The organism is Angustibacter sp. Root456, from assembly GCF_001426435.1.
In the GTDB taxonomy this organism is placed as follows: domain Bacteria; phylum Actinomycetota; class Actinomycetes; order Actinomycetales; family Angustibacteraceae; genus Angustibacter.
The window spans coordinates 617,841-674,058 of record NZ_LMER01000001.1 but is presented as its reverse complement, the minus strand read 5'-3'; the positions used below and the strand labels follow the sequence as shown (position 1 = coordinate 674,058).

Sequence of the window (56,218 nt, the reverse complement as noted above, 5' to 3'; positions counted from 1 at the left end):
TGCTGCTGCAGAAGCAGTTCGTGTCCGGTCTCACGTTGGGCGCCAACAAGGGATGAGCCTCGTCCACCTGCGCGCGGCCGGCACGTCGCTGCTGCTCGACGCGGGCGGTCCCGGGCTGCCGCGAGTGCTGCACTGGGGCGCCGACCTCGGCGAACTCCCACTCGACGACGACCAGGCGACCGCGGTGCGGGCTGCGGTGGTTCCCGCCACCCCGCGCAGCGCCCTCGACCAGCCCATGGCGCTCAGCGTGCTGCCGACGGAGGCCGACGGGTGGTCGGGCGCGCCGGGCGTGGCCGGTCACCGGGACGGGGCGGGGGCGCATCCGGTGCTGCGTCTGCGCGACGCCGAGTCGACGTCCGGGCCGGACGGCGGCGGCCGCGTCGTCGCTCGAGCCGGTGACGACGCCGCCGGGCTGGACGTCGAGGTGACCTTGACGCTCGACGTGCACGGTGTGCTCAGCGTGTCGGCCGCAGTCACCAACACCGGTGCCGGCGTCTACGACCTCGCGGCGCTGCGCCCGCTCCTGCCGTTGCCGCACGTGGCCACCGAGGTGCTCGACACCACCGGCAGGTGGTGCCGCGAAGGGTCACCGCAACACCATTCGGTGCAGCACGGCACCTGGTGGCGCCCGAGTCGCCGCGGCCGCACAGGACACGACGGTCCACTCTTCGTCGCGGTCGGCACCGCCGGCTTCGGCTTCGGGCACGGTGAGGTGTGGGCGGCTCACCTCGCGTGGAGCGGTGACAGCGAGTACCTCGTCGAGCGACTGCCCGAGGGGGCCGGACCCCACGCGTCCGTCGTCGCCGCAGCCGAGCTGCTGCGCCCGGGGGAGCTGCGGCTCGCGCCGGGTGAGTCCTACCGGACGCCGGACGCGCTGTTCTCCTACTCCCGCAACGGTCTGGACGGCGTGGCGCAGCGCTGGCACCGCTGGCAGCGTGCTCGCTCGTCCCACCCGCGCAGTCCCCGACCGGTGGTGCTCAACACCTGGGAGGCCGTCTACTTCGACCACGATCTGCAGCGGCTGCGCCGGCTCGCCGACGTCGCCGCGAGCATCGGCGTCGAGCGCTTCGTGCTGGACGACGGCTGGTTCCGTGGCCGCCGCGACGACACCGCGGGGCTCGGTGACTGGTACGTCGACCCCGACGTCTGGCCCGAGGGCCTGCACCCGCTCGTCGACCACGTGCGCGCCCTGGGCCTGCAGGTGGGGCTGTGGGTCGAGCCCGAGATGGTCAACCTCGACTCCGACGTCGCGCGCGAGCACCCGGAGTGGGTGCTGCGGCCGCACGAGGGTGCCGTGCCGCCGCCCTGGCGCAACCAGCAGGTGATCGACCTCACCAACCCCGACGCGTGGGCCTACCTGCTCGAGCGGCTCGACGCGCTGGTGAGCGAGTACGCCCTCGACTACCTCAAGTGGGACCACAACCGCGACCTGCACGCCGCCGGCTCGACGCCCTCGTACGGGCCGGTGGTGCACCAGCAGACCCAGCGGCTCTACGCGCTCCTGGACGAGCTCCGGCGCCGGCACCCCAGCCTGGAGATCGAGTCGTGCGCCAGCGGCGGTGCGCGGGTCGACCTCGGCATCCTCGCGCACACCGACCGCGTGTGGGCGTCGGACTGCAACGACGCCGTCGAGCGCCAGCACATCCAGCGGTGGACGACGCAGGTGCTGGCGCCCGAGCTCGTGGGAGCGCACGCCGGGCCGCCGGTCGCGCACACGACCCACCGGGCGGTCGACCTGCCGATGCGGCTCGCCACCGCGTTGTTCGGCCACGCGGGCCTGGAGTGGGACCTCACCTCGCTCGACGCGGACGAGCTGCAGCAGGTGACCGACTGGATCGCGTTCTACCGGCGGCTGCGTGGGCTGCTGCACAGCGGTGACGTCGTGCGGGGCGACCTGCCCGACGACGGCGCGCTGTTGCACGGCGTGGTGGCGCGAGACCGCAGCGAGGCGGTACTGGCCTACGTGCGGCTCACGACCGCACCGGGCGCCCACCCAGGCTTGGTGCGGCTGCCCGGGCTGGATCCGTTGCGCCAGTATGACGTCAGCGTCGTGCGCGAGCTCGGTGAGCCCGCCACCGTGGAGGCGGCCGGTCCAGGGTGGTGGGACGGCACGGGCGGGTCGAACGGAACGGTGTCGCTACCGGGCTCGGTGCTCGGCGCGGTAGGGCTCACGATGCCGGTGCTGGCCCCGGCGTCGGCGCTGGTCCTGCACCTGCGGGCGCGCTGAGGAGCTCGAGCAGCACCGGCCACGCGGCGGCGCCCAGGCGGTGGTCGGCGTCCTGGCTGCCGCCGCGGGCCATGCGCTGGCCGGCCGTGACCACCGGCTCCCCGGGCAGCACGGCCCGGTGGCCGGCGTCCGGATCCACCACGACGGTCGTGGGGCGGCCGGAGGCAGCGCGGCGATCCCGGATCGCCTCGGCGTGGGCGACGCTCGGCCACACCTGGTCGTCACCTCCGGCGACGCACAGCACGTGGGGGATGCGCTCGACCGCGATCGTGGCCCGCGCCACGGCATCTGGCTGGGCCGCACGCGAGGCCTCGTAGACCGGCCGGAAGCTCGGCGGATCGCCCTGCGGCTCGGCCGACTCGACGAAGGGCACGAAGGGCAACGGCTCGCCGCCGAGGGTCCAGTGCGAGGTCTGGCGGCCTTCGGGCGTCACGCCCGCCCACACGACGTCGCTGGGCGCGAACGCCGCCACCGCGCAGACGGCCGGGGTCACGGCTGCCGTCACGAGCGCAGCCTCCGCGCCGAACGACGTGCCGACGAGCACGATGCGGTCGCAGTCCCGCGCCAGCAGCTCGACGCGCTGCTGGAAGGTCTCGAGCGGCACCTCGAAGGGCGCCGGCTGCTGACCCGCGCCGCCGAACCAGCGGATCGACTCGGCGAGCGCGCCCTGCGCGGCGAGCAGCTGGGCTCGCGCGTCGTCGATGCGCCCGCTCGAGCCACCGAGCACCAGAACGCCTGTGCCGCAATGGTTTGTCGGCCGGTAGCGCACGGCCTCCGGCGGGATCAGACCGACCACACCGTGCCGTCAGCGGTGTCGCGCACCTCGACGCCGGCTTCCACGAGACGGTCGCGCACCAGGTCGCTGGTGGCGTAGTCCGACCGCTCGCGCGCGGCGGTGCGCAGGTCGAGCAGCGTCTCGACGTACGGGCCGACGACCTCACGAGGATCGCGCGCGCCGTCCGTGGCGAGCTCCCCCAGCCGCACCACGAGCGAGCGGAGCACCCGCCGCGCGACGTCGCGGTCGTCGCTCTGCAGCATGTCGGTCGACCAGTCCTGGATCGCCTGCTCGAGCTCGAGCACCGCCTGCACGCAGCCGTCGACGTCGCGCGCAGCCAGCGCGGTGTCGAAGGCGTCCCGGGCCTGGTCCGCGGCCGCGCGCAACGACGCCTCCTCGGTCGGTGACGGCGCGGTCTGCGCGGCGTCCACCTCGGGCCCGGTCGTGGGCGCCGGCGCGGCCGCGGCGGCCACCTGCGTGCCGCGCAGCAGCGCGTCGAGCTCGTCGAAGGTCACCGTCGTGCCGGCCTCGAACCGCTGCGAGCGTCCGCGGCGGCGGGCCGTGACCCCGCCGCGCCCCAGCACCCGCGCCGACCGCGTCTCGGGGTCGAGCCACAGCGCCGTGTGCTCGTCGACGCCCAGCACGCCCACGTCGTCCGGCAGCTCCTGCTCGAGCGCGGCGAGGCGCTGCTCGCCGAGGTAGCAGAAGCGGGTGTCGTGGGTGCCGCCCTCGGCGTTGTCGTAGTGCGGCACCACCGCGGCCTGCAGCCCCGTGAGCCGGCGCAGCAGGTCGAGGCCCGGCAGCCAGCGCGGGGGCTCACCGGCCTTGTAGATCTCGTACACGGGGATCGCGTGGCTGCCCGTGGTGACGGCGGCCGCGCTGCCGAGCACCAGGGTGCCGCCGCGCTCGACGACCTCCGCGAGCGTGTCGGGCAGGGCCGTGTCATGCCACTGGCGCAGCGCGTACGACGGGCTGCCGGGCCCGCTGAACGCCCACGTGGCGCGGCTCAGCAGCGCCAGCGCCTGCTCGCGCTCGACGAGCGGCGCCTCGCGGCTGCGCCAGGTCGCCACCTCGACCTCGCGGCCCACGCTCTGGGCGAAGTACGCGAGGGTGCGCGACACGAGCTCGTCGGCGTTCATCTGGAAGCCGAACGGCGTGTCGACGAGCGCTGCCCGCACGCTGCCCACGGCGCGCTCGGTGGCCTCGAAGATCTCGCGGTGCACCGGCACCAGCGTGGGTGCGGTCTCGCCCGAACCCATGATCACCAGCGCGCTCACGCAGTGGCCTCCCTCGTCGTGGTCTCGAGTCGCAGCAGGTCGGCCGTGACGCGCTGCGGGTGCTGGGCGTGCAGGTCGTGGTCGGCCCCCGCGTACCAGCTCACGGTGGAGTGCGGCACCGCGCGCTGGAACGTCTGCAGCGCAATGGGTCCGGGCGGTCCGCTGGCCGGCATCAGCAGCGTCGGCACGCGCACCAGGGGATACAGCTCACGTGGGTCGTCGGCCCACAACGAGTGGACGATCGAGCGGTGGTGGTCGCGGTCGAGGCGAGCGCGCACCCCGCCGTCGGGCAGCTCCACGAGGTTCTCCAGCGTGCCGTCGACGCCCTCGCCCGGCCAGTCAGCGTGCGCCGTCCGGAGGCGCTGGGCGAGGTCGGCGAAGCGCATGCCGTCGAAGCGCGGCGGCGCCAGCACGCTCCAGCACTCCTCGAAGGTCTCGAAGCGCGACCCCAGGTGCAGCCACCCGCCGTCGACGAGGGCGATGCCCCGCGCGCTGCCGTGCCGCGCGGCGAGGGTGAGGACGACGTTGCCACCCCAGGACTGCCCGGCGACCACCGGCGAGCGCTCAGCGACCCACCCGAGCGCCTCGCACAGCGCCGCGACGTCGGCCGCGGCCGTCGCGGTGTCGTAGCCGTCGTCGGGCACGGCGGAGCGGCCGTGGCCGCGCAGGTCGACGGCTGCTACCTCGCGACCGGCCTCGGCCAGCCGACGGGTGACGCCGTCCCAGACCCGCGCGTTGCTCGCCAGGCCGTGCACGAGCAGGTAGGGAGCGTGGGCCGACGCGCGGTCCCCGGCCGCCCGTCGCAGCGCCAGCTCGACCCCTGAGGGCAGGCGGACGCGGTCGTCCGTGATCGTCACGATCTCGACCCTAGTCCGAGCAGGAGGGGGTGGTGATCCGGCGGCGCGCTTCCTGAGAGGATGTGCGGCATGTCCGATCCGCGTCGTCCCCGCGTGCTGTCCGGAATGCAGCCCACCAGCGACTCGCTGCACCTCGGTAACTACCTCGGCGCGCTGGTGCAGTGGGTGGCCCTGCAGGAGACGCACGACGCCTTCTACTGCGTCGTCGACCTGCACGCCATCACCGTCGAGGTCGACCCGGCGACCCTGCGCGAGCGCACCCGTCGCACCGCGGCCCAGTACCTCGCCGGGGGTGTCGACCCCGAGCGCTCGACGCTGTTCGTGCAGAGCCACGTGCCGCAGCACGCCGAGCTGGCCTGGGTGCTGGGCTGCATCACCGGCTTCGGTGAGGCCAGCCGCATGACGCAGTTCAAGGACAAGGCGGGCCGCGCGGGTGCCGAGCGCACGACCGTCGGGTTGTTCACCTATCCCGTGCTCATGGCGGCCGACATCCTGCTCTACGCCGCGGACGCCGTCCCCGTGGGCGAGGACCAGCGCCAGCACCTCGAGCTCACGCGTGACCTGGCGATGCGGTTCAACTCTCGCTTCGGCGACACCTTCACCGTGCCCGAGCCGCACATCGTGAAGGAGACGGCGAAGATCTACGACCTGCAGGAGCCGACGTCGAAGATGAGCAAGTCCTCGGCGACGCTGGCGGGCGTGATCGACCTGCTCGACGAGCCCAAGGTCACGGCCAAGAAGATCCGCTCGGCGGTCACCGACGCCGAGCGGGAGGTGCGCTACGACGTCGAGAACAAGCCGGGGGTGTCGAACCTGCTGTCGATCCACTCGGCGCTGTCGGGACGCGGCGTCGAGGAGCTCGAGAAGGACTACGTGGGCAAGGGCTACGGCGACCTCAAAGGTGATCTCGCGGACGTCGTCACCGAGGCCCTCACGCCGTTTCGTGAGCGCACGCTGGCCTACCTCGACGACCCCCGGGTGCTCGACGACGTCCTGGCCGCCGGTGCCGAGAAGGCGCGTGCGGTGGCGCGGGAGACGCTCGCGGCCGTCTACGAGCGCGTGGGCTTCCTGCCCCCGCGGTCCTGAATACCCCATCGTCTCCTCGGATAGGGCAGGATCGGACGGGTGAGCAGCCAGACGGACCGCACGATCGGGGTCGCCATCTCGATCCCGGCTCCGTACGGCGAGCAGCTGCGCGCGGCGCGGGCGTCCTTCGGTGACCCGCTGGCCACGTCGGTGCCGACGCACGTGACGCTGCTGCCCCCCACGGTGTTGTCGCGCGAGCAGGACGACGAGGTCGACGACCACCTGCGCAAGGTGGCGGAGGCGGCGTCGGCGTTCGAGATCCACCTGCGTGGCACGGCGACCTTCCGGCCGGTGTCGCCGGTGGTGTTCGTGCCCCTGGTGCAGGGGATCGGGGAGTGCGAGGCCCTGGAGCAGTCGGTGCGCAGCGGCCCGCTGGCGCGCGACCTGCAGTTCTACTACCACCCGCACGTGACCGTGGCCCACCATCTGTCGGACGCCGCCCTCGACCGCGCGTCCGCCGAGCTCGCCGACTTCGAGTGCCGCTTCACGGTGGGGGGTTTCCACCTCTACGAGCACGGTGCCGACGAGGTCTGGCGCACGCAGGGCTGGTACGCGTTCGGCGACGGGCCGCTCGCGTGAAGGCACTCCTCGCCCGGCTCAAGGCGACTCACGCCTACCGGTCGTGGCAGCGCTACAACGACTCGCGCGGCAATCTGCTCGCCGGCGGTGTGGCCTACCTCGGCTTCTTCTCGATCATCCCGGCGCTCGTGCTCGGGTTCACGGTGTTCGGCTTCGTCCTGCGCGGCCAGCCCGATCTGTTCGACCGCGTGGTCTCCTACGTGTCGCGCACGCTGCCCGGCATCCTGAAGGACAGCGCGCACCCGGACGGCATCCTCGACGCCTCTGCGCCCCCGACGCCGAACGCGTTGTCGCTCGCCGGCGCGATCAGCCTGGTCACGCTGCTGGTGTCAGGCCTCGGCTGGGTCGACGCGCTGCGCCAGGCCGTGCGCGCGATGTTCGACGAGCCCAAGCTGAAGGCCAACCCGGTGGTGGTCAAGGTCAGGGACGTCGGCGTGCTGGCCACGCTGGGCGTGGCGGTGCTGCTGTCGGCCGTGCTGTCGTTCGTGGTCAGCGCAGCGACCACCTGGGCGCTGGGCCTGGTGAACGCCGAAGACTCGACGGTGGGCCACGTGCTGCTGCGCGTGCTCGGCACCCTGGCCGTCCTCGCGGCCGACTTCGCGCTCATGGTGATCGTCCTGCGCCTGATGAGTGGCGTCGACCTGCCTCGGGCCGACCTCGCGCAGGGGGCGCTCGTGGGTGCCGTGGGGCTCGGGGTCCTGAAGCTGGCGAGCGGGCTGCTGCTGGCCAGTGCGGGCCGCAAGCCGCTGCTGACCGGCTTCGCGGTCGTGATCGGGCTACTCGTGCTGATGAACCTCATCAGCCGGATCATGCTGCTCTCGGCCGCGTGGGCCGCTACGACGGCCACCGAACGTGGCCACCTGCCGAGCCAGGCGCCGGCGGCGCTGCCGCGGGCGGCGGGTCCGCGCGACGACGTGCTGCCGTCGTTCGGCCCGCGGGCAGCCGACCGCACCGCGGTCGCGGCCGGTGCGGTGCTGGGGCTCACGGCCGGCGTCGTCGGCCACACCCTGCGCCGCGGGCTGCGGGCGCTCGTGGCNCGCTGAGCGCGAGCAGCGTCAGCGGCGGGAGGCGGCCCGCGCGCCGCGCCGAGCCCGGGCGAGCGCGACCTGGCGACGCTTGGCCCGCGCGCTGAGCGCGAGCAGCACCACGGCGAGCAGCGCGGCAGCCACCCCGCCGGCGCCGACCACCTTCAGCGTGCCGTCCGTCGGGCCGGCCGCCTGCAGCGCGGCGGACGCGGGTCGGCCGGCCGCGGCGACCCGCGGTTCGCCAGTGACGGTGCTCGCCCGCTCCAGCTCGCCCGGCTCGACGAGTCGCCCGACAGGCTGCACCTGCGGGCCGTACCGGAACGCCCAGTCGAACATCGCCGCCTGCGTCCGCCAGCTCGGCTCGCCGCGCCGCATCGCCGTGAACAGGTAGCGGTGGCTGCCGCGCTGCACCGCGCTGATCGCCGTCCAGCGTGCCGCGATCGTGTAGCCGTCCTTGACGCCGATCGTGCCGTCGTAGTTGTACAGCAGGCGGTTGTGGTTCTGGATCTGGAACGACGTGCGCGCCTTGCCCTTGACCTCCTTGCCGGGAAAGCGCACGCGCTTGGTGGTCACCAGGCTGCGGAAGGCCGGCAGCTGCATCGCCGCCCGGGCGATGAGCGCCAGGTCGTAGGCGCTGGTGAGCTGGCCCGGGGCGTCCAGGCCGCTGGGGTTGCGCACGGTGGTGTCGCGCGCCCCCAGCCGCACGGCCTCGGCCTGCATCCGCGCGACCGTCTGCGGCACGCCACCCGCCACCCGGGCCAGCGCCGTCGCGGTGTCGTTGCCGGACGCCAGCATCGTCCCCTGCAGCAGCTGCCCCACGGTGTAGTGCGAGCCAGGGTCGAGCCCCACCTTCGATCCGTCGACCAGGTCGGAGCGTTCGGCCGTGACCACCTGTCGGGGGTCGACGTCCGGCAGCACCGTGAGCACCGTGAGGGTCTTCAGCGTGGACGCCGGCAGGTACCGGCCGTGAGCGTCCTTGGCCAGCAGCACCTCGCCGGTGTCAAGGTCGGCGAGCAGGTACGACGCGGCCGCGAAGGCCGGGGGAGCGGGCACGCCGGCGGAACGGTCGACCACGAGGCTGCGGGTGGCCAGACGCTCGCCACCCACGGCCGGGCTGGGTGCCGTCGTGCCGGACGTGCTCGGCGGTGTGGTGCTCGGCGGTGTGGTGCTCGGCGGTGTGGTGCTGGGCGGTGTGGTGCTGGGCGGTGTGGTGCTGGGCGTGGTGCTCGCCGCCGCCGGGATCGCTGCGCCAGTCACCGGGCACAGCAGGAGAGCGGCGGTCAGCACCGCCGTCGCGCGCCGCATGCTCAGACCTTACGGGTCAGCAGGGCGCGCTTGACCTCCTGGATCGCCTTGGTGACCTCGATGCCGCGCGGGCAGGCCTCGGTGCAGTTGAAGATGGTGCGGCAGCGCCACACGCCTTCCTTGTCGTTGAGGATCTCCAGGCGCTGGTCGCCGGCGTCGTCGCGGCTGTCGAAGATGAACCGGTGCGCGTTGACGATGGCGGCCGGGCCGAAGTACTGGCCGTCGGCCCAGAACACCGGGCACGACGAGGTGCACGCCGCGCACAGGATGCACTTGGTGGTGTCGTCGAACCGGTCGCGCTGCTCCTGGCTCTGGATGCGCTCGCGCGACGGCGCGTTGCCCTCGGCCACGAGGAACGGCATGACCTCGCGGTACGCGGCGAAGAAGGGGTCCATGTCGACGACGAGGTCCTTCTCGACCGCCAGCCCCTTGATCGGCTCGACCATGATCGGCTTGTCAGGGTTGAGGTCCTTCAGCAGCGTCTTGCAGGCCAGCCGGTTCTTGCCGTTGATGCGCATGGCGTCCGAGCCGCAGACACCGTGCGCGCACGAGCGCCGGAAGGTCAGCGAGCCGTCCTGCTCCCACTTGATGGTGTGCAGGGCGTCGAGCAGGCGGTCGGTCGCGTGCACGCTGACGCGGTAGTCCTCCCAGTGCGGCTCGGAGTCGGTCTCCGGGTCGAACCGGCGGATCCGCAGCGTGACGTCGAAGCCGGGCACGGCGCCGGCGGCCTCGCCGGCCTGCGCCTTCTCCGGTGCCTTGGACGGCGCCTGGTCGGCGACGGACGCGCCGTCACCAGCGGCCGTCGCCTCGCGCGCGGGCTCGTCGCGCGGGGTGTCGGTCGGCTCCGCGGGCTCGCGCGCCTGCAGCGGCCGGGAGTCCGGCCCCTGCGAGGTCTCGGCCTCCGTGGGCGGGTTGCTCGGCGCGCTCTCGGGGTTCACGGCGTCGTCGTTCGCCATCAGTACTTGCGCTCCATCGGCTCGTAGCGGGTCTGCACCACTGGCTTGTAGTCCAGGCGCACCTGCGGTCCCTCAGCGGTCTGCTCGCGGTAGGCCATCGTGTGCCGCATGAAGTTGACGTCGTCGCGGTTCGGGTAGTCCTCGCGGAAGTGCCCGCCGCGAGACTCCTTGCGCTCGAGCGCACCGACCACGATGACCTCGGCGAGGTCGAGCAGGAAGCCCAGCTCCACCGCCTCGAGCAGGTCGGTGTTGAACCGCTTGCCCTTGTCCTGCACCGAGACCGTGCGGTACCGCTCCTTCAGGCCCTGGATGTCGGTGAGCGCCTGCTTGAGCGACGCCTCGGTGCGGAACACCTGGGCGTTGCGGTCCATGGTCTCCTGCAGCGCCTTGCGCACGGCGGCCACGCGCTCGCCGTCCTGGCGGTCGAGCATGCCCTGCAGCAGCTCGATGGTCGGCCGCTCCGGCGCCTCGGGCAGCTCGAGGAGCTCGGCCGTCTTGGCGTACTCGGCGGCGGCGATGCCGGCCCGGCGTCCGAACACGTTGATGTCGAGCAGGGAGTTGGTGCCCAGGCGGTTCGAGCCGTGCACCGACACGCAGGCCACCTCACCGGCCGCGTACAGGCCGGGGACGACGTGGGTGTTGTCGCGCAGCACCTCGGCGTCGACGTTGGTCGGCACACCGCCCATGGCGTAGTGCGCCGTCGGGTACACCGGCACGGGCTCGGTGTAGGGCTCGACGCCTAGGTAGGTGCGCGCGAACTCGGTGATGTCGGGCAGCTTGGCGTCGATGTGCGCCGGCTCGAGGTGGGTGAGGTCGAGCAGCACGTAGTCCTTGTTGGGGCCGCAGCCGCGGCCCTCGCGCACCTCGTTGGCCATCGAGCGGGCGACGATGTCGCGCGGCGCGAGGTCCTTGATGGTGGGGGCGTAGCGCTCCATGAAGCGCTCGCCCTCGCTGTTGCGCAGGATCGCGCCCTCGCCGCGGGCGGCCTCCGACAGCAGGATGCCGAGGCCGGCGAGGCCCGTCGGGTGGAACTGGAAGAACTCCATGTCCTCCAGCGGCAGGCCGTTGCGCCAGGCGATGCCCATGCCGTCGCCGGTGAGGGTGTGGGCGTTCGACGTCGTCTTGAACACCTTGCCCGCGCCGCCGGTGGCCAGGATCACGGCCTTGGCGCGGAAGACGTGCATCTCGCCGGAGGCGAGCTCGTAGGCCACGACGCCGGCGATGCGGCGCTCGTCGCCCTCGCCCGCCATCACGAGGTCGAGCACGTAGAACTCGTTGAAGAACTCGACGTCCTGCTTGACGCAGTTCTGGTACAGGGTCTGCAGGATCATGTGGCCGGTGCGGTCGGCCGAGAAGCACGAGCGGCGCACGGCCGCCTCGCCGTGGTTGCGCGTGTGGCCGCCGAAGCGGCGCTGGTCGATCCGGCCCTCGGGGGTGCGGTTGAACGGAAGGCCCATCTTCTCCAGGTCGAGGACGGCGTCGATGGCCTCGCGGCACATCACCTCCGCGGCGTCCTGGTCGACCAGGTAGTCACCGCCCTTGACGGTGTCGAAGGTGTGCCACTCCCAGTTGTCCTCCTCGACGTTCGCGAGGGCGGCGCACATGCCACCCTGCGCCGCGCCGGTGTGCGACCGCGTGGGGTAGAGCTTGGTGAGCACCGCCGTGCGCGCGCGCTGGCTCGACTCCAGGGCGGCGCGCATGCCGGCACCGCCGGCCCCGACGATGACGACGTCGTACGTGTGCGTCTGCATGGTCCCTACCTCGCAGTCACTTGGTGCAGAACGACGGCAGCAGGTTGCTGGGCTCGCCGGTGGGGCACGGGTCGAAGGTGAAGATGACGAGGGTGCCGAGGACGAGCACGATGAGCGCGCTCAGCATCAGCAGGGCCTTGAGCACCAGGCGGGTGCTGTCCTTCTCGGCGTAGTCGTTGATGATCGTGCGCACGCCGTTGACGCCGTGCACCTCGGCCAGCCAGAGCATCAGCAGGTCCCAGGTCTGCCAGAAGGGGCTCGCCCACTTGCCGCCGACGAACGCGAAGTCGATCGCCTTGATGCCCTGGCCGAGCATGAGGTTGACGAACAGGTGGCCGAAGACGAGCGCGATGAGCACGACGCCCGACAGGCGCATGAAGGTCCACGACCACAGCTCGTAGTTGCTGCGGGTGGAGCGGCTGCGGCGGAAGGTGGCGCGCGGTGCCGCGATCTGCGGCGTCCCCTGGGTGTTGGCGGTCATGGCGTGCCCCTCAGCTGAAGACGTTCATCAGGTGGCGGATGGCGAACGGCACGAAGAGCAGCACCCACAGGGCGATGACTCCCCACAGCATCTGCCGCTGGTAGCGCGGGCCCTTCGACCAGAAGTCGACGAGCATGACCCGCACGCCGTTGAACGCATGGAAGATGATCGCCGCGACCAGGCCGACCTCACCCAGCCCGACGACCGGGTTCTTGTAGGTCCCGATCACGTCGTTGTAGGCCTCGGGCGACACGCGGACGAGCGCGGTGTCGAGGACGTGCGCGAAGAGGAAGAAGAAGATCAGGACGCCGGTCACGCGGTGCGCGACCCACGACCACATCCCCTCACGGCCCCGGTAGAGGGTGCCTGCAGGTGCCTTGGGCACGACGTTGCCTTTCGCGAGGTGGCGGCGACGCGCCGGTCTCCGCGCCACGCAGGCGGGTGCGGGGGACGGCGTCGTCCACGACGTGGTCACTGTAGTGACGCACGCGTCGAACTCCCCAACCGGGAGGCCCGGTGTGACCAACTTCGCAGGTACGGCAACCGCCGGGTAGCGTCGCCGTTCGTGATCGACGACCTGGTGGCGATCGTCCCTGCGGGGGGCGCAGGCACGCGGCTGTGGCCGCTCTCGCGGCGCTCGCGCCCGAAGTTCCTGCTCGACCTCACCGGCAGCGGGCGCTCGATGCTGCAGGACACCTGCAGTCGCCTCGCCGGCGTCGCGGGGCAGACGTACGTCGTCACGGGTGCCGCCCACGCCGCCGACACCGCGCGGCAGCTGCCCGAGATCGGCGCCGAGCGCCTGCTCGTCGAGCCCTCGCCGCGGGACTCCGCCGCCGCCATCGGGCTGGCCGCCGCCGTGGCGCACGCGCGTGACCCCGAGGCCGTCGTCGGGTCGTTCGCTGCCGACCACGCGATCGCGGACGACGCGGTGTTCGCCGCCGTGGTGGCCGAGGCCGTCGCAGTGGCCCGCACCGGTCTGCTGGTCACCGTGGGCATCGAGCCGACCCGGCCGGCCACGGGGTTCGGCTACGTGCGGGCGGGCGACGCGCTCGAGGTGGCCGGTGCGCCGTCCGCGCTGATGGTGGAGGAGTTCGTCGAGAAGCCGGACACCGCCACCGCCGAGCAGTACCTGGCCAGTGGTCGCTACCGGTGGAACGCGGGGATGTTCGTGGCCCGGGCCGCGACGCTGCTCGACCTTCTCGACGAATACCGGCCCGAGCTGGGTGCCGGCCTGCGGCGGCTCGGCCAGGCGTGGGACACCGCCGACCGAGAGGCCGAGCTCGAGGCGGTGTGGCCGACGCTCGAACGCATCGCCTTCGACTACGCGGTGGCCGAGCCGGCAGCGGCGGCCGGACGCGTGGCCGTCGTGCCGGGCACCTTCGGCTGGGACGACGTGGGCGACTTCGGAGCGGTCGGCACGGTGCTGCCCGACGCGCCCGTCCAGGTGCTGGGCGAGGGCGAGGTGCTCGCCACCGACAGCTCGGGCGTGGTGGCGGCCGACTCCGGTCGCCTGGTGGCGCTCCTGGGGGTGGACGACGTCGTGGTGGTCGACACCGCCGACGTCCTGCTCGTCGCGCACCGCTCACGGGCCCAGGACGTCAAGTCGTTCGTCGACCGGCTCGCCGCCGACGGCCGCACCGACCTGCTCTGACGGCAGCACTCGCGCCAGCGTGGTGGCTGCGCATCACTGGCGATGCGTAACCACCACGTTCGAGCGGGGGTGGTGGCTAGAGGAGGGCGGCGAGGACAGCGGCGGTGCTCTGCGCGGGGTCCTTCGTCGCCGTGAGCAGGGTGAGTGGGCCCGCCACCGCGAGCTCGCGCAGGTGCGCGACGGCGTCCGCGCCGACCCCGCTCGCGAGCTCGGCGTGGTAGCGGCGCACGAACTCCTCGAACCGCTCCGGGTCGTGGCCGAACCACCGACGCAGGTCGGGCGAGGGGGCGGCGTCCTTGCACCACTCGTCGAGCGCGGCGCGCTCCTTGCTGATCCCGCGCGGCCACAGCCGGTCGACGAGGACGCGCCGACCGTCGTCCGGCGACACGGGGTCGTAGACGCGGGCGATGCGGACGGCGGCCACGCACGCAGGCTAGCGCCGTAGCCGGTGTGAGGTCAGCCACGAGCGGGAGCCGGGGCGCACGCGCGCGGCTACCCTTCCGGCTGTGAGCGAACCCCGCAGCGAGTCCGGCCTCCCCATCCGCCCGGTCTACGGTCCGGACGCCCTGCAGGGCTGGGACGCCGCCCAGCAGCTCGGCGAGCCCGGCCAGTTCCCGTACACCCGCGGGGTGTACCCGAACATGTACACCGGCCGCCCGTGGACCATGCGCCAGTACGCCGGGTTCGGCACCGCCAAGGAGTCCAACGAGCGCTACCACCAGCTGGTCGCCGCGGGCACCGGCGGCCTCAGCGTCGCCTTCGACCTGCCGACGCAGATGGGCTACGACTCCGACGAGCCGATCGCCCATGGCGAGGTCGGCAAGGTCGGCGTGGCCATCGACTCCATCGACGACATGCGCGTGCTGTTCGGTGGCATCCCGCTCGGCGAGGTGTCGACGTCCATGACCATCAACGCGCCGGGCTCGGTGCTGCTGCTGCTCTACCAGCTCGTCGCCGAGGAGCAGGGGTTCGAGGGTGCCCAGCTCACGGGCACGATCCAGAACGACGTGCTGAAGGAGTACATCGCGCGCGGCACCTACATCTACCCGCCGAAGGAGTCGCTGAGGCTCATCGCCGACACCTTCGCCTACTGCCGCAAGGAGCTCCCTCGCTGGAACACCATCTCGATCTCGGGATACCACATGGCCGAGGCCGGGGCGACGCCCGCGCAGGAGGTGGCGTTCACCCTCGCCAACGCCAAGGCGTACGTGCAGGCCGCGATCGACGCCGGGCTCGGCGTCGACGACTTCGCCCCCCGGCTCTCGTTCTTCTTCGTCGCCCGCACGACCCTGCTGGAGGAGGTCGCGAAGTTCCGTGCGGCGCGCCGCATCTGGGCCCAGGTCATGCGCGACGAGTTCGGGGCCAAGAACCCCAAGTCCCTGATGCTGCGGTTCCACACCCAGACCGCCGGCGTGCAGCTCACCGCCCAGCAGCCCGAGGTCAACCTCGTGCGCGTGGCGCTGCAGGGCCTCGGCGCAGTGCTCGGGGGCACGCAGAGCCTGCACACCAACTCCTACGACGAGGCGATCGCCCTGCCGACGCAGAAGGCCGCCCGCCTCGCCCTGCGCACCCAGCAGGTCATCGCGTACGAGACCGACGTCACCAAGACCGTCGACCCGTTCGCCGGCTCCTACGTCATCGAGTCGATGACCGACGAGCTCGAGACGGCGATCCGCGACCTGATGCAGGCCGTCGACGACCGCGGGGGAGCGGTGGCCGCGATCGAGGAGGGCTTCCAGAAGTCCGAGATCGAGCGGTCGGCCTACCAGGTGGCGCAGGAGATCGACGGCGGCGAGCGCGTCGTCGTGGGCGTCAACCGGTTCACGGTCGACGACGACGAGCCGTACGAGCCGCTGCGCGTCAACCCGGCGATCGAGGCCGAGCAGGCCGCCCGCCTCGCCACGCTGCGCGCCGACCGCGACCAGCTCGCCGTCGACCGCGCCCTGGCCGCCCTGCAGGACGCGGCGCGCGGCACCGACAACGTGCTGTACCCGATGCGCGAGGCGCTCGCCGCCCGCGCCACCGTCGGCGAGGTGTGCCACGCGCTGCGGGAGGTGTGGGGCACGTACGTCCCGCGCGACGTCTTCTGACCCCGGCTAACCTGGCGGGATCGTGGAACCTCACTCCTCTTCGCCGACCCTGCCGTCGCTCGCCGACCTCGTCGCCGCGCTGCGCGACGAGCTCATCGAGACCCGGCGCGACATCCACGCGCACCCCGAGACCTCACGGCACGAGGTACGCACCACCGAGCTGGTGGCCGCGCGCCTGGAGAAGGAGGGCATCGCCGTCCAGGAGCTGCCGCGCAGCGGGTTGCTGGCCGAGGTGGGTGACCTCTCGCCGTCCGCGCCGGTGGTCGCGCTGCGTGCCGACCTCGACGCCCTGCCGGTCGACGACGAGACGCCCGACCCCTGGCGCTCGACGGTCGGCGGCGTCGCGCACGCCTGCGGGCACGACGTGCACACCGCGGCGCTGCTCGGGGCCGGGCTCGCCCTCCACGAGCGGCATCTGGCCAGCCCCCTGCCCGGACGCGTGCGCCTGGTGTTCCAGCCGGCCGAGGAGGTCATGCCCGGCGGGGCCGTCGACCTCGTGGCCCTCGGCGTGCTCGACCGCGTGCACTCGATCTTCGCCGTGCACTGCGACCCGTCGCTGGACGTCGGCCAGGTCGGCCTGCGCGAGGGAGCCATCACCGCGGCCTCCGACTCGGTCACCGTGCGCCTGCGCGGACGCGGGGGCCACACCTCGCGCCCGCACCTCACCCAGGACCTCACCTACGCGCTCGCCAAGGTCGTCACCGACGTCCCCGCCGCCCTGTCGCGCCGGCTCGACCCGCGCGCCGGCGCCAGCCTGGTGTGGGGATCGGTGCACGCCGGGTCGGCAAAGAACGTCATCCCCAGCCTCGGTGAGGCGGCGGGCACCCTGCGGCTGCTCGACATCCGGGCCTGGGACCAGGCTCAGCGCATCGTCGACGAGGTCGTGCGCGCCGTGGTCGCCCCGTACGGCGTCACCGCCGAGATCGAGCACTTGCGTGGCGTCCCGCCGGTGGTGAACGCTCCGGAGGCCGCGCGGCACCTCGCGACCGCCGCCGCCTCGGTGGTCGGCCCCGCCGGCGTCGTCGGCACCGAGCAGAGCCTCGGCGGTGAGGACTTCTCCTGGTACCTCGAGTCCGTGCCCGGGGCGATGGCCCGGCTGGGCACGCGGACGCCCGGCGGCCCGACGTACGACCTGCACCAGGGCAACCTGCGCGTCGACGACGGCGCGGTGGCCATCGGCGCCCAGCTGCTGGCGCAGGTGGCCCTGGACGCGCTCGCCGCCCTGGCACCAAACGCTTCGCTCGAGACGCCCGAGCGCGACGGCAACAGTTGACGAGGTGACTGGCCGGTAACGGTTCGGATACTCAGTCGAGTCCGGCGTACAACGCCCATGTGGCGCGGGTAGAGTCCCGACCGACTTGCGCGAGGTGTCGAGGCAGACGCCGGACGTCGGCGAAGTGTCCAGCTGGGCTCGCTTTGAGGTCAGCACGTGGTAACCGGATAGAAGGAGACACCCCTTGCGTCGGGTGATGAAGATGGTGGCCGCCGCCTCAGTGGCAGCCCTGGCACTGGCAGCGTGCGGCAGCAGCTCCGACAACGCCTCGAGCGGCAACGGTTCGACCGGCTCGAGCACCAAGAAGGCTCTGAAGGTCGGCCTGGCCTACGACATCGGCGGTCGCGGCGACCAGTCGTTCAACGACGCCGCGGCGGCGGGCCTCGACAAGGCCAAGTCCGAGCTCGGCGTGACGGCCCAGGAGGCCGAGGCGACGTCCGGTGAGGCGGAGTCCGCCAAGGAGGACCGCCTGCGCACCCTCGCCCAGGCCGGCTACAACCCGATCGTCGCGGTTGGCTTCGCCTACGCGTCGGCGACCGACAAGGTGGCGGCCGAGTTCCCCGACATCAACTTCGCGATCGTCGACAACGCTCGTAGTGACAAGACGCCCAAGAACGTCCACGGCCTGCTGTTCGCCGAGAACGAGGGCTCCTACCTCGTCGGCGCGATCGCCGCGCTGAAGTCCAAGAGCGGCAACATCGGCTTCGTCGGTGGCGTCCAGGTGCCGCTGATCCAGAAGTTCGAGGCGGGCTACGTCGCCGGCGCCAAGGCGATCAACCCGAACATCAAGATCCAGACCAAGTACCTCACCCAGCCGCCGGACTTCTCGGGCTTCACCGACCCGGCCAAGGGCAAGACCGCCGCGCAGGGCATGCTCGACGCCGGCGCCGACGTGATCTACCACGCGGCCGGCGGCTCCGGCGGCGGCGTGTTCGAGGCCGTCAAGGCCAAGAACGCCATGGCGATCGGTGTCGACTCCGACCAGGCGCTCACGGCGGCCCCGGCCGTTCGTGACGTGATCATCTCCTCGATGATCAAGAAGGTCGACGTCGCGGTGTACGACTTCATCAAGTCGGCCCAGGACGGCACCATCCCGGACGGCGACCAGGTGTACGACCTGAAGAAGGGTGGCGTCGACTACTCGACCACCGGTGGTCACATCGACGACATCAAGTCCAAGGTCGACGACCTGAAGCAGCAGATCATCGACGGCAAGATCACGGTGCCCACCCAGCCGTGACGTCAGAGGTCTGACCTGGGTCCGGGGCGGCGCGGTAGCGTCGCCCCGGACCTGTGTTCACAGCACTGCCGTGCCCCACAGCCGTCGCCCCCGGACACCGTCGTCCGGCCCCGCGTGAGGAGGACCCCCTGTCCACTGCAGCCGCTCCCGCGGCGGACGCCGCCACCGGTGAGGTGGCCGTCCGGCTGACCGGGATCACCAAGCGCTTCCCGGGCGTCGTGGCCAACCGCGACGTGACGTTCGAGGTCCGCAAGGGCACCGTGCACGCGGTGGTCGGCGAGAACGGCGCGGGCAAGTCGACGCTGATGAAGATCCTCTACGGCGTGCAGCGTCCGGACGAGGGCACGATCGAGGTAGGTGGCCGCACCCAGACCTTCGGCTCGCCCAGCGACGCCATCGAGGCCGGAATCGGCATGGTGTACCAGCACTTCATGCTGGCCGACAACCTCACGGTGCTCGAGAACGTCGTGCTGGGTGCCGAGAAGCTGTACGGCATCGGTGACAAGGCCCGTGCCCGCATCCGCGAGCTCAGCGACGCCTACGGCCTCGAGGTCGCGCCCGATGTGCTCGTGGAGGAGCTCGGGGTCGGCGACCGCCAGCGCGTCGAGATCCTGAAGGTGCTCTACCGCGGGGCGACCACCCTCATCCTCGACGAGCCGACGGCGGTGCTGGTGCCGCAGGAGGTCGACGAGCTCTTCGCCAACCTGCGAGAGCTCAAGGCCGAGGGGCTCACGGTCATCTTCATCTCGCACAAGCTCGACGAGGTGCTGTCGGTCGCCGACTCGATCACCGTCATCCGCCGCGGCGAGACCGTGGCGACCGTCGACCCCGAGGGCACGACGTCACGCGAGCTCGCCGAGCTCATGGTGGGCAGCGAGCTGCCGAGCCCGCAGACCACCGAGTCGACCGTCACCGACGTCCCGATGCTCACGGTGCGCGATCTCACCCTGCGCGCCGGCGCCCGGGCGCTGCTGGAGGACATCAGCTTCACGATCCACCGCGGCGAGATCCTCGGCATCGCCGGCGTCGAGGGCAACGGCCAGGGCGAGCTCGTCGACGCCATCATGGGCTTGCGTGACCCCGAGACCGGCCAGGTGCTGCTGGGCGAGCAGGACATCAGCGAGTGGACGACGCGCCGCCGCCGTGAGGCGGGTATCGGCTTCATCCCCGAGGACCGCCACCGACAGGGTCTGCTGCTCGATGCGCCGTTGTGGGAGAACCGCATCCTCGGCCACCAGACCCAGGAGCCGTCGTCGCGAGGACCGCTCATCGACCGCGGCGGCGCTCGCAGGGACACCGAGCGCATCCTCGCCGAGTACGACGTCCGCTCGCCGAGCATCGACGTCACGGCGGGCTCGCTGTCGGGGGGCAACCAGCAGAAGCTGCTCGTCGGGCGCGAGCTGTCCGGTGACCCGGTCGTCCTGCTGGCGGCGCACCCCACCCGCGGGGTGGACGTCGGCGCGCAGGCGGCGATCTGGGACCACATCCGCCGCGCGCGGGCCGCCGGCCTCGCCGTGCTCCTGATCTCCGCCGACCTCGACGAGCTGATCGGCCTCAGCGACACCATCCACGTCATCCTGCGCGGCCGTTTCGTCGGCCAGTTCGACCCCGCGCGGGTCACCCCCGAGCAGCTCGGCTCCGCCATGACCGGCGCGTCGACGGAGGGCGAGTCATGAAGAACCGCGACCTGAGCCGCATCGGGCTGGCGCTGGCGGCACCGCTGCTGGCCGTGGCCTTCTCGGTGGTGGTCACCAGCGTGATCCTGCTCGCCGCGGGCGACCCCGTCTGGGTCACCTGGAAGACCCTCGTCACCGGCGGTCTGCCCGGCGTGATGCCGCGCAACCTCATGACGACGATCAACCTCGGCACGACGTACTACCTGTCGGCGATCGCGGTGGCCATCGGCTTCCGGATGAACCTGTTCAACATCGGTGTCGACGGCCAGTACCGGCTCGCGGTGTTCGCGGCCGCCGTCGTCGGTGGTGCCATCAACCTGCCGAAGCCGCTGCACATCCTCGTGGTGATCGTGGTCGCCATGGCGGTCGGCGCGGCCTGGGCCGCGATCGCGGGTCTGCTCAAGGTCGGGCGCGGAGTCAGCGAGGTGATCTCGACGATCATGCTCAACGCGATCGCCGGCGGCCTGGTGGCCTACCTGCTGCGCCGGGTGGCGTCCGGTGAGGCGGCGAGCAACAACATCTCCACGCCGTCGATCCCGGAGTCGGGGCGCATGCCCGGCTTCACGCTGCTGCCCAACGCGCCCGTGAAGGCCTACGGCTTCGTCATCGTCGCGGCCCTCGTGGGTGTGGGGTACTGGTACCTGATCAGCCGCACCCGGTTCGGCTTCGACCTGCGGGCCACCGGGCGCTCGGCGACGGCAGCGGTGGCGAGCGGAGTCAACGTCAAGCGCATGATCGTCGCCTCGATGGTGCTGAGCGGCGCTGTCGCTGGCCTCGTCGGCCTGCCCGAGCTGCTCGGGAAGACGTACACCTACGACCTGTCGTTCCCCGCCGGCCTCGGTTTCACCGGCATCGCCATCGCGTTGGTCGGTCGGAACTCGCCGGTGGGTGTCGCCGTCGCCGCACTGCTCTTCGCCTACCTCGACGTCGCGAGCAACCCCCTGCAGATCCTGGCGGACGTCGCACCCGAGGTCGTCAAGATCATGCAGGGGATCATCGTGCTGTCGGTCGTGATCGCCTACGAGATGGTGCGCCGGTACAGCGTCGTCGCCGAGCAGCGCAAGGTGGCTCGTGAGCTCGGTGACCACGAGAGCAGCCCGCCCAGACCAGGCGGCACGGCTCAGGAGGTGACGGTATGAGCGTCGAGGTCGCGGCAGCCGCAGGTGCCCCCACCCCGGTCGATGAGCCGACCAGGCGCCGACGCATCGGTGCGGGCACGTGGGCGCTCCTGGGGCTCGGCGCCGTCGTGGCGCTCGCCGCCGTGCGGGCCGTCACCGGCGCCAACGACATCGCGTCCAGCGGCACCATCGCCGCGGCCATCGGTCTCGCCGTCCCGATCGCCATGGCGGCGCTCGGCGGTCTGTGGTCGGAACGCTCGGGCGTGGTCAACATCGGCCTCGAGGGCATGATGATCTTCGGCACCTGGGGCGCTGGTTTCGCCGGCTACCAGTGGGGGCCGTGGGCCGGCCTGGCCGCAGGCATCGTGTTCGGAGCGCTCGGCGGCTTGCTGCACGCCGTCGCGACGGTCACCTTCAACGTCGACCACATCGTCTCCGGTGTCGCGATCAACCTGCTCGCCGCCGGCGCCGTGAAGTACCTGTCCGGCCTGGCGTTCGTGGGTCACCCCGGCGGCGGCAAGACGCAGTCCCCGCCGATCGGCGACCTGCCGACGCTGACCATCCCCGGTGTCTCCGACGGCCTCGGCACGATCGAGGACAAGCACTGGTTCTTCGTGTCCGACCTGGCGGCGATCGTGCGCGGCGTCACGACGGGCATGTCGATCCTCACGCTGATCGCGATCCTGCTCGTGATCGGGTCGTTCTTCGTGCTGTGGCGCACGGCTTTCGGGCTGCGGCTGCGCAGCTGCGGTGAGAACCCGGTGGCGGCAGAGTCGCTGGGCGTCAACGTCTACCTCTACAAGTACGCGGCGGTCGTGGCGTCGGGTGCCTTCGCCGGCATCGGTGGCGTGTTCCTCGCGGAGGTCGCGGCCAGCGCCTACCGCGACGGGCAGACCGGCGGCCGAGGCTTCATCGGCCTCGCCGCCATGATCTTCGGCAACTGGCGACCCGGCGGCCTGCTCGCCGGCTCGGCGCTGTTCGGCTACACCGACGCGCTCCAGCTGCGTCGGGGTGGTGAGAGCGTGCACGCCCTGCTGCTCGTGCTGTTCCTCATCCTGCTCGGCCTGGTGGCCGTGCGGGTGCTGCGCCGGGCGAACCTCGCGACGACGCTCGTCGCGACCGCCTGCGCTGTCGGGCTGCTGCTGTGGTACTTGCTCACTGACGAGGTGCCGTCCGACTTCACCGGCATGACGCCGTACGTCGCCACGTTGCTCGTGCTGAGCCTGGCGTCGCAACGGCTGCGGATGCCGGCGGCCGACGGTCTGCGCTACCGGCGAGGCGAAGGTGGCTGACGTGGCTGAGCTGGACGTCGACTGGGAAGCGCTGCGAGCGGCCGCGGTGGAAGCGATGCACCACGCCTACGTGCCGTACTCCGGCTTCCCCGTCGGTGTCGCGGGGTTGGTCGACGACGGGCGGATCGTCAGCGGCTGCAACGTCGAGAACGCCGCGTACGGTGTCGCGCTGTGCGCCGAGTGCGGCATGGTCAGCCAGCTGCACCTCACCGGCGGCGGCCGCCTGGTCGCCGTCGCGTGCGTCGACCGGGCCGGGCAGCCGCTCATGGCCTGCGGCCGGTGCCGGCAGCTGCTGTGGGAGAACGGTGGCCCGACCTGCCTGGTCGACACGCCGTCCGGCATCAAGGCGATGACCGAGGTGCTGCCCGACGCCTTCGGCGTCACCGACCTCGAGACCCGCTGACCTTCACCCTTCCGCCCCCCAGACTGCTTTGCGCCACCCAGACTGCTTTGCGCCGTCCGGCCTCGGGTTGAGCGGCGCAGGCACCGCTGCCTCCGCCATCACAGCCGCGGCTGAGCTGCGCAAAGCGGCCCTGACGGCGCAAACCGGGCTGGGCGGCGCGAGCAGGGGCCGCCGGGCGTTGCGCCGGGCGCGAACTGCCGTGACCACACCTCCCCCGAGTACGAGGATCAGATCATGAGCGAAGCCTTCGACGCCGTCGACGTCATCCGCGCCAAGCGGGACGGCCAGCGGTTGAGCGACGAGCAGGTCGACTGGGTCGTCGACGCCTACACCCGCGGAGTGGTCGCCGACGAGCAGATGTCGGCGCTGGCGATGGCGATCCTGCTGCGCGGCATGGACCGCGCGGAGATCAGCCGGTGGACCGCCGCGATGATCGCGAGCGGTGAGCGGATGGACTTCTCGTCGCTGTCGCGCCCCACCGCCGACAAGCACTCGACAGGCGGCGTGGGAGACAAGATCACCCTGCCGCTGGCCCCCCTCGTGGCCGCGTGCGGTGTCGCCGTCCCGCAGCTGTCGGGCCGCGGTCTCGGCCACACCGGCGGCACCCTCGACAAGCTCGAGTCGATCCCCGGCTGGCGCGCGAGCCTCACGAACGCCGAGATGCTCGCCCAGCTGGACGACGTCGGCGCGGTCATCTGCGCCGCCGGCGACGGCCTCGCCCCGGCCGACAAGAAGCTGTACGCGCTGCGCGACGTCACGGGCACGGTGGAGGCGATCCCGCTGATCGCGAGCTCGATCATGAGCAAGAAGATCGCCGAGGGCACCGGCGCGCTGGTGCTCGACGTCAAGGTCGGCTCGGGCGCGTTCATGAAGTCGGTGGACGACGCCCGCGAGCTCGCCCGCACCATGGTCGACCTCGGCACCGACGCTGGGGTCACGACGGTCGCGCTGCTCACGAACATGCAGACCCCCCTCGGCCTCACCGCCGGCAACGCGCTGGAGGTGCGCGAGTCGCTCGAGGTGCTGGCGGGTGGCGGCCCGGACGACGTCGTCGAGCTCACCCTGGCCCTGGCCCGCGAGATGCTCGCCGCCGCGGGCCGAGACGACGTCGACCCAGCCGACAAGCTGCGGGACGGCAGCGCGATGGACGTGTGGCGCCGCATGATCGCCGCGCAGGGCGGCGACCCGGACGCCTCGCTGCCCACGGCGAAGGAGACCCACGTCGTGATGGCGCCGGCTGACGGCGTGCTCACCCAGCTCGACGCCCTGGCTGTGGGCGTGGCCGCCTGGCGCCTCGGCGCCGGACGCGCCCGCAAGGAGGACGTCGTCCAGGCCGGTGCCGGGGTCGAGCTGCACGCCAAGCCCGGCGCGACGGTGCGCGGCGGTGAGCCGCTCATGACCCTGCACACCGACACCCCCGAGCGCTTCGAACGGGCCCTGCAGGCGCTGGAGGGTGGCTACTTCATCGCTCCCGAAGGCGACCGTCCTGACCTGCTGCCGCTGGTGGTCGACCGCATCGCCGCCTCCTGAGTCGACCCGCCCTCGGCGTAGGCTCGGCGCCATGCCTGAGCTCATCAACGCCCCCACCCGCATCCCTGTGCCCGGCGGCAAGGTCATCGACGAGTACGTCGGCCGCGCCACCACCGGTGAGGCCGCGGTGTCGGTGGCGCACATGAAGGCGCCCGCCGGCTGGGACGAGCCCGCGCAGGCGCCGGACTTCGACGAGATCACGCTGGTGCTGGCCGGCTCCGTGCGCGTCGAGCACGACGGCGGGGTGCTCGAGGTGCCGGCCGGGCAGGCGGTGGTGACCCGCAAGGGAGAGACCGTGCGCTACTCCGTGGGCGACGAGGGCGCCGAGTACGTCGCGGTGTGCCTGCCGGCGTTCAGCCCCGACCTCGCGCACCGCGAGGACTGACGGCGGCACGCCGCCGTCAGCTGCTGACGGAGAGCACCAGCGCGAGCGCCGCGAGCACGAGCGCGGCCACCTGGGCGCCGGTGGCCCCGGCGACCGTCGTCACGGCGAGCGACACGACCGCGACCCCCAGAGCCGTGCCGAACGCACGGGCGAGGTTGATCAGGCCGCCGGCGGTGCCAGCGGCCTGCGCGGGTGTGGCGGCCATGATCGAGGCGTTGTTGGCCGGCGTCACCAGGCCCACTCCGAGGCCCGTGACCAGGAGGGCCAGCGGCAGCCACCCGGTGGTCAGCGGCAGCAGCGCGACGCCGACCAGCCCCACGGTCGCGAGGGCCCCGCCGAGGCGAACGCGCAGGCGGCTCGACCAGGACCGCGGCAGGACGCCGGCGCTCAGGGCCGTGACGGCGAAGCCGGCCGGCAGCGCGCTGAGCAGCAGCCCGGTGGCGAGGCTGCCGGTGCCGAGCCGGTCGAGCTCGACCGGCACGAGCACGAGCGGCCCGAACAGCACGAGGTAGGCCAGCAGGGCCCCGACGAGCCCCCGGCGCACCCCGGGGGAGTGCAGGACGACACGGTCGAGCAGCGGCTCGTCGACCCGTCGCTCGGCCAGAGCGAGCAGGCCGGCCGCGACGACCGCAGTGACGGCGAGCAGCCCCACCACGGGCAACGGCCAACCGGCACCGGAGATCCCCGAGGCGGCAGCGAGCAGCGCCCCCGCCGCCACCGTGAGCAGCACCGCACCCGGGGCGTCGAAGCGTCCGGTGGGCCGCAGGTGACGCGTTCGGGGGATGAAGACCGTGCCGACGACGTAGGCCACCACGCCGACGGGCACGTTCACCCAGAACACCGTCCGCCAGCCACCGGCGGCGATGAGCGCCCCGCCGAGCGTCGGGCCCAGCGCGAGTCCGAGTGCCTGCGCGCCGGCCTGGATGCCGAGGGCCGCGTGAGTGCGGGCCGGGGGCACGCTCGTCGTCACGATGGCGACGCTGTTGGCCTGCAGCAGCGCGGCACCGACGGCCTGCACCACGCGCGCTGTGACCAGCCAGCCGAGGGTGGGTGCCAGCGCGCAGGCCAAGGAGCCGACGGTGAAGACCACGAACCCCCACAGGTACAACCGCTTGCGGCCCAGGGCGTCCGACCAGCGACCGGCCGGCAGCAGCAGCATCGCCAGGGTGAGCAGGTACGACAGCGACACCCACTCCACCGCGCCCAGTGGGGCGCCGAGGTTCCGCGAGAGCTCGGGGTAGGCGATGGTGACGATGCTGGCGTCGAGCTGACCCATGAAGGCGCCGAAGCAGACCGCCGCCACCGCGAACCACCCGCCGTGCCGGTGCTGGCGCACCCACTGCGGTCGAGGCCGTTCGCGGACGCCTTCGGGGACGGGTGGTATCGACACCCCTCCAGTGTCCCAATGGCCCGTCGCCCGGCTCCGGTGCCTGCGCCGCCCCGGGCGACCACTAGATTGCGGTGCGTGGAAGACGTCACCATCTCCGAGCCCGTGGCCCGCGCACCCAAGGTGCTGCTGCACGACCACCTCGACGGCGGGCTGCGCCCGCAGACCATCATCGAGATCGCGCGCGAGACCGGCTACGACGCGCTTCCGGAGACCGACGCCGCGGCGCTCGGCGTGTGGTTCCGCGAGTCGGCCGACTCAGGTTCGCTGGAGCGCTACCTGGAGACCTTCGCGCACACGGTGGGCGTGATGCAGACTCGCGAGTCGCTCGTGCGCGTCGCGAGCGAGTGCGCCCAGGACCTCGCCGCCGACGGCGTGGTGTACGCCGAGGTGCGTTTCGCCCCCGAGCAGCACCTGCAGGGCGGGCTGTCGCTCGCCGAGGTGGTCGAGGCGGTGCTGGAGGGCTTTCGCCAGGGTGAGGCGACCGCAGCCGCCGCCGGGCACCGGATCCGCGTCGGCACGCTGGTGACCGCCATGCGCCAGGCGGCCAACCACATGGAGATCGCGCGCCTCGCCGTCCGCTACCGCGACCTGGGCGTCGTCGGCTTCGACATCGCCGGACCCGAGGCGGGCTTCCCGCCCACCCGCTCGCTCGACGCGTTCGAGTACCTGCGCCGGGAGAACGCGCACTTCACGATCCACGCCGGCGAGGCGTTCGGCCTCCCGAGCATCTGGGAGGCGATCCAGTGGTGCGGCGCCGACCGTCTGGGGCACGGCGTGCGCATCGTCGACGACCTGCGGATCGGCTCGCGCCCGTACGGCTCGGACCCCGAAGCGGACGCCGCCGCGCGCCCCGAGGACGTCAGCCTGGGCCGGCTCGCGGCGTACGTGCGCGACATGCGCATCCCGCTCGAGATGTGCCCGTCGTCCAACGTCCAGACCGGTGCCGCGCCATCCATCGCGACGCACCCGATCGGCCTGCTCGCCCGGCTGCGCTTTCGCGTCACCGTCAACACCGACAACCGCCTGATGAGCGGCACCTCGATGTCGCGCGAGATGCAGCTGCTCGTCGATGACCTCGGCTGGAACCTGGCCGACCTGCGGTGGGTGACGGTGAACGCGATGAAGAGCGCGTTCATCCCGTTCGACGAGCGGCTCGCCCTCATCGACGACGTCATCAAGCCGGGCTACGCCGCGCTGCTCGACCAGGCCTGAGCGCTCCGTCGTGATCGAGATCCTGGACGCCGAGCAGCTGGCTCAGGCCGAGGTGACCGGCCGGCTGGTCGGTGACATCCTGCAGACGCTGCGCGAGCGGTGCGCCGTCGGGACGAACCTGCTGGACGTCGACCGCTGGGCCAAGGAGCTGATCCTCGGGGCGGGTGCGACGTCCTGCTACGTCGACTACGCGCCGTCGTTCGGGCGCGGGCCGTTCGGCCATTACATCTGCACGTCGGTGAACGACGCGGTGCTGCACGGCCGGCCGCACGACGCGCAGCTCGCTGACGGTGACCTGCTCAGCCTCGACCTCGCGGTGACGCTGGGCGGCGTGGCTGCCGACGCGGCCATCAGCTTCGTCGTCGGCGAGGCCCGGCCCCCGCGGAGCCTGGCGATGATCGACGCGACGGAGCGGGCCCTCGCGGCCGGCATCGCCGTGGCCGGCCCGGGCGCCCGCGTGGGTGACATCTCGCACGCCATCGGCGAGGTGCTCACCGCGGCGGGCTATGCCGTGAACCTGCAGTTCGGCGGTCACGGCATCGGCTCGACGATGCACCAGGACCCGCACGTGGCCAACGCCGGACGTCGGGGCCGCGGCTACCGCTTGCGGCCCGGTCTGCTGCTGGCCCTGGAGCCCTGGGTGATGGCCGACACCGCCGAGCTCGTGACCGACTCCGACGGTTGGACGCTGCGCAGCGCCACCGGCTGTCGCACCGCTCACACCGAGCACACGATCGCCATCACCGACGACGGGGCCAGGGTGCTCACCCGTCCCGGCCGCTGCACCGCGGACGGCTGAGCAGCACCATTCTTCGAGATCGCGCCAATTTCAGTAACTGCATCCGCAAACACTTGGTGAGTGCCATTCTCTGACCGGGAGAAAGGGCACTGCATGGCACAAGAGCCGGGCGACGCGCGGGTGCGGTACCGCGGTCACGACCGCCGAGCCGTCGCACGCACCGTGGAGGTGCCCCACCGGTTGCTCACTGGTAGCGCCGCGGCCTTCGCCCTCGCCTTCCTGCTCGCGGCCGCCGTGCAGCACTCGGCTCCGCTCTACGGCGAGCAGCTGTGGACGCTGGCGCTGGCGCTGTGGTCGACCGTGTCGTTCGGTGCGGGGGTAGCCCTGCTCGTGGCGTGGCGCGTGGGCGGCTGGGCGGCGCCCGGCCGCGTCGGGACGGGCCTGCTGGCTGCGGCCGTGCTGGTCTCGGTGGTCCCTCGCCTGAGCAGCGCCGTCGGTGAGCCGGTCTCGACCGTGCGCCCGCTCGTGCTCGCCGCCATCCTGCTCGCGGGAGGTGTCGTGTCGGCGCGGGCCCTCGACGGCGCGATCGTCGACACCACGCTGCAGCCCCTGCACGAGCTCGTCCGGCTCATCGTGATCGCCGTGGTCGGCGTGCTCGCGAGCCAGCTGGCCCTGCAGGGCGGGCTGGTGGGCCACCTCACCGTCGCCCGGCTCGTGCCCGCCGCGGTCGCGGCGGGCGTCGCACTGCGGGTGCTGCTGCTCACGCGCCGGGCGTCGAGCCCGCTGGTGCGGCCGCTGGTGGGGTTCTGGCTGCTGCTCAGCGCGGCGTTCACGCTGCACGCCGCGCCGGGGGTGGTCGCGCAGGCTGCTGCCGTGGCCTGCGCTGCTGCGGCGGCCGCACTGGTCGCGCAGCTCGCCGCCGGGTTCCTGAAGGCGGCGCTCACCGCCCACACGCTGCGGTCGCTGCGCACGCTCGCGGTGCTCGCCGAGCGCAGCGACGCCGTGCAACGCGAGCGCGAACGCCGCCACGACGCGCTCAACGCGCTCGCCGCGATCCGCTCGGCCAGCGACGTGCTCGCAGCGAACGCCGAGGCCCTGGACGACGCCACGCGGGCCGAGCTGGTGAGCGCCACCCGCGCCGAGCTCGACCGCGTCGAGCGCATGCTCGCGGCCGGTCGCGAGACGGCGACGGACGACCTGAGACTCGACGACGCCCTGGGCCCGGTGCTGCTCACCTGGCGGCAGCGAGGGCTCGTAGTCGACGCCCGGCTCGACGGCGGCGTCGTCCGGGCCGACCGCGACGCCGTCTGCCGGGTCGTCGACAACCTGCTGCAGAACGCCGTGCGCCATGCGCCCGGCACCCGCGTGCGGATGCGCGTGGTCTCTGCTCGCGGCACGGTGCACCTGGAGGTGTCGAACGACGGCCCGGCCCTGCCCCTGCAGCGCGGATCCAGCGCAGGCCAGGGCGTGGGGCTGGCGTCGTCGCGCCGGCTGGCGCGGGAGGCCGGGGGCGAGCTGACGGTGCTGGCGCCGTCCGGGCGCGGCTTCACCGTGACCCTCAGCCTGCCAGCCCCGACGTCGACGGGGTCCGTCGAGCGGCAGGCGGGCTGAGTCGCGTGGTCGCAGCTCGGGTGGCAGTGGTCGACGACCACCGGTTCCTCGCCCAGTCACTCGCCATCGCGCTGCAGGACGCCGGCTACGACGCCGTGCTGGTCGACCCGCACGACGACGTGGTGCTGCGCGTGGGCCAGTGGGCGCCCCGCGTGGTGCTGCTCGACCTCAGTCTCGAAGGCGCCCGGGACGGCGACGACCTGCTGCCCGAGCTCGTGGCCGACGGCCACACCGTCGTGGTGCTGACCGCCGAGGCGGACCGCGCGCGGTGGGGTCGCTGCCTACTGGCCGGGGCGGTCGGCGTCCTGGCCAAGAGCTCACCGCTCGAGGACGTCGTCGCCGGCGTCCGCGCTGCAGCTGAAGGACAGCCGGTGGTGAGCGAGGTCGACCGCACCGAGTGGTTGCGGGCGGCCGACCATCACCGGCACGAGTCCGAGACGGTGCTCGCACCCTTCCGGCGCCTGACGCCTCGCGAGGAGGCGGTGCTGGCCGCGCTGGTCGAGGGCGAGCCGGCGGGTGCGATCGCCGCCCGGACGACGGTGTCGGAGGCCACGGTGCGCTCGCACATCAAGTCGGTGCTGAGCAAGCTCGGCGTGGGCTCGCAGCTGCAGGCGGTAGCTCAGGCGCGTCGCGCGGGGTGGCGCGGCCGCGAGCGGTGAAGTTCCCCAATTCTGGTGATGTTCGGGGCGGCGCGCTCAGACACCGTTGAGGTAGGTGGTCGGGTCGTCCGGCCGCCGAGCGAGGCACTGAGCCACCCGGCCAATTGGTCGCCTGCAGTCGGGTGGGGAGCCAGGGGCGAAACCGGCGCTCGAGCTACTGCTCCAAGGGGATACGCGTGAGCAAGAAGAACATCGTCAAGGTCGCCGGGTTCATCGGCACCCTCGGCGCCGGTGCGGCCCTCGTCGCCACCGCCGCCACCGGCACCGGTGCGTGGTTCACCGACAGCGAGAACGGCCAGATGGCGGCCAGCACCGGTCACCTGAACGTCAACCTCATCAGCGGCCACCGCAACATGAGCTTCCAGAACCTCATGCCGGGCGACTACCAGACCGACAGCGTCGCCTACCAGGTGAGCCAGAGCAGCGGCAAGTCGGACGTCTGGCTGGTCTTCGACAAGAGCAACACGCAGGTGGCCCAGTTCACCGGCGCTAAGAACGACCCCACGTGGCCGGACGGCGGCCTCGGTCGGTTCGGTCACTTCGCGGTGAAGGCCGACGGGACGACGATCTTCACGTCGAACAACCTGGCTCACGCCGAGAACCCGGCCGACCCGGCTCACTGCGCGGTCGACGCCAACGGTCACGGTGGGAGCAGCGCTCGCCCGATCAACCGCGACGACACCATCCCCTACTGCGGTGTTCCTTATGCCATCAAGCTCGCGTCCAACCTGAGCAGCGGCGGCACCGGCAGCATGACCCTGGAGTTCGGCGTCACCGGTCGCTGGACCGCGCAGGACACCACGCTCCCGACCGTCCCGTTCAAGATCGTCGCCGTCCAGGCTGGTCACGCTCCTGACCTGACCAACGCCGACGACTTCTGATCGAACCTGGCAAGAAGCTGATCGACACCATGCCGGCAGCGGCATGATGGGGCGGGCGCCCGTTCGCGGGCGCCCGCCCACCCGCCGTCCCGGAGGTCGACGCTGGTGAAGGGAGCCCGCGTGAAGCTGCGCCTGTCTTGGAGCGCCGTCGTCTGGTCGCTGCTGGCCGCGCTCGCCATCTCGCTGGTGTGCGTCGGGCTCGTGGGGTGGCACCAGGGCTACCGGCTCTACGCCGTGCGCACCGGCTCGATGACCCCGACGTACCCCACCGGCTCGCTGCTCCTCGACGCACCGGCCCGACCCGGCCAGCCGCGAGTGGGCCAGGTGATCACCTTCCGGACGATCGACGGCCTCGTCACCCACCGCGTCCACGACATCACCCCTGCCGGCATCAAGACCAAGGGCGACGCGAACCGGACCCCGGACCCCTGGACCCTCCCGGAGCGCAACGTCGAAGGTGCCGTCGTCGCCGGCGTGCCGTACGGCGGCTACCTGCTCGTCTTCCTCCAGCAGCCCACGGGCGTGCCGTCGCTGATGGTGCTGACGCTCGCCATCGTGCTCGCGTGGAGCGTCTTCTTCGGGGAGTCGGCGGCGCCCCAGCCCGCTCGCTACGCCGCCGCCCACGCTCGACCTGCGCGACTGTCGGTGGCCCGCTAGCGTCACGGCGTGCTTCTCGCAGCCTGGTGGGGATTCGTCGGTGGTGCAGCGCTCCTGCTGGGGGCGCTGCTCGGTATCTACCTGCGTGCGTCGAACCGCGTCATCGGCATCATCATGGCCTTCGGCGCAGGTGTCCTCATCAGCGCGTTGGCCTTCGAGCTGACCAGCGAGGCGTACAACCAGTCCGGCGGAGTGGCGGTCGTCCTCGGCCTCGTGGGTGGCTCGGTGGTGTTCTTCGTCGGTGACTGGATCATCGACCGGCACGGTGGTCACCGGCGCAAGAGCCCCAATGGTCCCCAGGAGGGAGCAGGGCCGACGACGCTGGTGCTCGGCGCGCTGCTCGACGGCATCCCCGAGTCGGCCGCCATCGGCGTCAGCCTCATCGGGGGCGGCCACGTCGGCATCCCGGTGGTGGCCGCGGTGTTCCTGTCGAACGTGCCCGAGTCGCTGTCGGCGTCCAGCGGCATGCACAAGGCGGGGCGCTCGACCCGCTACATCCTCGGGCTCTGGCTGGCTGTGCTGGCCGCCTCGACGATCGCGGCGGCCCTCGGTTACGGCGTCCTGAGCGGGGCGTCGGGCGACGTCATCGCGGTGATCGAGGCCTTCGCGGCCGGGGCCATCCTCACGATGCTGGCCGACACGATGATGCCCGAGGCGATGGAGCACGCCGGTGCCCTCGTGGGGCTGGTCACGGTGGCCGGGTTCGCTTGCGCCTTCCTGCTCTCGATGGCGTGAGCCGAAGCCTCAGGTGTGCAGCAGGGCGCGGATCCGGCGTTCGGCGGCAGCGGGCGAGCAGGCGCTCGCGCCGAGGCGCACTTGCCGGGCGACGATCGCCGGCTCGGCGCGCATGAGGCCCCAGCCGCGGCGCAGCAGCGTCAACGGCGGCTTGCGTGACTCCTTCAGGTCGCGCAGCAGCCGCCGCGTGAAGGTCACCGGCGGTCGGTGGGTGAGCGCGATGGCGTCGGCCAGCACCCCGGCCGCTGCGAGCAACGGAATGGTCTCGGCGGCGAAGATGCCCTCGGCGATCACGAGCGGGGAGCGCGCTGCCTCCACGACGTAGTGCCCCACGGCCCTGGACGTCGGGATGTCGTAGCGCGGGACGTCCACCGAGCCGGTGCGGCACAAGGTCACGGCCGCATCCACCGCCGCGTCTCGGTCCCACGACGCCGGGTCGTCCCAGTCGACGATGCCGAAGGCACGGGGCAGGTCGGGGTCGTCGCCGTCGCGGTAGAAGTCGTCGAAGCGCAGCACGGGTAGCTGCAGGCGGCCGGCGAGGTGCGACTTGCCGCTGCCCGACGGGCCGGCGAGCACCACCACGCGCGTGGTGAGGGGGAGGTCGGGCACGGGCAGTCATTCTCGCAGACGGCGCTGGTGGGCGAGCGCCGGCGGGCGCACACTGGACCCATGGCTGCGGGGCCTGCGCGCACCGGTGCGCGTCAGCACGCCGTCCGAGCCGCGCAGGCGGCCCTCGAGGCGGTCGGTGTGCGGCGCCTGCGGGTCGGGACGAGCGATGCCGAGCGGTTCGTGCGGCTGTGCGCGGCCCTGCACCGGCTCGATCGCGAGCTGTCGTGGCTGCGTCGTTGCGACCGCCGCACGCCGGCGCTCTACCACCGGCTCAGCTCGGTGACGATGGCCTACGACGCGGTGCTGCGCGAGACCGGGCAAGTCGTGGGGATCGCGGTGCCCGCGGGGTTGCCGCTCGACCCGGTGGCGCGCTTGGAGGTCGAGGCGGCCCTCGCCGCGGCCGGCGTCTCCTGGTGACCCAGGCCGGCTCGGGTCAGGTCGCGCTCAGGCGCCTTCGGGGATCGGTGGCCCGACGACCTGCAGCCCGTAGCGCGGCCCGATCTCGTTCCAGCGGCCAATCTCCTCGGCCGGGGGGCGCCCGTCGGTACCCGGCAGCCGCCGTTCGGTCGCCGGCACGCCCACCTCGTCGTACAGCGCGAGCAGAGCGCCTGGCGTCGTGAGGCCGAGGAACCGCACCGGGGTCGACCCCGTGACGCGGAAGGCGTGGGGGATGCCCTTGGGCAGGTAGATGAAGCTGCCCGCCTCCAGGTGGTGGACGTCGTCCCCCGCCCGGTAGGTCATCGTGCCCTCGAGCAGGTAGAACGCCTCGCTCTCGTGGGTGTGCCGGTGCAGGGGGTCGCGGTGCCCGGGGGCTGGGTGACGAGCGAGACCCCGAGCTCGCCGCCGCTCTCGGGGCCGGTGAGCAGGTGCTCGAAGAGCGAGCCCATGGCCCAGGTGGCCGGGCCGGTCCCTGCCGCGCGGGCGAGGGGGAGAGTGGCTGTGTCGGTCATCGGACACCTCCGTGTCCTGTCGACGGCACCGGTCCGACGAATTCATCCGAACGGGCTTCTGCCGAATATGGCTAAGGTAGGTCTCGTGTCTGGCCCGGTCAAGCCCCGCCCGTACCGCTCCCTGAAGCGGCAGGCTCAGGCGGCCGCGACGCGGACGGCGGTGCTGCAGGCGGCCAGAGCGCTGTTCAGCGACCGCGGGTACGCGGCGACGACGGTCGCCGCCGTCGCCCAGCGCGCCGGGGTCGTCGTCGACACCGTCTACACGGCGGTGGGGCGCAAGCCGCAGCTGCTCATCGCGCTCGTCGACGAAGCGCTCGCGGGGCGGGCCCGCGCGACCCCCGCGGCGGAGCTGACGACAGCGGAGGAACGCGACTACGTCCGGGCCATCCACGAGGCGCCCACGGCAAGTGCCAAGCTCGCCACCTACGCCGCGGCGTTGGCGCGCCTGCAGGCGGACGTCGTCCCGCTGGTCGCCGCCCTCCGACAGGCGGCGGCGTCCGACGAGTCGGCGCTGCAGGCGTGGCAGGGGCTGGGGCAGCGACGGGCGGACAACATGCTGCGGCTCGCCGCCGAGCTGCGCGCCACTGGGGAGCTGCGCGACGACCTGGACGACCGCCAGGTGGCTGACGTCTTGTGGACGACCAACGCCCCCGAGTACCTCGAGCTGCTCGCCGCCCGGGGGCTGGACGATGCCGGCATCGAGCGACTGCTGCGTGACCTCTGGATCCGCGTGCTGCTGCGATGATCGCTGTGAGCGTGTCGGATCGCGGTCGAGTGCTTCGTAGAAGGGGTGACGGCCGCCCGGCAGGGGCGCCCCACAGCACAGGAGATGAGCCGACATGCAGTACCTGCTTTCCGTGATCCACGACGGCACTGACCTCGCCACCGACGACGAGATGGCCGCGATCGACGTCTTCAACGAGCGGCTTCAGGCCGGCAGCCACTGGGTCTTCGCGGGTGGCCTCGGGGGGCCTGACACCGCCACGGTGATCGACAACCGGGGCGGCGAGACGGTGATCAGCGACGGGCCGTTCGTGGAGTCCAAGGAGTTCCTCGCGGGCTTCTGGATCATCGCGGCCGACGACCTCGACGTCGCGCTGCGCCTTGCGAAGGAAGGGTCGAGGGCCTGCAACCGCAAGGTCGAGGTGCGCCCGTTCCTGTGACGGACGTCGACGCCGCGCAGGTCGTCGCCCGGGCCCATCGTGAGGAGTGGCCCCGGGTGGTGGGCGCGCTGGCGCGCCGCTTCGGTGACCTCGACGTCGCCGAGGACGCCGCAGCCGAAGCCTTCGCGACCGCGGTCGAGCGCTGGCCGGCCGACGGCGTGCCACCCAACCCCGGGGCGTGGCTCACCACGACCGCGACGCGCAAGGCCATCGACCGGCTGCGCCGTGAGAACAAGCGGGACGACAAGCAGAGGCAGGCGTGGCTCATGGCTGACGACTCACCGCATCAGCCCCTCGGCGCCGTGGACGACGATCGGCTGCGGCTGATGTTCACCTGCGCGCACCCGGCGCTCGCGATGCAGGCTCGCGTGGCGCTCACGCTGCGCCTGGTGGGCGGCCTCACGGTCGCCGAGATCGCGCGGGCATTCCTCGCGCAGGAGCCCACGGTGGGACAGCGCATCACGCGGGCGAAGGCGAAGATCAAGGCCGCGCGCATCCCGTACCGCGTGCCGTCGGCGGACGACCTGCCGGCGCGCGTGTCCGGCGTCCTCGCGGTGCTGTTCCTCATCTTCAACGAGGGCTACCTCGCCACGAGCGCCGACACCACCCCGGTGCGCCGGGAGCTCACCGCCGAGGCGATCCGCCTCACGCGACTGCTGCGCGCCCTCCTGCCGCACGACGGCGAGGTGGCCGGGTTGTTGGCGCTGATGCTGCTCATCGAGGCGCGTCGCGAGGCCCGGGTGTCGGCGCGCGGTGAGCTGGTCACGCTCGACCAGCAGGACCGCGCCGCCTGGGACGCCGCGCTCATCGCCGAGGGTCACCGCCTGGTGCGCGAGCGGCTGGCGAGCGGTGAGGCGCCGGGGCGCTACCAGCTGCTGGCCGCGATCAACGCCGTGCACACCTCGGCGCGCGACATCCGCGACACCGACTGGTCGCAGGTCGTGGCGCTGTACGACCAGCTCGTGCGCCTCGACGCCTCGCCCGTCGTCGCGCTCAACCGCGCGGTGGCCGTCGCCGAGCTCGACGGCCCGCAGGTGGCCCTGGCTGCTGTCGACCAGCTGGACGGCGCGCTCGCCGGCTACCACGCGTACCACGTCACGCGGGCCGACCTGCTGCGGCGCTTGGGGCGCAGCGGGCAGGCCCGGGCGGCGTACGACCGCGCCATCGAGCTCGCGGGAAACACCGCCGAGACCGCCTACCTCACGCGGCGTCGCGACGAGCTGCCCTGACGGGGTTGCCTTGTGCCCGGGCCGCGACCGGCCGCTCGGGCAGCCGGTGAGCCGTCGTGCAGCCCGGTGCGACACCATGGGCCGGATGACCACGTGGAGCACGCCCGAGCGACCTGAACCGCCCACCAAGCCGCGGGACGAGCGGTCGGCACTCGAAGACCGTCTTGAGTTCCAGCGCACGACGTTGCCGATGAAGTGCGGCGGGCTGACGCCCGAGCAGCTGGTGGACCGGTCGGTGGCCCCGTCATCGATGTCGCGTCTCGGCCTGGTGGCGGGTCATTGAGAGCAGAGAAGTGGGGCACGGTGGAGGTCTGAAGTGCCCAGCTTCTCTGCTCTCGCGCGCTCGCCGCTCAGTGGTGGGCGACGCCGAGCGGCTGCTTCTCGCCGGCCTCGAGGGCCAGCTCGAGCTGGTTGCTCGGCGGCGGGAACGGGCAGACGAAGTGGTCGCTGAACGCGCACGGAGGCAGGCGCAGGCGGTTGAGGTCGGCGACCACCCGGCCGTCGCCGTCCGGGGTGTCGAGGTCGAGGAAGCGGAAGCGGTAGGTGCTGACACCGCTCGTGGCGTCGGACAGCACCGCTTGCATCTGGCCGGTCTCGGGCTCGACCTCGACCGCGAGCCGCACCGCGCCGCCGTCGAGCGCGAACGCGATCTCGCCGCCGATCGGGTAGCCCCGCTCGACGCCGTCGACGTGCGGGATCCGCACCACCCGGTCGACGTCGTACGGCGTGAACGTCGCCTCGTGCACCCACCGCTCGTCGAACGGGAACTGCTCGATCCCCTGGAACGCCTGCAGCGCAGGGGAGTTCGGGTCGTACACGCGGACGGCGAAGGCGCCCTCGCGGTCGATCAGCAGCAGGCGCGCGTCCCCTGCGGTCACGCTGGTGCCGACCGCCTCCATGTCACTGTGCACCCGCACGGTGCCGTCGAGCGGCTGGTCGTCGACGACCAGGCCGTCACCGGCACTGGCCGTGAGCGTCACGGAACCGTCGACGACCTGCCACCGTCCCGGTAGGCCGTCGAGCTCGAGCGCGTCGTCGAACCAGTGCGTTCCGGTGAGCGCCAACGGCCCCCACCCCGAGCGGACGGCGCTGTCGCGGCTCTCGCACCAGCGCTCCCACGCGGAGCGCGCGTCGAGGCGGTTCACGTGCCCTTGGGGTGCCATACGGTCTTCGTCTCGAGGAAGGCGCGCATCCGAGACAGCCCCGGGTCGGCGCGCCAGTCGGGCTCGACCGCGTCGCCGCCATCGCCCGCGGGACGCAGCACCCGCTTGAGGTTGTCGGCCGCAGCCACCTCGAGATCAGCCCACGCGACGCCCTCGGCGTCGGCCGCACCCGTGAGGTCGATGGCGTTGACGTCCATGTGCGATGCGAGCCAGGGGGAGACCTCCGCGGTGCGCCCGGTGAGCAGGTTGACCACGCCGCCGGGCACGTCGGAGGTCGCGAGCACCTCGCCGAGGGTCACCGCCGGAAGCGGACGGCGCTCGCTCGCGAGCACCACCACGGTGTTGCCGGTGACGATGGCCGGTGCCACCACCGAGACGAGACCGAGCAGCGAGGACCGTTGCGGTGCAAGGACTGCGACGACACCGGTCGGCTCAGGCGCGCTGATGTCGAAGAAGGGACCGGCCACGGGGTTGAGGTTGCCCATGACCTGCGCGACCTTGTCGGACCATCCGGCGTACCAGACCCAGCGGTCGATCGCGGCGTCGACGACCTTCTCGGCGCGCGGGCGGGTGAGCCCCTCGCCCGCAGCCACCTCGTCGACGAACTGGCTGCGCCGGCCCTCGAGCACCTCGGCCACGCGGTAGAGCACCTGTCCCCGCTTGTACGCGGTGGCACCCGACCAGCCCTTCACGGCGGCCCGGGCGGCGAGCACGGCGTCGCGGGCGTCCTTGCGCGAGGCCTGGGCGGCGTTGGCGACGAAGCGCCCGCGGCTGTCGGTGACCTCGTAGGAGCGGCCGGACTCGCTGCGCGGGAACTTGCCGCCGACGTACAGCTTGTAGGTCTTGCGGACGTCGAGCCGGGTGGATGCCGCCGACGACGACGCGGTCTCAGTGGGCAAGGTAGGCCTCCAGGCCGTGGCGGCCGCCCTCGCGGCCGTATCCGGACTCCTTGTACCCGCCGAAGGGCGAGGTGGGGTCGAACTTGTTGAAGGTGTTGGCCCACACCACGCCGGCGCGCAGCCGGTCGGCGGTCCAGAGGATGCGCGAGCCCTTGTCGGTCCAGATCCCCGCCGACAGGCCGTACGGCGTGTTGTTGGCCTTGGCCACCGCCTCGTCGGGCGTGCGGAAGGTGAGCACCGACAGCACCGGGCCGAAGATCTCCTCCTGCGCGATGCGGTGGGTGTTCGAGACGCCGGTGAACACCGTGGGCGCGAACCAGAAACCGTGGCCCGGAAGCTCGCACTGGGGCGACCAGCGCTCGGCGCCCTCGTCCTCGCCAGCCTGCGCCAGCTCGGTGATGCGCGCCAGCTGCTCGGCGGAGTTGATCGCGCCGACGTCGGTGTTCTTGTCGAGCGGGTCGCCGACGCGCAGGGTGGCCAGCCGGCGCTTGAGCCGCTCGACGACCTCGTCGGCGACGCTCTCCTGCACCAGCAGGCGCGAGCCGGCGCAGCAGACGTGGCCCTGGTTGAAGAAGATGCCGGTGACGATGCCCTCGACGGCCTGGTCGATCGGCGCGTCGTCGTAGACGATGTTGGCGCCCTTGCCGCCGAGTTCGAGCGTGACCTTCTTGCGGCCGCCGGCCACCGCCCGGGCGATGCGCTTGCCCACGTCGGTGGAGCCGGTGAACGCGATCTTGTCGACGCCGTCGTGGTCGACCAGCGCGGCGCCCGTGGCACCCGCGCCGGTGACGATGTTGACCACACCGGCGGGCAGGTCGGCCTGCTGGCAGATCTCGGCGAACAGCAGCGCGGTCAGGGGCGTCGTCTCCGCAGGCTTGAGCACCACGGTGTTGCCGGCAGCCAGCGCCGGGGCGATCTTCCACGCCAGCATGAGCAGCGGGAAGTTCCACGGGATGATCTGGCCCGCGACGCCGAGGGGGCGCGGGTTCGGGCCGAGACCCGCGTAGTCGAGCTTGTCGGCCCAGCCGGCGTAGTAGAAGAACCACGCCGCGGCGAGGGGGACGTCGACGTCGCGCGTCTCCTTGATGGGCTTGCCGTTGTCGAGCGACTCGAGCACCGCGAGCTCGCGGGCGCGCTCCTGCAGGATCCGCGCGATGCGGAACAGGTACTTGCCTCGCTCGGCGCCCGGCAGCCGCGACCAGCTGCGCTCGAAGGCCCGGCGCGCGGCGCGAACGGCGCGATCGACGTCCGCGGCGTCACCCTCGGCGACCTCGGCGAGCACCTCCTCGGTGCTCGGGCTGATCGTCTTGAACGAGGCGCCGCTCGCCGGGTCGGTGAACTCGCCGTCGATGAACAGCCCGTACGACGCCTTGAGGTCGACGACGGACCGCGACTCGGGTGCGGGGGCGTACTCGAACTTGCTCATCGCCATCAGTCCAGGGTCACGTAGTCGGGGCCGGAGTAGCGGCCGGTGCTGAGCTTCTGCCGCTGCAGCAGCAGGTCGTTGAGCAGGCTGGACGCGCCGAAGCGGAACCAGTCGGGGTCGAGCCAGTCGTCACCGGCCGTCTCGCTGACGGTCACGAGGTACTTCAGCGCGTCCTTGCTCGTGCGGATGCCGCCGGCGGGCTTGACGCCCACCTGTCGGCCCCCGGCGAGCCTGAAGTCGCGCACGGCCTCGAGCATCAGCAGCGTCACGGGCAGCGTGGCGGCGGGGGAGACCTTGCCGGTGCTCGTCTTGATGAAGTCACCGCCCGCGAGCATGGCGAGCCACGAGGCGCGCCGGACGTTGTCGTACGTCGACAGCTCGCCGGTCTCGAGGATGACCTTCAGGTGCGCCTGGCGACCGTCGGACGCCGTGCACGCCGCCTTGGTCTCGGCGATCTCCTCGAACACCTGCAGGTAGTGACCGGACAGGAAGGCGCCGCGGTCGATCACCATGTCGACCTCGTCGGCCCCGGCCTCGACGGCGTCGCGGGTGTCGGCGAGCTTCACGTGCCGGCTCGCGCGCCCGCTGGGGAACGCCGTGGCCACCGCCGCCACGTGGATCCCGCTGCCACGCAATGCGTCGACGGCCACGCCCACCAGGTCGTTGTAGACGCAGATCGCGGCGACCTTCGGGCAGCTCGGGTCGCTGGGGTCCGGGTGCATCGCCTTGGCGCACAGCGCGCGCACCTTGCCCTCGGTGTCGGCGCCCTCGAGCGTCGTCAGGTCGATCATCGAGATGGCGGTGTCGATCGCCCAGGCCTTCGACGTCGTCTTGATCGACCGCGTGCCGAGCGCTGCCGCCCGCGCCTCCAGGCCGACCTGGTCGACTCCGGGGAGGCCGTGCAGGAAGCGCCGCAGCGACGCGTTCGAGAGCGTGTCGATGCCGGCCAGGTCGCGCAGGTCGTCCTGCGCGCTGGGGACCGGGGCCGGTGCGTCGGTCGTCGTGCTCACGTTGCCTCTTGCCACTGACTGCCGGGTGCGCCGTCACGCACCCGCAGGGGCGGCCGCCTACCGACCGCAACGACCCAGGTTAGTCCAGGTGGCGCGGTGCCGACCCCCACCCGCAGGTCACAGGCCGATGGCCTCCGCCACCGACTGCTTCAGCGCGGCCAGCCGCTCGTGCGCCGTGGCGCGAGCGGTGGCGACGTCGTCCGCCACCGGCTCGACGACCTCGAGGTAGGCCTTGAGCTTGGGCTCGGTGCCGCTGGGTCGGACGACGACCCGGCTGCCGTCGGCGAGGTAGTACCGCAGGCCGTCAGTGGGTGGCAGGTCGTCGCTGCCGGCGCTGAGGTCGTCCGCCCGCTCGACGGCCGAGCCGCCCAGCTCGGTCGGCGCCGCCGACCGAAGCCGCGCCATCGCGTCGCTGATGAGCGAGAGGTCGGCCACCCGCACCGAGTGCTGGTCGGTGGCGTAGACGCCGGTCTCGCGCGCGATGTCGTCGAGCCGATCGAGCAGCGTGCGCCCGTCGGCCTTCAGCCGCGCGGCCAGCTCGGCCATGAGCAGCGCGGCGCTCACGCCGTCCTTGTCGCGCACCGCGTCGGGGTCGACGCAGTAGCCGAGTGCCTCCTCGTAGCCGTACCGCAGGCCGGGTACGCGTGAGATCCACTTGAAGCCGGTCAGCGTCTCGCGGTGCTCGACCCCGTGCGCGGCGCAGACGGCGGCCAGCTGGCGGCTCGACACGATCGAGCAAGCCATCACGGCGTCGTCCGGCACGCCGCGCTCGATGAGGAACGCACCGAGCAGCACGCCGACCTCGTCACCGCGCAGCATGCGCCAGCCACCCGCAGAGGCGGGATCGGGCACCGCGACGGCGCACCGGTCGGCGTCCGGGTCGTTGGCGAGCACGATGTCGGCGCCGCGTTCGCGAGCGGCGTCGAGAGCGGCGTCGATCGCGCCGGGCTCCTCGGGGTTAGGGAAGGCCACGGTGGGGAAGTCGGGGTCGGGATCACCCTGGCTGGGCACCACGAACGGCGCCGCGAACCCGGCGCGCTGCAGCGCGGCCACCAGGACGTCGCGGCCGACCCCGTGCAGCGGCGTGTGCACGACGTCGAGGTCGCGGGGTGCGTCGTCGGCGACCACGCGCGCGGCGGCGTCGAGGTAGGCGTCGAGGACGTCCTCGTCCAGCACCTGCCAGCCGTCGTCGGCGCGCGGGACCTCGGCTACCGCCACGACCTTCGCGATCTCGGCGGCGATCTCGGCGTCAGCCGGCGGGACGATCTGGCTGCCATCGCCCAGGTAGACCTTGTACCCGTTGTCCTGCGGCGGGTTGTGGCTCGCCGTCACCATCACCCCGGCGTCGGCGCCGACGTGCCGGATCGCGTACGCCAGCACGGGCGTCGGCAGCGGGCGCGGCAGCAGCAGGGCCTCGCCACCGGCCGCGACGACGACGGTCGCGGTGTCACGAGCGAAGTCGTCGCTGCGGTGGCGTGCGTCGTAGCCGATGACGACGCGCGGGGCGCGCCCCTGTGCCTGCAGGTACGCCACGAGCCCAGCAGCGGCGCGGATCACGACTGCCCGGTTCATCCGGTTCGGGCCGGCGCCGATGCGACCGCGCAGGCCAGCAGTGCCGAACTCGAGCGTGCCCGCGAACCGGTCGGCGAGGTCGGCCAGGGCGTCCAGGTCGCCGCCGCGGGCGGCGGCGACGACGTCCTCGAGCTCGGCGCGCGTGGTGGTGTCGGGGTCGTCGTCACGCCACACGACCGCGCGGGCGAAAAGCTCGTCGTCGACGGCCATCAGATCTTCTTCACGACGTCGGCGAGCATCCGCCCGCAGCGCTGGGCAGCGGCCCGGCCGGCTTCGATCACCTCGGCGTGGTCGAGCGGCTGGTCGCTGATGCCGGCGGCGAGGTTCGTGACGAGCGAGATGCCGAGCACCTCGAGTCCTGCGTGCCGGGCGGCGATGGCCTCCAGCGCGGTCGACATGCCGACGAGGTCGCCGCCGATGGTCTTCGCCATCCGCACCTCGGCGGGCGTCTCGTAGTGCGGCCCGCGGAACTGCACGTAGACGCCCTCGTCGAGGTCGGGCTCGACCTCGCGGCACAGGTCACGCAGGCGCGAGCTGTAGAGGTCGGTGAGGTCGACGAACGTCGCGCCCTCCAGGGGTGAGCTCGCCGTCAGGTTGATGTGGTCGCTGATGAGCACCGGCGTGCCTGGCGTCCAGGAGGGGTTGAGGCCGCCGCAGCCGTTGGTGAGCACGACGGTCGAGCAGCCGGCGCGGGCCGCCGTCCGGACGCCGTGCACCACCGCGCGCACGCCTCTGCCCTCGTAGAAGTGCGTGCGGCTGCCGAACACGAGCGCGCGGCGATCGGTGTCGCCGATGCGCACCGAGCGGACCACGCCGTGGTGACCCACGACCGCCGCGGCGCTGAAGCCCGGCAGGTCGGTGGAGGGGATCTCGGCCAGCGTCTCGCCCAGGAGGTCACCCGCGGGCGCCCAGCCGGAACCCAGCACGAGCGCGACGTCGTGGCGCTCAGCTCCGGTGAGCTCGGCGAGGCGCTCGGCCGCCGCCTGCGCGACGGCGAAGGGGTCGGTGGCCGGGTCGGCGAGGTCGAGGTGGGCTGGTTCGGTCGTCACGAGCGAGGACGATACGCGGTCGGGTCGAGCCGCCGCGACGACATCACCGACGCGGGACGGCGAGCGCCGGCGTGGGTCGCACGCTGAGCCGTACCCGGGTGCCCGGAGGCAGCTGCTCGACGTCGCGGGTGGGCACCTGGGCGAGCACGAGGCCGTGCGTGGTGCGCACCTGCACGCGGCCGAGCGAGCCGAGGAAGCTCGTCGCCGCCACCTCGCCGTCACCAGCGGGATCCGCCTGCACCGCAACGGCTTCGGGGCGTACGAGCACCACGACCTCACCGGACGTCGGCGAGCCCGGCAGCAGCGGCACCGTGCCGTCGAGCACGTGCGCCTCGCCGTTCGCCGCCACGCCGTCGACCCGGTTGGTGAGGCCCACGAAGTCGGCGACGAACGGCGTGGCCGGCCGCGCGTAGACCTCGTCAGGGGCACCGATCTGCTCGAGCCGGCCCTGGCGCATCACGCCCACGCGGTCAGCGACGGCGAGCGCCTCCTCCTGGTCGTGGGTGACGAACAGCGTCGTGGTGCCGACGTCGAGCTGGATGCGGCGGATCTCGTCGCGCAGCTGCACGCGAACCTTGGCGTCGAGCGCCGACAGCGGCTCGTCCAGCAACAGCACGCGAGGCTCGATCGCGAGGGCGCGGGCGAGGGCGACGCGCTGCTGCTGGCCCCCGGACATCTGGTGCGCGTAGCGGTTCGCCTGCTCGGAGAGCCCGACGAGCTCGAGCATCTGCCCGGCGCGCTGACGTCGTTCGCCGGGTGACGCCCCGCGCAGCTGCAGGCCGAACGCGACGTTGTCGAGCGCCGTCATGTGCGGGAACAGGCTGTAGGCCTGGAACACCATGCCCATGTCGCGCTTGTTCGCGGGCACCGAGGTGACGTCCTCGTCGCCGACGACGATGCGGCCGGCGTCGGCGTCCTCGAGGCCGGCCAACAGTCGCAGCGCCGTGGTCTTTCCGCAGCCCGACGGCCCGAGCAGCGCGACGAGCTCGCCGGGCGCGAGGTCGAGGTCGAAGCCGTCGAGGGCGTGCACCGGCCCGTAGTGACGGTGCAGTCCCTCCAGGCGCACGGGCGCTCCGGTGCGGGTGGGCTGGCTCACGAGGGCTCCTCGACGGGGACGGGGCTGGGCGCCTGGGCGGTGGTGGCGGCCACGGTGGCCCGCCGGCGGCGTCCGGCCAGCAGCGACAGGCCGACGAGCAGCACGAAGCACAGCAGGAGCGCGGCCAGCGACACCGCCACCGACATCGATGGCGTGCGCTGGCTGAGCTGGAAGATGCTGACCTGCAGGTTGTTTCGGCTCATGAGCGAGGCGATGGTGTACTCACCCAGCACCAGCGCGACCGACAGGAACGACGCCGACATCAGGGCCGTGCGGATGTTCGGGGTGATGATCGACCAGAAGACGCGTGGCCAGCTGGCGCCGAGTCCCCGCGCCGCCTCGGACAGGGTGCGGACGTCGATGGCCGACAGGCCGGCGTCGATCGCTCGGTACGCGTACGGCAGCACGAGCACGGTGTACGCGAAGAACAACCACACGCTCGAGCCGCCGAAGAAGTACGTGACCCACGCGTACACCGGCGCGAGGCCGACGACGAGCACGATCGCGGGGATCGTGAGCGGCAGCAGGCAGAGGAACTCCATGGGGCGGCGCAGGCGCGGCAGCCGCAACCGCACCCACGTCATGGTCGGCACGAGCAGCACCAGCATCATCGCGACGGTCAGCACGACCAGGTACGCCGACAGCTTCACGCCCTCGACGAAGCTGGGGTAGTCGCGCGCCAGCTGCCCCACGTCGATGAGCTGACGCCACGTCTGGCCGGTCACCCCGCGCGGCGAGGAGGTGCTGAACACCACCATCGCCCACAACGGCAGCAGGAAGAACACAGCCGCGAGCGTCATGACGACCCAGCGCAGACGCCGGTGCGAGCGCGCGCGCCGCGTGGCGGTGCCGACGGCGCTCATCCCAGCCACCGTTCAGCGCGGCGTTGCAGCCAGGTGTAGCCGATCATCACGATGGCCACGATCACGACCATCTCGAGCGCGAGCGCCTTGGCGACGTTCTGTCGGCCGAGCACGACCTCGCTGCCGATCGCGTTCCCGATCTGCAAGGGGAGGATGAACGTGCTCTGCGCGTTCAGTGCGGCAGCCGTGGCGTAGGCCGACAGCGCGTTGGCGAACAGCAGCAGCGCCGAGCTGAGGAACGCCGGTGCCAGCAGCGGGCCGGCCACGTTGCGCCAGTACTGCCAGGTGGTGCCACCGAGGCTCTCGGTGGCCTCGCGCCACTGCGGTCGCAGCCCGTCGACGGACGGGAGGAACACGATGACCATCAAGGGGATCTGGAAGTACAGGTACACCAGCACGAAGCCCGACAGGTTGTACAGCCACGAGGTGTCGACGCTGACACCGAAGTGGTCGCGCAAGAACACCGGCACCAACCCCGACAGGCTCAGGGTGGCGATCCACGCGAAGGCCAGCATCACGCCGCCGAACTGCGCGAGGACCCCGGAGGCCGCGCTCACCACGCGCCGTAGCAGGCCCTCAGGCCGGGCCGTCGACACCGCGTAGGCGACGACAGCGCCGCAGGCGGCGCCGACCAGGGCGGTGACCCCCGACAGGATCACGCTGTTGGCCAGCGCCTGCCGGATGTCGCGGTTGCCCAGCTCACGGACGTTGTCGAGCGTCGGAGCGCCGGCGTCGGTGAGGAACGCCTGCACGACGACGACGGCCGTCGGCACGATGAGGAACACCGCCACGAAGGCGAAGAACGGCACCGTGCCGAGCGCGGCACCCGCCGTCCGACGGCGGGCGCCGCGAGCTCTGGTCAGCCCATCTCCTTCTGCCAGTTCTGGTTCAGGTAGTCGGTGATCTTGACGCGTTGCGCCTCGGTGATGAAGACCGGCGTGCCGTTCACCGGCGGGAGCGCGTCGTAGGCCGCCTTGTCGATCGTGCCGGCCTTGGCCATCTCCTCAGCCAGCACCGGACGGGCGCCGCCCTTGAGCCAGAGGTTCTGGCCCTGGTCGGAGTACAGGAACTCCTGCCACAGTCGGGCGGCCGCCGGGTGCGGGGCGTCCTTGTTGATGGCCTGCACGTAGTAGGCGCCGTTGACCGCGCCCTGCGGGATCACGGCCTTCCAGTCGATCTTGCCCGCGAGGGCCTTCGTCTGGCCGGCGTTGTTGTAGTCCCAGTCGATGACGACGGCGGTCTGTCCGGACTGGATCGTGGCCGGCGTCGGGTCGACGGGCACGAGGTTGCCAGCCTGCTTGAGCTGCTTGAAGTAGGCGACGCCGGGCGCGACGTCGTCGGCCGACCCACCGTTGCCGAGGGAGGCGGCCACCACGCCGGCGAAGGCCGCACCGGCCTTGGTGGGGTTGCCGTTGAGCGCCACCTTGCCCTTGTAGGCGGGCTTCAGCAGGTCGGCGAAGCTGGTCGGCGCAGGCACCTTCTTGGCGTCGTAGCCGATGGAGATGTAGCCGCCGTAGTCGTTGACCCACAGGCCGTTGGCGTCCTTCAGGTCGGCCGGGATCTTGTCGAACGACGCGACCTTGTACGGCGCGTACACGTCGGTGTTGGCGAGCGCGACGGCCTGGCCGAGGTCGAAGACGTCGGGTGCGGCGTCCTGGCCCTTGAGGTTCTTGGCGGTCGAGATCTCGGTGGCGCTGTCGGCGTCCGGCTGGGCCGAGTTCACGGTGATGCCGTACTTGCTCTGGAACGTCGAGATGATCTCGCCGTAGTTGGCCCAGTCGGGGGGCAGGGCGATGACGTTGAGCTTGCCCTCCTTCTTGGCCGCGGCGACGAGCTGGTCCATACCGCCGAAGTCCGCGAGGCTCTTCGCGCTGGCGTTGGACTTGGCCTCGCCGGTGGCCTCCTTGGCGGGCGGCGAGCAGGCGGCCAGGGCGACGACGGACGCCGAGAGGGCCAGCGTCGCGGTGACGCGCAGGGAGCGTGGGCGTGAGGGTCGGGTTCGCACGGTGGGCCTCCTGATCACGACGGACGAAGATCGTCTCGCGTTCAAGCGCAGGTTACAGCGCCCTTCCGGAAGCGAGGAGGAGTGCGACGTTAACGGCAGCCGCAACCACGGTGGCCGCCAGGGGAACGCGCCGTTCGCGGCCCCGAGCGCCGGTCGCTCCCGCGACGCCGGCTGCGACGACGGCGAGCGCCAGGGCTCCCCAGCGAACGGCGGACGCCGGGCCGGGCGGCCCGACCACCACCACGAGCGTGGCCAGGGCCAAGACCGCGGGGGCCAGCACGGCCACCAGCGAACGCGGCAACCGGTGCACGACGCCCCGCACCCCCGTGGCGAGGTCGTCGCCGACGTCCGGGAGCACGTTGACCAGGTGCGCGCCCACTCCGAGCAGGGCGCCCGCCACGACGGCCCACCACGGCGCGACGTGCCGCGGCGCGACGGCCAACGTGATCACGACCGGCAGCAGCCCGAAGCTGACGGCGAACGGCAGCCACGACAGGGCGGTGCGCTTCAGGTACAGGTTGTACGACCACGCCGAGGCCACGGCGACCAGGTGCGTCACGCCTGCCGCGGCGCCGAGCGCGAGCGAGAGCGGCACGGTGGCGGTCGCGGCGGCCAGGGCGGCCCAGCCCACGGCGCGCTGCGTGATGTCGCCCGCGGCCACCGGCTTGTCGTCGCGCGCCACCTGGCGGTCGCGGTCGGCGTCCCACCAGTCGTTGCTCCAGCCGACCGACAGCTGGCCGGCGCCGAACGCGGCGACCACCAGCGCCGTCACGGACGCCGACGCGTCGGCTGCGACGGCGAGCAGCCCGGCGAGCGCGGTGACGGCCGCGGCCGGGCCCGGGTGGCACGCCAGCAGCAGGGCCGTGACCGGTCGGTGCGGTGGCCGCCGAAGGGTTTCAGCCACCGGGCGAGCATACGGCGGCGAACCTATGCTTCCCGAATGAGCGCAGCGCGCACGAGCAGGGTCGCGGCCGTCCACCCCGTGCTGCCCGCCCACCGGTACCCGCAGCAGCAGATCACCGAGGCCTTCGCCGACATGTGCCTCGGCGCGACCGGCAAGCGGGCGCTCCTGGAGCGGTTCCACGCGAGCGCGCAGGTGGGCAGCCGCAACCTCGCCCTGCCGCTGGAGCGGTACTCCGAGCTCGCCGACTTCGGCGCCAGCAACGACGCCTTCATCGAGGCCGCCGTCGAGCTCGGGTCGCGGGCGGTGCTCGGCGCCCTCGACGCGGCCGGGCTCGAGGCGGCGGACGTCGACCTCGTCGTCTCCACCACCGTCACCGGCATCGCGGTGCCGTCGTTGGAGGCGCGCGTCGCCACGGCGATCGGGTTGCGTCCCGACGTGCGCCGCATGCCGCTGATCGGCCTCGGCTGCATGGGCGGGGCGGGCGGCCTCGCCCGCGCCCACGACTACCTGGTGGGGCGCCCCCGCGACGTCGCGGTGCTGCTGTCGGTCGAGCTGTGCTCCCTCACGCTCCAGCGCGACGACGCGTCGATCGCCAACTTCGTCGCGAGCGGCCTGTTCGGCGATGGCGCGGCGGCCGTCGTCCTGGTGGGCGAGGAGCACCCAGCGGCCGCGACGGCGTCCGGGCCCTCGATCGTCGACTCGCGCAGCCACCTGTACCCGGGCACCGAGCGCGCCATGGGTTGGGACGTCGGAGCGAGCGGTTTGAAGATCGTGCTCGGCGCCGAGGTGCCCGACCTGGTGGTGCACTACCTCGGTGACGACGTGCGCGGTCTGCTTGCAGCGCACGGGTTGTCGGTCGGTGACGTCGCTGCGTGGGTGTCGCATCCCGGTGGCCCGAAGGTGATCGAGGCGATCCAGAGCGCCCTCGCGCTGCCACCTGATGCGCTCGAGCTGACCTGGCGGTCACTGGCCGAGGTGGGCAACCTCTCGTCGTCGTCCGTGCTGCACGTGCTGCACGACACGATGGCCAAGCGCTCGCCGGAGCCGGGGTCGCCCGGTGTGCTGATGGCCATGGGGCCGGGCTTCTGCTCCGAGCTGGTGCTGCTGCGGTGGTGAGCTGGTACGTCGGGCTGGTGGTGCTCGTCGGGTTGGAGCGCGTCGCCGAGCTCATCGTGTCGAAGCGCAACGCCGCCTGGAGCCTGGCCCGCGGCGGTCGCGAGCACGGTGCTGGGCACTACCCGGTGATGGTGGTGCTGCACACCGCCCTGCTGGTCGGGGCCGTCGTGGAGGTGCTGGTGGCCGACCGGCCCTTCATCCCGTGGCTGGGCTGGCCGATGCTGGCTGTGGTCGTTGCAGCGCAAGGACTTCGGTGGTGGTGCATCACCACGCTGGGCCACCAGTGGAACACCCGGGTGATCGTCGTGCCGGGACTCGACCTGGTGCAGCGCGGGCCGTACCGGCGGCTGCCGCACCCCAACTACGTCGCGGTGGTGGCCGAGGGGTTGGCGTTGCCCCTCGTGCACACGGCCTGGACCACGGCCGTGCTCTTCACGGTGCTGAACGCCGTGCTGCTACGCGTGCGCATCCGCACGGAGGACGCGGCGTTGGGGCGCGGGTGACCGACCTGCTGGTGGTGGGTGGTGGCCCCGTCGGGCTGGCGGCCGCCACCCTGGCCGCTCGGGCCGGGCTCCAGGTGGTGGTGGCCGAGCCGCGTGACGTGCCCGTCGACAAGGCCTGCGGCGAGGGGCTCATGCCGGGGGCGTGGCGCGCGGTGCAGGAGGTGCTGGGGCCGCGGGCGGACGACCTGGTGTCGCACGACCTCACGGGCATCCGGTACCTCGACGTCGCCGGGCGCTCGGTGCAGGCGGCGTTCCGCTCGGGCCCCGGGCGAGGGGTGCGGCGCCTCGAGCTCCACCGGGCGCTGGCGCAGGCGGCGCAGGACGCCGGCGTCGACGTCCAGCCGCTGCGGGTGAGCGACGTCTCGCAGGACGCAGACGGCGTCACGGCGGGCGGAGTCCGCGCTCGCTACCTGCTGGGTGCCGACGGCCTGCACTCCCGGGTCCGCGCTGCCCTGGGCCTCGAACGCCCGGCGCCCGGGCCGGCGCGCTACGGCCTGCGGCAGCACGTCGCAGTCGCACCGTGGACATCGCACGTCGAGGTGCACTGGGCGGCGCACGCCGAGGCCTACGTGACGCCAGTGGCTCCGGGCGCGGTGGGGGTCGCCGTCCTCAGCGCGCAGCGGCGGCCGTTCGACGAGCACCTCGGGGCGTTCCCGGCCCTGGCTGCGCGGCTGGCTGGTGCCGAACCGCTGGACGACGTGCGCGGCGCTGGGCCTCTGCGGCAGCGCGCATCGGCGCGCACCACGGGCCGCGTGCTGCTGGTGGGGGACGCTGCGGGGTACGTCGACGCGCTCACGGGTGAGGGGATCGCGGTGGGGTTGGCATCGGCGCGCGCCGCCGTCGACGCCGTGCTCGCCGGGCGGCCGCAGGACTACGAGCGGGCGTGGCGGCACGCCTCACGGCGCTATCGCTGGCTCACCGCGTCGCTGCTGTGGGCGGCCACTCACCAGCGGACGCGCGGTGCCGTCGTCCCTGCGGCGCAACGGTTCCCGCGGGTCTTCGCGCGCGTCGTCGACCAGCTCGCCGGCTGACTCGGCCCGACTCAGCCGATCGAGCGGCAGGGACGCGAGCGCAGCTCAGCGACGTAGTCGTCCGGTGCGCCGGCGGACTGCGCGGCCTCGGCGATCTCGCCCAGGTAGTGCGCTGAGGGCAGGCCGCCCTCGTAGGCGTCGAGGACGTAGACCCAGGCGGTCTCCTGCCCGTCAAGCGTGTGCACCCGCACGCGCAGCTTGCGGTAGTACCCGAGCGCCGCCCCTTCCCACTCGTCGAGCAGCGCCTCGTCAGAGGTGGTGAGGTCGTAGAGCGCTACGTACACCTGGGCGCCGGCCTGCTCGACGATCGTCGCGAGCGACCCCTGCCAGCCGAGCTCCTCGCCACCGAAGGTCAGTCGCCAACCGTTCAGCCAGCCGGTGCCGCACGGCGGGGAGTGCGGAGCCCGCTCGAGCATGCGGCGCGAGTCGAGGTTGCTGCCGTACGCGGCGTACAGGGGCATGGGGCCAGGTTAGGGGGTCAGTGGTTGGATGGTGGCCGTGAGCAGCCCCACCGCGAACCGTCCGCACCGCGTCGCCATCGTCGGCGGCGGCCCGGGCGGGTACGAGAGCGCGCTCGTGGCAGCGCACCTGGGTGCCGAGGTGACGGTGGTCGACCGCGACGGGCTCGGTGGCGCTGCCGTGCTCACCGATTGCGTGCCCAGCAAGGCGCTGATCTCCACCGCCGACTTCATGGGCCGGTTCTTCCTGGCTGCCGGGTACGGCGTCCAGCTGGCGGAGCCGCCGCAGCCCGGCCAGGTGGCCAGCGCCGACCTGGCGGTGGTCAACCACCGCGTGCTCGAGCTGGCGCAAGCGCAGAGTGACGACATCGCCGCGCGGCTCGAGCGTGACGGCATCCGGGTCGTGCGCGGTGTCGGGCGGCTCGACGGCGCCCAACGCGTCGTGGTCGAGCAGGCTGACGGCGGCACGTCGACCATCGACACCGACGTCGCCCTGATCTCCACCGGTGCCCGCCCGCGCGAGCTGCCCACCGCCGTCCCGGACGGCGAGCGGATCCTCACGTGGCAGCAGGTGTACGACCTCACGCAGGTGCCGGAGCACGTGGTGGTGGTGGGCTCTGGTGTCACGGGCGCGGAGTTCGCCCACGCCTACCTCGGGCTCGGCAGCCAGGTCACGCTCGTCAGCTCACGCGAGCGCGTCCTGCCGGGGGAGGACCCCGATGCGGCCGAGGTGATCGAGGACGTCTTCCGGCGGCGCGGCATGAACGTGCTCGACCGCTCGCGCGCGCAGTCGGTGATGCGCGACGGCGACGGCGTGCTCGTGACCCTCACCGACGGGCGCACGGTGTCGGGTTCGCACTGCGTCATGGCGGTGGGGTCGGTGCCCAACACCGACGACCTCGGCCTCGACACCGCGGGGGTGGAGCTGACGGCGTCCGGTCACGTGCAGGTCGACGGCGTGTCCCGCACCACCGCGCGCGGGGTCTACGCGGCCGGGGACTGCACCGGCGTGCTCCCGCTCGCCTCGGTAGCGGCCATGCAGGGGCGCATCGCGATGCAGCACGCCCTCGGGGACGCCGTCCAGCCCCTCAACCTGCGCGCGGTGGCCGCCAACATCTTCACCGACCCTGAGATCGCCACGGTCGGCTGGTCGGTGCCGGCGCTCGAACAAGCGGGCATCGCCTACGAGTCGGTGATGCTGCCGCTCGCCACCAACCCTCGGGCCAAGATGCAGAACGTGCGCGACGGCTTCGTGAAGTTGTTCTGCCGCAGCGGAACCGGCCAGGTCATGGGTGGCGTCGTCGTGGCCCCGCGCGCCTCCGAGCTGATCTTCCCGGTGGCGCTCGCGGTGCAGACCAAGCTGACGGTCGACCAGGTGGCGTCGACCTTCACGGTCTACCCGTCGATGTCCGGTTCGATCGCCGAGGCCGCGCGCCAGCTGCACACCGCCCCCTGACCCCGCCCCCTTCCCACCCCCTGACCACCCCCTTCCGGCAAATTCTTGGGAACTTGTACGCCTGGGCGGACCCAGGCGTACAACTTCCCAAGAATTTGCCGGACCTCTGATGGGGCTCAGGGGGTTATCCACAGGTGCGGGCTCGGGCGCCGCAGCGGTGACGCCGACTTCGCCATGCTCGTCAGGTGCCGAAGCATCGTCGTCCCCCTGAGCCCCTACCGGACGTGTTTGTCGGTAGTGAGGCCGTCGCGCAGGGTCTGCTGACCGACCGCCAGCTCCGCGGGCCGTTCGTCGAGCGTGTGCTGCAGGGCGTCTATCGGCCCAGCTGGGTGCCCCTCACACACAAGCTGCAGTGCCAGGCGGCCTGCCTGGTTCTCCCCGACGAGGCCGTGATCACCGGTGCCTCGGCCGCCACGGTCCTCGGCGTCCGCATCGCGCAGCGGGGCGACATCGTGCTGGCAGTCGTACCCGAGAGCGTCAAGGCGCCCAAACGCGAAGGCGTGAAGGTGCGTACGAGCCAGCGGCCTGTGCGCGTCGGGCGGCTGCTGGACGGCGTCCGGCTGGCTGAGGCGAACCGACTCGCACTGGATGCCGTAGCGGGTCTTGATCTGCCGGACGCCACCGCCCGACTCGACGCCCTGGTGCGGGCCGGACTGCTCGACGTCCAGGCTTTCCGACGATGGCTGGGCGAGCAGGGCGTTCACCACGTGCGTGCAGCGGCCTGCGCGGCTGAGCTCGTCGATCCTCGAGCCGAGTCGCTGCCGGAGTCGCGTGCACGAGTGCTGCTGCACGAGGACGGCATCGTGACGGTGCCGCAGTTTCGCGTCCGGGTCGACGGGCGGGTCATCGCCCGCGTTGACCTCGCGATTCCCGAGCTCAAGATCGCCATCGAGTACGACGGTCGGTGGCACGAGGAGGAGCGGCAGCGCGGGCTCGACAACGACCGTCTTGCTGGGTTGCGCGCTGCCGGCTGGACGGTCGTCATTGTGACGGCTGAGATGCTGCGCCGTCCGTCGCTGTTGCTGGCGGCGGTGCGAGGCGCCATCGCCGAGCGCACCCGCTGACCACCTCTCGGCAAATTCCCCGGAACTTGTACGCCCGGAGGGTGCCCAGGCGACGAATTCCGGGGAATTTGCGAGGTCGGGGCTACTCGGTGGTGGCGGTGGTGGCGTCGGAGTGGTCCTTGACCTCGAGCAGGACGGCGCCGCTGGTGACGGTCTGGCCGATCTCGGCTTGCAGCGCGGTGATGATTCCCGACTTGTGCGCGGTGATGGGCTGCTCCATCTTCATGGCCTCGAGGACGACGACGAGCTGGCCCGCTTCGACGACGTGCCCTTCCTCCACCGTGATCTTCACGATCGTGCCCTGCATCGGGGCGGTGAGGGCGTCCCCACCTGCAGCCGCACCGGACGAAGCGCGCGCCGAGCGCTTGGGAGCCTTGGCCTTGGCGACCGCGCCACCGCCGTTGCCACCGACGGCGAACCCGGCCGGCAGCGAGACCTCCAGCCGCTTGCCACCGACCTCGACGACGACCTGCTGGCGCTCCTCTGGCTCAGCGCCCTGCGCGCCGGGGCCCGCGAACGGCTCGATCTGGTTGTCGAACTCGGTCTCGATCCAGCGCGTGTGCACGGTGAACGGCGCCTCGGTGTCGGCAGGCGCAAAGGCCTCGTCGCGCACGACGGCGCGGTGGAAGGGCAGCACCGTCGGCATGCCCTCGATCACGAACTCGTCCAGCGCCCGACGCGACCGCTCGATCGCGTGCTGGCGCGAGGAGCCGGTGATGATGAGCTTGGCGAGCATCGAGTCGAAGGCACCGGCGATGACGTCACCGGACTCCACGCCCGAGTCGAGCCGGACGCCGGGCCCCGTCGGCGGGTGGAACGCCGTGACCGAGCCGGGGGCGGGCAGGAAGTTGCGTCCGGCGTCCTCGCCGTTGATGCGGAACTCGATGGAGTGCCCACGCAGCTCGGGGTCGTCGTAGCCGAGCTCCTCGCCTGCCGCGATGCGCAGCTGCTCGCGCACGAGGTCCAGACCGGAGACCTCCTCGCTGACGCAGTGCTCGACCTGCAGGCGGGTGTTGACCTCGAGGAACGAGATGGTGCCGTCCTGGCCCACGAGGAACTCGCAGGTGCCGGCCCCGACGTAGTTGGCCTCGCGCAGGATCGCCTTGGAGGCGCGGTACAGCTCGGCGACCTGCTCGTCGCTGAGGAAGGGCGCGGGCGCCTCCTCGACGAGCTTCTGGTGGCGGCGCTGCAGCGAGCAGTCACGCGTCGAGACGACCACGACGTTGCCGTGCTCGTCGGCGAGGCACTGGGTCTCGACGTGGCGCGGCTTGTCGAGGTACTTCTCGACGAAGCACTCTCCACGACCGAACGCCGACACGGCCTCGCGCACGGCGGACTCGTACAGCTCCGCGATCTCGTCGCGCTCGCGGGCGACCTTCAGGCCGCGGCCGCCGCCGCCGTACGCCGCCTTGATGGCGACGGGGAGGCCGTGCTCGTCGGCGAAGGCGATGACCTCGTCGGCGTCGTTCACGGGGTCCTTGGTGCCGGCGACGAGCGGGGCGCCCGCGCGCTCGGCGATGTGGCGCGCCTTGACCTTGTCGCCGAGGGCGTCGATGGCTGCCGGGGGAGGCCCGACCCAGATGAGCCCGGCGTCGATGACGGCCTGGGCGAAGTGGGCGTTCTCGGAGAGGAAGCCGTAGCCGGGGTGGACGGCGTCAGCGCCCGACTCCTTGGCGACGGCGATCAGCTTCTCCTGCACCAGGTAGGAGTCGCCGGGGGTCGAGCCGCCGAGGGCGTAGGCCTCGTCGGCGACCTTGACGTGCAGGGCGTCGCGGTCGGGGTCGGCGTACA

The 56,218-nt window shown here is 72.4% G+C and carries 56 protein-coding genes and 2 pseudogenes (2 of these 58 only partly in view); 33 read left to right on the top strand and 25 right to left on the bottom strand.

Features of this window, described 5'->3' with window-relative positions:
- Positions 1-56, top strand: the final stretch of a protein-coding gene (locus ASD06_RS03195) for a carbohydrate ABC transporter permease (RefSeq protein WP_082537621.1). 862 nt of this gene lie to the left of the window's left edge; only the last 56 of its 918 coding nucleotides appear in the window; the start codon falls outside the window, past its left edge; its stop codon occupies positions 54-56.
- Complete coding sequence (locus ASD06_RS03190) at positions 53-2,227, top strand: alpha-galactosidase (protein WP_056672812.1); 2,175 nt, start codon at positions 53-55, stop codon at positions 2,225-2,227. Before ASD06_RS03195 ends, ASD06_RS03190 begins: the two co-directional genes overlap by 4 nt.
- Here the strand turns inward: ASD06_RS03190 and ASD06_RS03185 are convergent.
- Genes ASD06_RS03185 through ASD06_RS03175 form a run of 3 tightly spaced genes read right to left on the bottom strand, consistent with a single transcriptional unit; the run spans position 2,169 to position 5,136 of the window.
- Positions 2,169-2,954 (bottom strand): acyl-CoA thioester hydrolase/BAAT C-terminal domain-containing protein, encoded by a 786-nt coding sequence (locus tag ASD06_RS03185; RefSeq protein ID WP_056672810.1) that lies wholly within the window; start codon positions 2,952-2,954, stop codon positions 2,169-2,171. The genes ASD06_RS03190 and ASD06_RS03185 overlap by 59 nt on opposite strands.
- Positions 2,955-3,010: 56 nt before the next feature.
- Positions 3,011-4,279 (bottom strand): hypothetical protein, encoded by a 1,269-nt coding sequence (locus ASD06_RS03180; protein ID WP_056672806.1) that lies wholly within the window; start codon positions 4,277-4,279, stop codon positions 3,011-3,013.
- A complete protein-coding gene (locus ASD06_RS03175; RefSeq protein WP_056672805.1) occupies positions 4,276-5,136 on the bottom strand; it encodes an alpha/beta fold hydrolase in 861 nt (286 codons plus the stop codon). The genes ASD06_RS03180 and ASD06_RS03175 overlap by 4 nt, the downstream gene beginning before the upstream one ends.
- 69 nt (positions 5,137-5,205) lie before the next feature.
- Between ASD06_RS03175 and trpS the strand changes: the two genes are divergently transcribed.
- From trpS to ASD06_RS19885, 3 genes and pseudogenes are all read left to right on the top strand, one after another.
- Positions 5,206-6,222: a tryptophan--tRNA ligase gene (trpS, locus tag ASD06_RS03170; protein ID WP_082537658.1), complete on the top strand. Its 1,017-nt coding sequence runs from the start codon at positions 5,206-5,208 to the stop codon at positions 6,220-6,222.
- 30 nt (positions 6,223-6,252) lie between these two features.
- Positions 6,253-6,801 (top strand): 2'-5' RNA ligase family protein, encoded by a 549-nt coding sequence (locus tag ASD06_RS03165; RefSeq protein WP_200941851.1) that lies wholly within the window; start codon positions 6,253-6,255, stop codon positions 6,799-6,801.
- A pseudogene (locus tag ASD06_RS19885) lies at positions 6,699-7,837 on the top strand (YihY/virulence factor BrkB family protein); the annotation flags it as partial. The gene ASD06_RS03165 and the pseudogene ASD06_RS19885, both read left to right, overlap by 103 nt.
- A 19-nt stretch (positions 7,838-7,856) precedes the next feature.
- Here ASD06_RS19885 and ASD06_RS03155 read toward each other — a convergent pair.
- Positions 7,857-8,900, bottom strand: coding sequence for a D-alanyl-D-alanine carboxypeptidase family protein (locus tag ASD06_RS03155; RefSeq protein ID WP_235502189.1), 1,044 nt, complete (start codon positions 8,898-8,900; stop codon positions 7,857-7,859).
- A gap of 10 nt (positions 8,901-8,910) precedes the next feature.
- Here ASD06_RS03155 and ASD06_RS19530 point away from each other — a divergent pair, with 10 nt between their 5' ends.
- Positions 8,911-9,165, top strand: a complete 255-nt coding sequence (locus tag ASD06_RS19530; RefSeq protein WP_235502188.1) for a hypothetical protein — start codon at positions 8,911-8,913, stop codon at positions 9,163-9,165.
- Here the strand turns inward: ASD06_RS19530 and sdhB are convergent.
- The 4 genes from sdhB to sdhC are packed head-to-tail and all read right to left on the bottom strand — an operon-like array spanning position 9,134 to position 12,704.
- Positions 9,134-10,087, bottom strand: coding sequence for a succinate dehydrogenase iron-sulfur subunit (gene sdhB / locus ASD06_RS03150; protein WP_200941820.1), 954 nt, complete (start codon positions 10,085-10,087; stop codon positions 9,134-9,136). The genes ASD06_RS19530 and sdhB overlap by 32 nt on opposite strands.
- Positions 10,087-11,838 carry a succinate dehydrogenase flavoprotein subunit gene (sdhA, locus tag ASD06_RS03145; RefSeq protein ID WP_056672736.1) on the bottom strand — a complete coding sequence of 584 codons (1,752 nt, stop codon included), beginning with the start codon at positions 11,836-11,838 and terminating at the stop codon, positions 10,087-10,089. Before sdhA ends, sdhB begins: the two co-directional genes overlap by 1 nt.
- Before the next feature lie 16 nt (positions 11,839-11,854).
- The gene (locus ASD06_RS03140) at positions 11,855-12,319 is read right to left on the bottom strand and encodes a succinate dehydrogenase hydrophobic membrane anchor subunit (protein WP_056672730.1); all 465 of its coding nucleotides are present in this window, start codon (positions 12,317-12,319) and stop codon (positions 11,855-11,857) included.
- A 10-nt stretch (positions 12,320-12,329) separates the two neighbouring features.
- Complete coding sequence (gene sdhC / locus ASD06_RS03135; RefSeq protein ID WP_082537619.1) at positions 12,330-12,704, bottom strand: succinate dehydrogenase, cytochrome b556 subunit; 375 nt, start codon at positions 12,702-12,704, stop codon at positions 12,330-12,332.
- Between the two features lie 183 nt (positions 12,705-12,887).
- Here sdhC and ASD06_RS03130 point away from each other — a divergent pair, with 183 nt between their 5' ends.
- Positions 12,888-13,970: a sugar phosphate nucleotidyltransferase gene (locus ASD06_RS03130; RefSeq protein WP_082537656.1), complete on the top strand. Its 1,083-nt coding sequence runs from the start codon at positions 12,888-12,890 to the stop codon at positions 13,968-13,970.
- A gap of 76 nt (positions 13,971-14,046) precedes the next feature.
- On the opposite strand, the gene ASD06_RS03125 is transcribed toward ASD06_RS03130, so the two are convergent.
- The gene (locus ASD06_RS03125; RefSeq protein ID WP_056672722.1) at positions 14,047-14,394 is read right to left on the bottom strand and encodes a DUF488 domain-containing protein; all 348 of its coding nucleotides are present in this window, start codon (positions 14,392-14,394) and stop codon (positions 14,047-14,049) included.
- Between the two features lie 82 nt (positions 14,395-14,476).
- Here ASD06_RS03125 and ASD06_RS03120 point away from each other — a divergent pair, with 82 nt between their 5' ends.
- From ASD06_RS03120 to ASD06_RS03080, 9 genes and pseudogenes are all read left to right on the top strand, one after another.
- Entirely contained in the window at positions 14,477-16,060 is a 1,584-nt protein-coding gene (locus ASD06_RS03120; RefSeq protein WP_056672720.1) for a methylmalonyl-CoA mutase, read from the top strand.
- 22 nt (positions 16,061-16,082) lie between these two features.
- Positions 16,083-17,333: an amidohydrolase gene (locus tag ASD06_RS03115; protein WP_056672718.1), complete on the top strand. Its 1,251-nt coding sequence runs from the start codon at positions 16,083-16,085 to the stop codon at positions 17,331-17,333.
- Between the two features lie 202 nt (positions 17,334-17,535).
- Positions 17,536-18,573 carry a BMP family ABC transporter substrate-binding protein gene (locus tag ASD06_RS03110; protein WP_082537655.1) on the top strand — a complete coding sequence of 346 codons (1,038 nt, stop codon included), beginning with the start codon at positions 17,536-17,538 and terminating at the stop codon, positions 18,571-18,573.
- 128 nt (positions 18,574-18,701) lie between these two features.
- The gene (locus ASD06_RS03105) at positions 18,702-20,249 is read left to right on the top strand and encodes an ABC transporter ATP-binding protein (protein ID WP_056673107.1); all 1,548 of its coding nucleotides are present in this window, start codon (positions 18,702-18,704) and stop codon (positions 20,247-20,249) included.
- Positions 20,246-21,388: an ABC transporter permease gene (locus tag ASD06_RS03100; RefSeq protein ID WP_056672715.1), complete on the top strand. Its 1,143-nt coding sequence runs from the start codon at positions 20,246-20,248 to the stop codon at positions 21,386-21,388. The genes ASD06_RS03105 and ASD06_RS03100 overlap by 4 nt, the downstream gene beginning before the upstream one ends.
- Positions 21,385-22,659: an ABC transporter permease gene (locus ASD06_RS03095; RefSeq protein ID WP_056672712.1), complete on the top strand. Its 1,275-nt coding sequence runs from the start codon at positions 21,385-21,387 to the stop codon at positions 22,657-22,659. The genes ASD06_RS03100 and ASD06_RS03095 overlap by 4 nt, the downstream gene beginning before the upstream one ends.
- Before the next feature lie 10 nt (positions 22,660-22,669).
- A pseudogene (locus ASD06_RS03090) lies at positions 22,670-23,053 on the top strand (cytidine deaminase); the annotation flags it as partial.
- 243 nt (positions 23,054-23,296) lie between these two features.
- Positions 23,297-24,592: a thymidine phosphorylase gene (locus ASD06_RS03085; RefSeq protein WP_056672710.1), complete on the top strand. Its 1,296-nt coding sequence runs from the start codon at positions 23,297-23,299 to the stop codon at positions 24,590-24,592.
- 31 nt (positions 24,593-24,623) lie between these two features.
- Positions 24,624-24,977 (top strand): AraC family ligand binding domain-containing protein, encoded by a 354-nt coding sequence (locus tag ASD06_RS03080; protein WP_056672708.1) that lies wholly within the window; start codon positions 24,624-24,626, stop codon positions 24,975-24,977.
- A gap of 16 nt (positions 24,978-24,993) precedes the next feature.
- Here the strand turns inward: ASD06_RS03080 and ASD06_RS03075 are convergent, their stop codons facing one another.
- The gene (locus ASD06_RS03075; protein WP_235502187.1) at positions 24,994-26,367 is read right to left on the bottom strand and encodes an MFS transporter; all 1,374 of its coding nucleotides are present in this window, start codon (positions 26,365-26,367) and stop codon (positions 24,994-24,996) included.
- 15 nt (positions 26,368-26,382) lie between these two features.
- Here ASD06_RS03075 and ASD06_RS03070 point away from each other — a divergent pair, with 15 nt between their 5' ends.
- The 7 genes from ASD06_RS03070 to ASD06_RS03040 all read left to right on the top strand — a co-directional run bounded on the left by ASD06_RS03070 (position 26,383) and on the right by ASD06_RS03040 (position 32,861).
- The gene (locus tag ASD06_RS03070; protein ID WP_082537617.1) at positions 26,383-27,579 is read left to right on the top strand and encodes an adenosine deaminase; all 1,197 of its coding nucleotides are present in this window, start codon (positions 26,383-26,385) and stop codon (positions 27,577-27,579) included.
- 10 nt (positions 27,580-27,589) lie between these two features.
- Entirely contained in the window at positions 27,590-28,378 is a 789-nt protein-coding gene (gene map / locus ASD06_RS03065) for a type I methionyl aminopeptidase (RefSeq protein ID WP_056672704.1), read from the top strand.
- Between the two features lie 93 nt (positions 28,379-28,471).
- On the top strand, positions 28,472-29,929 hold the full coding sequence (locus ASD06_RS03060; protein ID WP_056672702.1) for a sensor histidine kinase: 1,458 nt from the start codon (positions 28,472-28,474) through the stop codon (positions 29,927-29,929).
- A gap of 5 nt (positions 29,930-29,934) precedes the next feature.
- Positions 29,935-30,588 (top strand): response regulator, encoded by a 654-nt coding sequence (locus tag ASD06_RS03055; RefSeq protein WP_082537616.1) that lies wholly within the window; start codon positions 29,935-29,937, stop codon positions 30,586-30,588.
- A gap of 176 nt (positions 30,589-30,764) precedes the next feature.
- A complete protein-coding gene (locus ASD06_RS03050; RefSeq protein WP_056672697.1) occupies positions 30,765-31,469 on the top strand; it encodes a hypothetical protein in 705 nt (234 codons plus the stop codon).
- Positions 31,470-31,589: 120 nt separating this feature from the next.
- Positions 31,590-32,126, top strand: coding sequence for a signal peptidase I (locus tag ASD06_RS03045; protein WP_162248032.1), 537 nt, complete (start codon positions 31,590-31,592; stop codon positions 32,124-32,126).
- A gap of 9 nt (positions 32,127-32,135) precedes the next feature.
- Entirely contained in the window at positions 32,136-32,861 is a 726-nt protein-coding gene (locus ASD06_RS03040; RefSeq protein ID WP_056672693.1) for a ZIP family metal transporter, read from the top strand.
- A 9-nt stretch (positions 32,862-32,870) separates the two neighbouring features.
- On the opposite strand, the gene ASD06_RS03035 is transcribed toward ASD06_RS03040, so the two are convergent.
- On the bottom strand, positions 32,871-33,470 hold the full coding sequence (locus tag ASD06_RS03035; RefSeq protein WP_056672691.1) for a uridine kinase: 600 nt from the start codon (positions 33,468-33,470) through the stop codon (positions 32,871-32,873).
- Between the two features lie 60 nt (positions 33,471-33,530).
- On the opposite strand from ASD06_RS03035, the gene ASD06_RS03030 reads away from it, so the two are divergent.
- A complete protein-coding gene (locus ASD06_RS03030; RefSeq protein WP_056672689.1) occupies positions 33,531-33,887 on the top strand; it encodes a hypothetical protein in 357 nt (118 codons plus the stop codon).
- A gap of 27 nt (positions 33,888-33,914) precedes the next feature.
- Here ASD06_RS03030 and ASD06_RS18320 read toward each other — a convergent pair whose 3' ends face one another.
- Positions 33,915-34,466, bottom strand: coding sequence for a cupin domain-containing protein (locus ASD06_RS18320; protein WP_082537614.1), 552 nt, complete (start codon positions 34,464-34,466; stop codon positions 33,915-33,917).
- 39 nt (positions 34,467-34,505) lie between these two features.
- Between ASD06_RS18320 and ASD06_RS03015 the strand changes: the two genes are divergently transcribed.
- The 4 genes from ASD06_RS03015 (at position 34,506) to ASD06_RS03000 (ending at position 37,095) form a co-directional block, all read left to right on the top strand.
- Positions 34,506-35,165, top strand: coding sequence for a TetR family transcriptional regulator (locus tag ASD06_RS03015; RefSeq protein WP_056672683.1), 660 nt, complete (start codon positions 34,506-34,508; stop codon positions 35,163-35,165).
- A 94-nt stretch (positions 35,166-35,259) separates the two neighbouring features.
- Entirely contained in the window at positions 35,260-35,583 is a 324-nt protein-coding gene (locus ASD06_RS03010) for a YciI family protein (RefSeq protein ID WP_056672681.1), read from the top strand.
- Positions 35,580-36,812, top strand: a complete 1,233-nt coding sequence (locus ASD06_RS03005; protein WP_056672679.1) for an RNA polymerase sigma factor — start codon at positions 35,580-35,582, stop codon at positions 36,810-36,812. Before ASD06_RS03010 ends, ASD06_RS03005 begins: the two co-directional genes overlap by 4 nt.
- An 85-nt stretch (positions 36,813-36,897) precedes the next feature.
- Entirely contained in the window at positions 36,898-37,095 is a 198-nt protein-coding gene (locus ASD06_RS03000; RefSeq protein ID WP_157371454.1) for a DUF664 domain-containing protein, read from the top strand.
- 67 nt (positions 37,096-37,162) lie between these two features.
- Here ASD06_RS03000 and ASD06_RS02995 read toward each other — a convergent pair whose 3' ends face one another.
- From ASD06_RS02995 to ASD06_RS02945, 11 genes are all read right to left on the bottom strand, one after another.
- Positions 37,163-37,975 (bottom strand): DUF1684 domain-containing protein, encoded by an 813-nt coding sequence (locus tag ASD06_RS02995; RefSeq protein WP_056672677.1) that lies wholly within the window; start codon positions 37,973-37,975, stop codon positions 37,163-37,165.
- Complete coding sequence (locus ASD06_RS02990; RefSeq protein WP_056672675.1) at positions 37,954-38,874, bottom strand: aldehyde dehydrogenase family protein; 921 nt, start codon at positions 38,872-38,874, stop codon at positions 37,954-37,956. Before ASD06_RS02990 ends, ASD06_RS02995 begins: the two co-directional genes overlap by 22 nt.
- A complete protein-coding gene (locus ASD06_RS02985; protein WP_056673100.1) occupies positions 38,864-40,300 on the bottom strand; it encodes an aldehyde dehydrogenase family protein in 1,437 nt (478 codons plus the stop codon). Before ASD06_RS02985 ends, ASD06_RS02990 begins: the two co-directional genes overlap by 11 nt.
- A gap of 5 nt (positions 40,301-40,305) precedes the next feature.
- A complete protein-coding gene (gene deoC, locus ASD06_RS02980; RefSeq protein WP_200941850.1) occupies positions 40,306-41,259 on the bottom strand; it encodes a deoxyribose-phosphate aldolase in 954 nt (317 codons plus the stop codon).
- 168 nt (positions 41,260-41,427) lie between these two features.
- Entirely contained in the window at positions 41,428-43,092 is a 1,665-nt protein-coding gene (locus ASD06_RS02975) for a phospho-sugar mutase (protein ID WP_056672673.1), read from the bottom strand.
- Positions 43,092-43,931, bottom strand: coding sequence for a purine-nucleoside phosphorylase (locus ASD06_RS02970; RefSeq protein WP_056672671.1), 840 nt, complete (start codon positions 43,929-43,931; stop codon positions 43,092-43,094). Before ASD06_RS02970 ends, ASD06_RS02975 begins: the two co-directional genes overlap by 1 nt.
- Positions 43,932-43,974: 43 nt before the next feature.
- Positions 43,975-45,027 (bottom strand): ABC transporter ATP-binding protein, encoded by a 1,053-nt coding sequence (locus ASD06_RS02965; protein ID WP_056672669.1) that lies wholly within the window; start codon positions 45,025-45,027, stop codon positions 43,975-43,977.
- The gene (locus ASD06_RS02960; protein ID WP_056672667.1) at positions 45,024-45,890 is read right to left on the bottom strand and encodes an ABC transporter permease; all 867 of its coding nucleotides are present in this window, start codon (positions 45,888-45,890) and stop codon (positions 45,024-45,026) included. The genes ASD06_RS02965 and ASD06_RS02960 overlap by 4 nt, the downstream gene beginning before the upstream one ends.
- Positions 45,887-46,699 (bottom strand): ABC transporter permease subunit, encoded by an 813-nt coding sequence (locus ASD06_RS02955; protein ID WP_200941816.1) that lies wholly within the window; start codon positions 46,697-46,699, stop codon positions 45,887-45,889. Before ASD06_RS02955 ends, ASD06_RS02960 begins: the two co-directional genes overlap by 4 nt.
- Before the next feature lie 50 nt (positions 46,700-46,749).
- A complete protein-coding gene (locus ASD06_RS02950; protein ID WP_235502184.1) occupies positions 46,750-47,895 on the bottom strand; it encodes an ABC transporter substrate-binding protein in 1,146 nt (381 codons plus the stop codon).
- A 52-nt stretch (positions 47,896-47,947) separates the two neighbouring features.
- Positions 47,948-48,799, bottom strand: a complete 852-nt coding sequence (locus tag ASD06_RS02945; protein WP_056672663.1) for a UbiA family prenyltransferase — start codon at positions 48,797-48,799, stop codon at positions 47,948-47,950.
- 36 nt (positions 48,800-48,835) lie between these two features.
- Between ASD06_RS02945 and ASD06_RS02940 the strand changes: the two genes are divergently transcribed.
- Genes ASD06_RS02940 through ASD06_RS02930 form a run of 3 tightly spaced genes read left to right on the top strand, consistent with a single transcriptional unit; the run spans position 48,836 to position 51,449 of the window.
- Positions 48,836-49,915 carry a type III polyketide synthase gene (locus ASD06_RS02940; RefSeq protein WP_056672662.1) on the top strand — a complete coding sequence of 360 codons (1,080 nt, stop codon included), beginning with the start codon at positions 48,836-48,838 and terminating at the stop codon, positions 49,913-49,915.
- Positions 49,912-50,418, top strand: a complete 507-nt coding sequence (locus ASD06_RS02935) for an isoprenylcysteine carboxyl methyltransferase family protein (RefSeq protein ID WP_056673090.1) — start codon at positions 49,912-49,914, stop codon at positions 50,416-50,418. Before ASD06_RS02940 ends, ASD06_RS02935 begins: the two co-directional genes overlap by 4 nt.
- Positions 50,415-51,449, top strand: a complete 1,035-nt coding sequence (locus ASD06_RS02930; protein WP_056672660.1) for an NAD(P)/FAD-dependent oxidoreductase — start codon at positions 50,415-50,417, stop codon at positions 51,447-51,449. The genes ASD06_RS02935 and ASD06_RS02930 overlap by 4 nt, the downstream gene beginning before the upstream one ends.
- Positions 51,450-51,460: 11 nt before the next feature.
- Here the strand turns inward: ASD06_RS02930 and ASD06_RS02925 are convergent, their stop codons facing one another.
- Entirely contained in the window at positions 51,461-51,910 is a 450-nt protein-coding gene (locus tag ASD06_RS02925; protein WP_056672658.1) for a gamma-glutamylcyclotransferase, read from the bottom strand.
- Positions 51,911-51,947: 37 nt separating this feature from the next.
- Between ASD06_RS02925 and ASD06_RS02920 the strand changes: the two genes are divergently transcribed.
- Both ASD06_RS02920 and ASD06_RS02915 read left to right on the top strand, forming a co-directional pair.
- Positions 51,948-53,363, top strand: a complete 1,416-nt coding sequence (locus tag ASD06_RS02920; RefSeq protein ID WP_235502183.1) for an NAD(P)H-quinone dehydrogenase — start codon at positions 51,948-51,950, stop codon at positions 53,361-53,363.
- A gap of 224 nt (positions 53,364-53,587) precedes the next feature.
- A complete protein-coding gene (locus tag ASD06_RS02915; protein ID WP_056672654.1) occupies positions 53,588-54,427 on the top strand; it encodes an endonuclease domain-containing protein in 840 nt (279 codons plus the stop codon).
- Positions 54,428-54,509: 82 nt separating this feature from the next.
- Here ASD06_RS02915 and ASD06_RS02910 read toward each other — a convergent pair whose 3' ends face one another.
- Positions 54,510-56,218, bottom strand: partial view of a biotin carboxylase N-terminal domain-containing protein gene (locus tag ASD06_RS02910; RefSeq protein ID WP_235502182.1) — the 3' portion only. 136 nt of this gene lie beyond the right edge of the window; 1,709 of the gene's 1,845 nt are visible here — the last part of the coding sequence; the start codon falls outside the window, past its right edge; it ends in the stop codon at positions 54,510-54,512.

Bases quoted from the DNA above. Each gene is read 5' to 3' on its own strand.
- ASD06_RS03190 (WP_056672812.1), top strand. From the start codon at position 53: ATGAGCCTCGTCCACCTGCGCGCGGCCGGCACGTCGCTGCTGCTCGAC.
- trpS (WP_082537658.1), top strand. From the start codon at position 5,206: ATGTCCGATCCGCGTCGTCCCCGCGTGCTGTCCGGAATGCAGCCCACC.
- sdhB (WP_200941820.1), bottom strand. From the start codon at position 10,087: ATGGCGAACGACGACGCCGTGAACCCCGAGAGCGCGCCGAGCAACCCG.
- sdhA (WP_056672736.1), bottom strand. From the start codon at position 11,838: ATGCAGACGCACACGTACGACGTCGTCATCGTCGGGGCCGGCGGTGCC.
- ASD06_RS03140 (WP_056672730.1), bottom strand. From the start codon at position 12,319: ATGACCGCCAACACCCAGGGGACGCCGCAGATCGCGGCACCGCGCGCC.
- ASD06_RS03110 (WP_082537655.1), top strand. From the start codon at position 17,536: ATGGTGGCCGCCGCCTCAGTGGCAGCCCTGGCACTGGCAGCGTGCGGC.
- ASD06_RS03100 (WP_056672715.1), top strand. From the start codon at position 20,246: ATGAAGAACCGCGACCTGAGCCGCATCGGGCTGGCGCTGGCGGCACCG.
- ASD06_RS03095 (WP_056672712.1), top strand. From the start codon at position 21,385: ATGAGCGTCGAGGTCGCGGCAGCCGCAGGTGCCCCCACCCCGGTCGAT.
- ASD06_RS03085 (WP_056672710.1), top strand. From the start codon at position 23,297: ATGAGCGAAGCCTTCGACGCCGTCGACGTCATCCGCGCCAAGCGGGAC.
- ASD06_RS03080 (WP_056672708.1), top strand. From the start codon at position 24,624: ATGCCTGAGCTCATCAACGCCCCCACCCGCATCCCTGTGCCCGGCGGC.
- ASD06_RS03070 (WP_082537617.1), top strand. From the start codon at position 26,383: ATGGCCCGTCGCCCGGCTCCGGTGCCTGCGCCGCCCCGGGCGACCACT.
- ASD06_RS03060 (WP_056672702.1), top strand. From the start codon at position 28,472: ATGGCACAAGAGCCGGGCGACGCGCGGGTGCGGTACCGCGGTCACGAC.
- ASD06_RS03030 (WP_056672689.1), top strand. From the start codon at position 33,531: ATGGCTGCGGGGCCTGCGCGCACCGGTGCGCGTCAGCACGCCGTCCGA.
- ASD06_RS18320 (WP_082537614.1), bottom strand. From the start codon at position 34,466: ATGAATTCGTCGGACCGGTGCCGTCGACAGGACACGGAGGTGTCCGAT.
- ASD06_RS03010 (WP_056672681.1), top strand. From the start codon at position 35,260: ATGCAGTACCTGCTTTCCGTGATCCACGACGGCACTGACCTCGCCACC.
- ASD06_RS03000 (WP_157371454.1), top strand. From the start codon at position 36,898: ATGACCACGTGGAGCACGCCCGAGCGACCTGAACCGCCCACCAAGCCG.
- ASD06_RS02995 (WP_056672677.1), bottom strand. From the start codon at position 37,975: ATGGCACCCCAAGGGCACGTGAACCGCCTCGACGCGCGCTCCGCGTGG.
- ASD06_RS02985 (WP_056673100.1), bottom strand. From the start codon at position 40,300: ATGAGCAAGTTCGAGTACGCCCCCGCACCCGAGTCGCGGTCCGTCGTC.
- ASD06_RS02975 (WP_056672673.1), bottom strand. From the start codon at position 43,092: ATGGCCGTCGACGACGAGCTTTTCGCCCGCGCGGTCGTGTGGCGTGAC.
- ASD06_RS02960 (WP_056672667.1), bottom strand. From the start codon at position 45,890: ATGAGCGCCGTCGGCACCGCCACGCGGCGCGCGCGCTCGCACCGGCGT.
- ASD06_RS02940 (WP_056672662.1), top strand. From the start codon at position 48,836: ATGAGCGCAGCGCGCACGAGCAGGGTCGCGGCCGTCCACCCCGTGCTG.
- ASD06_RS02925 (WP_056672658.1), bottom strand. From the start codon at position 51,910: ATGCCCCTGTACGCCGCGTACGGCAGCAACCTCGACTCGCGCCGCATG.